This window comes from Thioclava sp. IC9 (assembly GCF_002213225.1).
Taxonomy (GTDB): Bacteria; Pseudomonadota; Alphaproteobacteria; order Rhodobacterales; family Rhodobacteraceae; genus Thioclava; species Thioclava nitratireducens.
In genome coordinates this window covers 1-55983 of record NZ_NBNX01000002.1, presented here as the reverse complement: position 1 = coordinate 55983, position 55983 = coordinate 1, and the positions used below count along the sequence as shown (strand labels likewise).

The window sequence follows — 55983 nt, the reverse complement described above, 5'->3', positions numbered from 1 at the left end:
TCGGCGACCAGCTTGTCGACCGCGTCGCCCGTGACGTTCACGAGGTTCGCGTCGCAGGAGGTGGTCGCTTCCTGGATCGAACCGGAGGGGTGACCCACGGTGTAGACCATCGCGTCGATCTGGTTGTCGCAGAGCGCTTTCGACTGCTCGGCGGCCTTCAGCTCGGTCGCGAGCGCGAAGTCCGAGGTTTTCCAGCCCATCGCATCCATCAGCACTTCCATCGTGCCGCGCTGACCCGAACCGGGGTTGCCGATGTTCACGCGCTTGCCCTTGAGGTCTTGGAAGTTCTTGATGCCGCTATCGGCACGCGCGACGACGGTGAAGGGCTCGGGGTGGATCGAGAACACGGCGCGCAGCTTCTCGAACGGACCCTGATCGGAGAACTTCGAGTCGCCCTTGTAGGCGTGGTACTGCCAATCCGACTGGGCGATGCCGAAGTCCAGCTCGCCCGAACGGATGGTGTTGATGTTGTAGACCGAACCGCCGGTGGACTCGACCGAGCAACGGACGCCGGTTTCCTTGTGGCTCTTGTTCATCAGGCGGCAGATCGCGCCGCCGGTCGGGTAGTAGACGCCGGTGACGCCGCCGGTCCCGATGGTGATGAAGGTCTCGTCGGCTGCGTTCGCCGCGGGCGCCATCAGCGCGCCGGCGACGGCCGCGACGGCCCCGAGTTTGAAGAACTGTTTCATGTAGTCACTCCCGTTGATCGTTTTTGGGTGTCGGTTCAGTGGTACGGTCCGCCTCGGTCAGCGTGCATAGACTTCGTCGAGAAGCCTGTTGCGCCGTTCGACCTCGGCGATCCGTTCGGTTGCGCGGGGTCCCGCGCGCTTCGCCACCAGCGCCAGAATTGCTTCGAGCAAGAACAGCGTGGCGACGTAACTCGTGTAGAAATGTGGGCTGTCGGTGGGCACGATGAAGGTCTCATCGGCCGCGTGCAGCGCCGGACAGCTGCGGCTGTCGGTAATCAGCGTGACATGGGCGCCCTGTTCATGGGCATGGATCGCGCTGCGGATGGTGGAGCGCGCGAAGGGCGGCTTGGTGATCACCAGAACCGCGTCGCGCTCGTCGAGCCCGGCGAGCGTCGCGCCCAGCGACGAGCCCGCGCGGGCGCCCAGCTCCCAGTTGTCGCCAAGGAAATTGGCGATATAGGCGGTGTATTCCGCAATCCCCGTCGAACCTAGCGCGCCCAGCAGCACCACCCGGCGGGCGGCGGCGATCTTGTCGGCCACGGCCTCGAGCCGTCCCGGTTCGATCGCGGCGGTCAGGGCCGCGATATTGTCCTGCGTGGCCGCGGCATACCGGTTGAGGAAGCTGTCCTGCGGATCGGCAGCGTCCTTCTGCAGCCGGTCGGCGCGGTCCGCGAAGGGTGAAACACGGCGACCGATCTGGTCGCGCATGGTCTCGCGCAGCTCTTCGAAATTCTCGTATTCGAGCGCATGGGCGAGGCGGGTGAAGGTCGCGGGCGCAAGGTTCGACTCGCTCGCCAGCATACGCAGCGAGCGCGTGGCGATGCTCACCGGATTGTCTGCGATATAGTCGCCCGCCTCACGCAAACGCGTGGACAGGCTGCCATATTGCGCAGCCAATCGCTGTTCGAAACTGCCGGACAATGCTCCTCCCCAGGTTCCATCACCAGTTATCGCGTCGCGGTGACCGTTTCATTTGTTTCATATATTGTCAATGCGTAAAACATATGTTTCATGGGGTGATCAGCGACCCTCACGCAATCTTGTCCCGAAGGAGGGACCGATATGAGCCATGTATTCCCGCGCCACACGAAGTCCACTGCGCCCTTGGCAGTAAAGGGCGACGGTATCTACATCCTCGACTCCGAGGGCAAGCGGTATCTCGATGGCTCGGGCGGTGCGGCCGTGTCCTGTCTCGGTCACTCTGACGCGGACGTGATTGCCGCGATCAAGGATCAGATCGACAATATCGCCTTCGCGCATACCGGTTTCTTCTCCTCCGAACCCGCCGAGCGGCTTGCCGAGCGCCTCATCGCTCACGCGCCGGGGAGCTTGGATCGCGTCTACTTCACGTCCGGGGGATCGGAGGCGGTGGAAAGCGCGCTCAAGATGGCGCGGCAATATTTCGTCGAGAAGGGCGAGCCGAGCCGGTCGCATTTCATCGCGCGCCGCCAGTCCTATCACGGCAACACGCTGGGCGCGCTGGCCGCTGGCGGCAATGCGTGGCGCCGCGAGAAGTTCAACCCGCTGCTGATCGATGTGAGCCACATCGCGCCCGTGCATGAATACCGCTGGCGCGAGGACGGCGAGACCGCCGAGGAATACGGTCTGCGCGTCGCCAACGAGCTGGAGGCCGAAATTCAGCGTCTCGGGGCGGAGAACGTGATCGGCTTCATCGCCGAGCCGGTCGTGGGCGCCACGATGGGCGCGGTGCCGCCGGTGAAGGGCTATTTCAAGCGTATCCGCGAAATCTGCGATCAATACGGCATCCTGCTGATCCTCGACGAGGTGATGTGCGGAATGGGCCGGACCGGTACGTTGTTCGCCTGCGAGCAGGACGGGATCGCGCCCGATATCGTCACCATCGCGAAGGGGCTCGGCGCGGGCTATCAGCCCATCGGGGCGGCGATCTGCACGTCCGAGATTTATGACGCCTTCGTCAACGGCTCGGGCTTCTTCCAGCACGGACATACCTATATCGGCCACCCGACCGCGACCGCCGCGGGCGATGCCGTGGTCAAGAAGCTGACCGAGGGTGGCATGGTCGCGCGGGCGGCGCAGCAGGGCGAAGTGCTCGACGCGGCTTTGCGCGAGGCGTTCGGCCAGCATCCCCATATTGGCGACATCCGTGGGCGCGGCATGTTCCGCGGGCTGGAAATCGTGGCCGACCGCGCCACGAAAGAGCCGATGGATCCGGCGAAGGCCGTCAACAAGAAGCTCAAGGCTGCGGCTTTCGAGGCGGGGCTCGTCTGCTACCCGATGGGCGGCACGATCGACGGCCAGCGCGGCGACCACATCCTGCTCGCGCCGCCCTTCATCATCTCCGACGACCAGATCGGCGAATTGGTGGACAAGCTCGGCACCGCGATCCGCGAGGTTCTCGGGTGAGCCTGCCGCGTATCATGGTCGCGCCGAACGGGGCGACCAAGACCAAGACCGACCATCCGGCGCTGCCGGTCTCGCTCGACGAAATCACGCAGACTGCGCTCGCCTGCCGCGACGCCGGGGCAGGGGCGCTGCATCTGCACCTGCGCGACGATGCGGGCGGGCACCTGCTCGATAGTGGAGCCTATGCCGAGGCGTTGGCCCATCTGCGTCCGCGCTTGGGCGACATGGCGATCCAGATCACCACCGAGGCCGCGGGGCGCTACGCGCCGGGCCACCAGCGCTACGTCGCTCTGAACTCGGGCGCTCATATGGTCTCTGTCTCGGCGCGCGAGATGCTGCGCGATCATGAATTGCTGGCGATGAAGTTCTACGAGGAGGCGGCAGAGCGCGGGATCGCGATCCAACATATCCTCTATTCCCGCGAGGATGCCGAGGCGCTGGCGCGCGTTCTGCCCGACCGTTTGCTGCGCGATCCGGCACTGCAACTGATCTTCGTAATGGGCCGTTATGTCGCGGGGCAAGTCTCGACGCCTGAGATGCTCGACCCGTTCCTCGACTGGATGCAAGCCGAGGCGATCACCCCCGACTGGGCGATTTGCGCCTTCGGCCGGGGCGAGACCGCCTGCCTGAGAAACGCGCTCGCCAAGGGGGGCAAGGCGCGGATCGGGTTCGAGAATTCGCTGGTGATGGAAGACGGGACGACCGCGCCCGACAACGCCGCGCGTGTGGCCGAGATCGCAGCCCTTTAATCGAGCGTCGAATGCCCTTTCTCGGGGCAGTCGGCGAGGTCGGAGCGCTCTTCGTCGGGCAATTGCCGGGCGATCTCACGCAAGGCGCTGCGCAGCCCTTCCTCCATCACCGGATGATAGAAGGGCATCGCCAGCATGTCGTAGGTGCTCATCTCCGACTGGATCGCGAGGCCGAAGAGATGCGCGAAATGCTCGCCCTCGGGCAGCGCCATCTCGCAGCCCAGGAGCTTGCCGCTTCCCGGCTCGGCATAGATGCGGATCAGGCCATGCGCCTCTTCGGCCAGCCGGGCGCGCGATTGCGTCGCGAAATTGGCGTGTCCGATCAAGATGTCCTTCCCCTCCAGATCCGCGAAGCTCTGCCCGACACGCACCGCGTTGGGCGCGCAGAAGGCGATGGCCATCGAGGCCCGGCGGCGATAGCGGCGTGGACTTTCGGCCAAGGCGTTGCGCCCCGCGATATGCCCTTCGTCCGCGGCTTCGTGCAGGATCGGGTGGATCGCGTTTGCGTCGCCCGCCATGAAGACCGGCAGATCGCCGATCTGCGTGGAAGAGGCGTCGACCTCGGGCATCCCGTGATCGTCGAGCGGCACGCCGAGCGTCTCTAGCCCGAGCCCCGCGATATTGGGGCGGCGTCCCATCGCGGCAAGCACGGCGTCGGCCTCGAATTCTGCGCCGCCTGCGCCTTTCACGATCAAACTGCCCGCATTGCCCTCGGAAATCTCAGCCGGGGCACCCAGATGCAGCGGCAGTTCCGCCGCGATGGCGTCGCGCAGGAGTGCAGCGACTTCCGGGTCGGTCATGCCAGCCACGCTTTCCAACGCATCGAAGCCCGCGACCTCGATACCCATCCGCGCCATCGCCTGTGCGAGTTCCACGCCGATCGCGCCCATGCCGATCACCGCGATCCGCTTGGGCAGGTCGTCGCGGTCGAACAGCGTGTCGGTGGTAAAGATACGATCGCCGAAGGTTTTCCACGGCCCCGGCAGCACTGGCGACGAACCGGTCGCGAGGATGATCGCATCGGCGGTCACTTCCCCGTGTCCCTCGATCTCGATCCGGTTCGGCCCGAGGAGTTTCCCGCGACCCGAGATCGCCTTTTCGCCGAGTTTCTCGGGCACCGCGCGCGGCGATTTGGTGAAGTCGTCGCGCATCCGTTTCATTCGCGCCATCACGTCGGGCACGCGGATGCGCAGCGTCTCGGCGCCGGAAATCCCGAAGGCCTCGAAATCGTGGCGACGGTGGAAGGCGTTGGCGGCTTCGATCAGCGCCTTGGAAGGCATGCAGCCGCTTTCGGCGCAGGTCGTGCCCCAATGGCCGTCATTTATGATGAGGAAGTCATCTGTCGCATGGCGCACCTCGCGCAAGGCGGACAACCCGGCCGAGCCGGAGCCGATTATGACGACGCGCGCATGTTGTGACATGAAACCTCCGCTGAACTGTCGCGAACCGAACCGCCTAGCGAGCTATACGTTCCAAGCTTTTGCGCGGTAAAGTCTGCGCCTGAGCTGGCACCCGCAGGCGGCGCATCGCCACGATCTGCCCCAACGCGCGATGCGGTGCGATGGTGCGGAAGATGTCGCGGATCATCCGCGCGTCGGCGGCGACACCGGCGCGCCAGTTGCCAAGCTTTGCGGACTTCATCGGGCTGTCGACGCCGGGCCACGCGACGACGGCGATCCGGGCGCGCGCGCCGATCCACAGGCGGTTCATGAACACCTCCAGCCCGAAGCGGGGAAGGGCGTTGAGAGCCTCCAGTCGTGTGCCCAGCATCTCGCGCGGGATCACACGCTCGCCCGAGATGTAATCGAGCCCGATCACCCGCCAGATGCGCGGCGCGTTGCGGCGCAGGCTGATCGTGACATCGGCCTCCCCATTCGCCACAGGCGCGATCAGCGCGCCCAGATCGGAATGGGTCAGCCCCAGCAGATCGCTGTCGAGCAGCATCAGGTGAGTGCCCGCGGCTTCTGCGATCCCCGCGGCCACGGCCGCCGTCTTGCCTCCGTTCTGTGTCTGGCGCAGCACCCGCAGATGCGGATGGGCGGCGCGATACCCCTCGGCGATTTCGGCGGTGCCGTCGCTCGAGCCGTCGTCGATCACGATCACCTCGGCGATCTGCGGATGACCCAGCACGCGCTCCAGCACCGCGCCGATCCGCGGGGCCTCGTTATAGGCGGGCAGAATGCAGCTGATCTTCGTCATGAGTGCGACCTCTTGCGGCGATAGAACCAGATCGTGGCGCCGAGCGCGATCACGACGAGCAGGATCAGCGAGCCCGTCGACAGCCAGCTGTCGATCTTGCCGATATGCGAGCCGAGCCAATAGCCGAGTGCCACGAAAGCCAGCGATTTCGGGATCGTGGCGATCAGATTGGTCAGCATGAACACCCAGAAATTCATCCGCGCGACCCCGGCTGCGACCAGCACCGGCGCGCCAGCCGAATGGGTCAGCTTGCCGAAGACCAGCGTCTTGATCCCCTTGCTCTGGAAGTGCCGCGCCGCGCTCACGAGCCGCGCGCGGCTCAGGCCCAGCCTGTCGCGCCATTTCTTGGGCATCCGGTTCAGCCCCCATCGGCCAAGCGAATAGAGCCCCAGATCGCCGACGAGATCGGCAAGGATCACGATGATCGCAACCGACCAGACGGAGAACAGGTTCTGGCTGGCAAGCCACGCCGCGATCACGGTCACGATCGGCCCTTCGAGTACCGCAATCGGCGCGATTACGGCCAAGCCGTGTTTCGCCATCAATGCGGAGATCGTCTCCAAGCCGAACATAAGGTTACTCCGTGACGGGGGTGTCGCGGCGCGCCACGTCCCGATGGGTCATGTCATTGCCGCGCCACGTGAAATCGCGCCCGAACCATGTCATCAGCCAAAGCGCGGGCAGCATCGCGTCGCGGATCGCGAACCCTGCGATGTCGCGCGCGGAGGCGGGCCAGCCCGCGATCCGCGCCAGCAGCACCTCGGCACCGTACCACAGCGCAACCAGAAGCGGCAGCGCGATCCATGGCATCGCGCCCAAAGCGGCGAGGGCAAGCGCGGCGAGGAAGGGCAGGAAAGGGCCCTGCGCGATCTCTGCGGCGAAGATCATCACGAAGCCGTCGCGACGCACCTTGGACCAGCGCAGCTGGCGGTCCCAGACCGTGCGAGCCGCGCGCCTCCCGATCGGTTGCGCGAAGAGGTGCCGCGTCAGCCGCACCTTCAGCCCCTGCCGGCGCACGAGTTTCGTAGAGGCCACGTCCTCGGCCATGTTGCGCCCGAGCGCCGCAAAGCCGCCGCCTGCCATCAGGATGTCGCGCCGCCAGAACAGCGATTTGCCCTGAGCGAAGCCCAGCCCGATCATGTCGGCCGCCACCTGCCAGCGCGCCTGATTGGTGTTGAGGAACGCTGCCTCGACGGCGCCCCAGAGATTGCCTGGACGCTCGGCCACCGGCGGAGCGGAGACCAGCCCCGTGCCGGGCCGCCATTCCGCCACCAACCGTTTCAGATAATCGCGCGGCAAAAGCAGATTGCTATCGGCCATCGCGAGCCACTCAGCGTCGGTCGCGGACAGACCCTTGTGCAGGTTGTTCAGCTTCGGATTGCCCGACACCGCGTCGAGCCCGGTCAGAAGCCGCGCACGCACATGCGGGTTCTCTTCGATCAGGCGACGGACCAGCGCGCAGGCCGGGTCGTGCTCGGACGGCGCGCAGAATATTACCTCGTAATCCGGATAGTCGAGTTCGAAGGACGAGCCCAGCGTCTCCGCGTCGAACGGGTCGACCCCGCAGACCGGGCGCATCAGCGCGATGAAAGGCAGGTCGTCGGGCACCGGCTTCGGTGGTCGGGATTCGCGCCACGCGGTCATCGCGGCGCTGAGAAGATGCGCCGTTAGAGTGATGCCCAGAAGGGCTGCAAGGAAGAGCAGAACGATCGTCATGCACGAACCTTTGCGACGGCGGGGCGGGTGCCGGTCTCGGTGACCGCAGCGGGCTCCGCGCCCCATTGAAGAAGTTGCAATGCGCCTGAACTATCCTCGGCCAAGGCGGTCAGGCTGTCCACCCAGTCGCCGCAATTCGCGTAGGTCATTCCGCCGACCTCGCGCAGCGCGGGCTTGTGCGAGTGGCCGCAGATGATCCCGTCGACCCCGGCCTCGGAAGCCAGCGCGATCAGCCGATGCTCGTAACCCGAGCCACGTGCGATCAGGTGGTTAATCCCCTCGATCGCGAGCTGGATCAACGTGCGCTCTGTCTCGGAAACGTCACGGCGGCGGCGCAACCAGGCATCGATGCCGCGGAACAGCGCGTCCATCCGGCTTCCGAAACGGGTCATCGCGTGCCAGCGCAGAATGCGCGCATCGCATTGATCGCCATGCACGATAAGGTAGCGCTGCCCGTCCGCGCCGACATGGAGTGCCGTCTCGGCCAGCTCAAAGCTGAGGAAGTTCATACCCGGCGAGCGTAGTGCCGCATCGTGATTGCCGGGCAGGTAGACGATGCGCGTTCCGGCCTCGGCATGGGCCTCGAGGGTCTCGATGATCTCGGCATGGATATCCCCCCACTGCACGGGGCCACCATGCCAGAGGTCGAGGATATCGCCGACGAGGTAGATCGCGTCGGCCCGGACGCTTTGCAGAAAGTCGAGTATCGGGCCGGGGCTGCACCCGCGCGAGCCAAGGTGAAAATCCGAGAGGAAGAGGCTGCGGTAGTGGTGCTTGTTGTGATGGCGCGATCGGCTCATGTCACATCTCCGGTGGATCGGCGGGGAGAGGCAGGCACCCGACGCCTGCGCAGAGAAGCGATGCGGAGACAGTCCGGAAAATGGCAGACTGCAATTTATGGGCCATAGGATCCTTCCGCTCTTTGCTGCGCTGCCCATCGCCTTCCTACGTGACATCGATGTGACGGCTACGTGAACCTGTTATGTCACCTAGAGGCAGCTGTGCGGTGATCAACCATAAGGGTGTGAAATACCAAGCAACTTCCGGTGAGCGCACGATATCTTGCGGTTTGTTTCACCCGAAAGCATAGTGGTCGCGGTGACGACGATTGGCGAAGGAGAACGCGATGGCAGGATATCTGACCACCCATGTGCTCGACACGGCGCGGGGATGCCCGGCGGACGGGCTCAAGATCACGCTCTTCGCTCTCAACGGAGACGATCGTGAGGTGCTGGCCGAGATGGTGACGAATGCCGACGGGCGCACCGACTCGCCGATCCTGCCGGCGGAGCGGTTTCGCACCGGGCAGTTCGAACTGGTCTTCGCTGCGGGGGATTATCTGCGGGCGAGCGGGCAGGGAGCGGAAGAGCCGCTGTTCCTCGACGATATCCCGATCCGCTTCGGGATGAATGATGCCGGGGCGCATTACCACGTGCCGCTGCTGCTCTCGCCCTACGGCTACTCAACCTATCGCGGCAGCTGAGCCCGGGGCGTCCATCTGCTCGTGATTTGAGCATCCGGACAAAAATCCGGCGGTTCCGCCGCGCCATCGCTTGCGCTCGGCCGTGGCTTCGGAAACTCTAGGCGCAAAACGAGGGACGACGGATGGATTACACTTTTTTTCTGGAATGGGTGCAGTTCGCGGTGCGCTGGCTGCACGTGATCACCGCGATTGCGTGGATCGGGTCGTCCTTCTATTTCATCGCGCTCGATCTGGGGCTGGTGCCCGAACCCGGCGCGCCTGAAGGGGTGCATGGGGCGGCGTGGCAGGTCCATGGCGGCGGCTTCTACCACATCCAGAAATATCTCGTGGCCCCGGCGCAGATGCCCGACCGGCTGACCTGGTTCAAATGGGAAAGCTACATGGCGTGGCTTTCGGGCTTCGCGATGCTGGTGGTGCTCTACTGGACGCAGGCGCAGTTCTATCTGATTGATCCGCGGGTGATGGAGCTGCCGGTCTGGGGGGCAATTCTGATCTCGATCGGCTCGCTCGCGCTCGGCTGGCTCCTTTACGACCTGATCTGCAAATCGCGCTTCGGCGAAAACAACACCCGGCTCATGCTCGGCCTCTACGTCATTCTCGTCGCGATGGCCTGGGGCTATACGCAGGTCTTCTCGGGCCGCGCGGCGCTGCTGCATCTGGGGGCCTTCACCGCGACGATCATGACCGCAAACGTGTTCCTGATCATCATTCCGAACCAGAAGATCGTAGTGGCCGACCTCGTGGCGGGGCGCACGCCCGATCCGAAATACGGCAAGATCGCCAAGCAGCGTTCGACCCATAACAATTACCTGACGCTGCCGGTCATCTTCCTGATGTTGTCGAACCACTATCCGCTGGCTTTCGCGAGCGCCTATAACTGGCTTATCGCCTCCCTGGTGTTCCTGATGGGGGTGACGATCCGGCACTTCTTCAACACGCACCACGCCCATAAGGGTAAGCCGTGGTGGACCTGGGGCGCCACCGCGGCGTTGTTTATTGCGATCGTATGGCTGTCCTCGATCCCGAAGGCGGATGCCGGGGCGGACGCCGAGGACAGCGCCATGTTGACGCCTTTCGAGCAGCGCTTCGCGGCGGCGCCCGGCTTCGACGAAGTGAGCGGTATCGTAATGGGGCGCTGTTCGATGTGTCATGCGAGCGAGCCCGGCTATGAAGGGATTGGCCATGCGCCCAAGAATATCAAGCTCGAGACGCCCCGCGAAATCGCCGCCGCCGCGCGGCAAATCTACGTGCAAGCCGGGCTGACCGACGCGATGCCGCCTGCGAATTTGAGCTACATGGAGCCGCAGGAGCGCGCCGCCATCCGGGCTTGGTTCCGAGCGGGCGAGGCCGGGACGCAAGCGGCAGGTCCAACGGATCGGGCCGAGGCCGAGATCGCGGTTCCCCATCCTGACGCGTCGTGATCGCTGCCGCATATCGGCGGGTTCAGGGATCATAGTGATGAGCTAGAAATCCTCCCAATCGTCATCCGTGGGCGGCGGCAAAGCAAAGGCAGTATTGCCTGACACGCTGATAGGCGAAGCAGCATCGCGCGGGGCCGATTTCGGCGGCGCGGAGGCAATGCGCTCCGATTTCTCGGGCGCACGTCGCGGCGCCACAGCAGGTTTGTCCGCAGAGTCGACACGACTGGGGCTGGCACCCGATGCCTCGCCAAGTTTGAATTGTCCCATCGCCTCGCCGAGTTCCACGGCCTCGCGTTCGAGGACCTGGCTAGCGGCGAGGGCCTCTTCGAACATGGCGGCGTTGTGCTGGGTTACCTGATCGAGCTGCGTGACGGCGGAATTGATTTCCGTCAGGCCCGCGCTTTGCTCCTGCGTAGCATTCGCGCTGTCCGCGACATAGGCGAGAAGATCGGAAACGGAGGACTGGATGCCCCCGAGCGCATCGCCCGCTTGGCCCACCAAGCCGACGCCGCGTTTCACCTGTGCTGAGGAGTTCGCGATCAACTCGGCGATCTCGCGTGCAGCGTCAGAGGAGCGCTGCGCGAGCGCACGCACTTCCGACGCGACGACCGCGAAGCCTCGTCCGGCTTCGCCAGCGCGTGCGGCCTCTACCCCGGCGTTCAGGGCGAGCAGGTTGGTCTGAAAGGCGATCTCGTCGATGACGCTGGTGATCCGGCTGATCTGCTCCGAGCTTTGTTCGATTTCCGACATCGCCTGCACGGCTTCGGAAACGACTTGGCCGCTTTCTTCCGCGCTGCGCCGGGCGGTCTCGACAAGGTCATTCGCGCGGCCGGCGGCCTGGGCGGCCGCCTCGACCGAGGCGGTGATCTCGTTGAGCGCGGCGGCGGTCTCCTCGAGCGTGGCGGCCTGCCGTTCGGTGCGCCGCGCCATGTCATCGGAGTTTGACGAAATTTGCCGCGCCTCAGTGCGGATCGATCCGGCGTTGTCGAGCACCTTTCGCATCGCGTCGCGCAAATCGCCGATCGCGCTGTTGAAGTCGTCACGCAATGTCTTGGAATCGCCTTCGAATTCAGCGGTGATCTCGGCCATGAGATCCCCGGCGGAGAGCCCGGCCAAGGCCGATTTCAGGGTCTCGACAATGTGTTGTTGGGCGGCTTGCATCGCGTCGCGTTCTTTCCGGCGGGCGTCAGCCTCCAAATGCTGCTGGGTGCGGTCGCTCGCGAGCACGGTGAACATGACCATCGTGCCGTCCGAATCGAGGATCGGGTTGACCGAGCCTTCGAGCCAGGCCTGGCGGCCGTCGGCACAGCGCAGCATCAGCATACCCGCGAATGGCTGCGGATCGCGCCGGAGAATTTCGCAGACCGGCGTGCCCTCAAAGGTAATCTGGCCGGCTACGGACATCCCGGCCATTTCTTCGCGGGGCGCGCCGTAGACTTCGGCAAACGCGTGATTGAGCGTGTCGATCGTTACATCGGGACGTAGGTCCACGCGCAGCAGGTTGGCGTCGATCGCAGAGATCAGCGAGGCATTGCGCCGTTCTTCCGTGGTGTTGCGCCATTGCGAGACATGGCCGATCTTTTCGCCCGCCTCGTCGGTCACGGGGCTGACGAGGCAGAGAAGCGATCCGGCGCGCATTCGGCCTTCGAGGGTGAGGGTGTCGCGTGCCCCGCCGTCGAGCGCTGCGGCCGCGGTCGTCCCCGCTGGCAAAATCTGGTCCGCGCGGGTTCCGACAAGCTTATCGGGGTCGAAACTCGGGTTGTAGGATCGGATTTCTGGCGCGAAGGGGCGCAGCAGATCCGAAGCGGCCTCGTTGGCGAAGGTGATGACGTGATCGTTGCCGGTGAGAATGATCGCGACCGAGGCGCTTTCGAGTGCGGCGCTGTGGACCCGCGCTGCGCGGTTGCGCGATTCGGCGATCGCAAGCTCGGACGCGAAGGTTTGCAGCGCGCGGGCGATCGCGCCGATTTCGTCGTGGCGCTTGGTGGCGGGGATTTCGGCATCGAACTGCCCCGCGACTACGGAGTGCATCGCCTGCGTCACGCGGGTGAGCGGTCGCGCGATAAGCCAGCGTACGCCGAGCATCGCGCCGCCGAGAATGCCCACAAAAATCAAGGCCGTGAAAGCGAGGTTGCGTATCATGTCCTCGGCAGCGCGCGCGATGGCGGGTGCCGGGCTCCATCGCAGTGCGAGCACGGCGAGCGGGTCGTCTTGCGGGGAAATGCGCAGGGGAATTGCTTCGCTCAGCCCGTCTGCCGATTTCTTCAGGCCCTGCGCCTCAATCGCGTTTTGCGCAAGCGTGACCAAGGCTGGGTCGGCCTCGCCCGCCTTAGCCAGAACGTCGCCGCGCAAGTTGAGCACCAGCGCGGACTGACCGGCGCCGTCGGAGCCCGCGAGGACCGCTTTGACCTCATGAGACGCGTCTGCGATCCGTCCCGTGATCAGCGCATCCGTTACCGAATCACCGAGCATAGGCAGGATCTGGTCGAGCTGCGTCCTCGCGGCCTCGTTGGCGCGGCGATGGTTCGAATTGATCGTGAGCAACGTCATCAGCGCCGCGAACATGATGCCGACGATCGCGATCAGGGCCAGCAATTTGACCATCACGGTGTGCCAGGCGCTTGCACCAGCCTCGGATTTGGACATCTCCGCCTCTTTTTCCACACGGGGGCATTCCCGCAAAATCGCGGACACGCTACGTCCATCCCCTTTCGATGCCCTTAACGCGGACCTGCTGCAGGTCAGCATTTGCGCCGCAAGCGCATTTTCCCCGCAGTCAGTGCCCTTGAAGGTCCCCGATGCGGTCACTAAGACTTCTGTAAAGATCACACGCTATGAAGAGCGTCGAACGACCAGGAAGGGCCGAGATGAAAGATCCCCACGAGTTTTACATGAACACGCTGGTGCCGATGGTGGTCGAGCAGACCTCGCGCGGCGAGCGTGCCTACGACATCTACTCGCGCCTGCTGAAGGAGCGCATCATCTTCCTGTCGGGCCCCGTCCATGACGGCATGTCGACGCTGATTTGCGCGCAGCTTCTGTTCCTCGAGGCCGAGAACCCGAAGAAAGAGATCGCGATGTACATCAACTCGCCGGGCGGCGTGGTGACGAGCGGTCTGTCGATCTACGACACGATGCAATACATCAAACCCAAGGTCTCGACGCTGGTGATCGGGCAGGCGGCCTCGATGGGCTCGCTGCTGCTGACCGCGGGCGAAAAGGGGATGCGCTTCTCGCTGCCCAACAGCCGCGTCATGGTCCACCAGCCCTCGGGCGGCTACCAGGGGCAGGCGACCGACATCATGATCCACGCCCGCGAGACCGAGAAGCTCAAGCGTCGCCTGAACGAAATCTACGTCAAGCATACCGGCAACGACTACGAGACCGTCGAAGCCGCGCTCGAGCGCGACAACTTCATGTCCGCCGAGGCCGCGAAGGAGTGGGGCCTGATCGACGAGATCCTTGAAAGCCGGGTCAGCGACGACGGAGAAAAGTGATCCTCCCGCTTAACTTCGGGACGATTTTGACATTGAGGTGACGGTTGGCCTGTCCTAGTCTTGAAGGGACAGGCCAATTCACGAAGCCCGGGGCGGCCCGGGCAGCAGAGGTAAGAGATGGCGAACTCGAACGGCTCCGACAGCAAGAACACGCTTTATTGCTCGTTCTGCGGCAAAAGCCAGCATGAGGTCCGCAAGCTGATCGCGGGTCCGACCGTGTTCATTTGCGACGAATGCGTCGAGCTGTGCATGGACATCATCCGCGAGGAGACGAAATCGGCCGGGCTGAAATCCACCGAAGGCGTGCCGACCCCGCGCGATATCTGCCAGGTGCTCGACGATTACGTGATCGGCCAGGAACATGCCAAGCGCGTGCTCTCGGTCGCGGTGCACAACCACTACAAGCGTCTCAACCACGGCACGAAGACCGACATCGAACTGGCGAAGTCGAACATCCTGCTGATCGGCCCGACGGGCTGCGGCAAGACACTTCTCGCCCAGACGCTGGCGCGCATCCTTGATGTGCCCTTCACGATGGCCGACGCGACGACCCTGACCGAAGCCGGTTATGTGGGCGAGGATGTCGAGAATATCATCCTCAAGCTGCTGCAGGCGTCGGAATACAACGTCGAACGGGCGCAGCGCGGCATCGTCTATATCGACGAGGTCGACAAGATCACCCGCAAGTCGGACAACCCGTCGATAACGCGCGACGTGTCGGGCGAGGGTGTGCAGCAAGCGTTGCTGAAGATCATGGAGGGCACCGTGGCCTCCGTGCCGCCGCAGGGCGGGCGCAAGCATCCGCAGCAGGAATTCCTGCAGGTCGACACGACGAACATCCTGTTCATCTGCGGCGGCGCCTTCGCGGGTCTCGACCGGATCATCGCGCAGCGGGGCAAGGGCTCGGCGATGGGCTTCGGCGCGGACGTAAAGGATAGCGAAGACCGCAATATCGGCGAGCTGTTCAAGGAGCTCGAGCCCGAGGACCTGCTGAAATTCGGCCTGATCCCGGAATTCGTCGGTCGTCTGCCGGTCATCGCGACGCTGACCGATCTCGACGCCGAGGCGCTGGTGACCATCCTGACCGAGCCGAAAAACGCGCTGGTGAAGCAGTATCAGCGTCTCTTCGAGATCGAGGGTGTGTCGCTGACCTTTACCGACGATGCGCTGACCGCCATCGCCAAGAAGGCAATCGAGCGGAAGACAGGTGCACGCGGCCTGCGGTCGATCATGGAAGACATCCTGCTCGACACGATGTTCGAACTGCCGGGCATGGAAGAGGTCGAAGAGGTCGTGGTCAACGAAGAGGCCGTGACCCAGAGCGACGCAAAACCGCTGCTGATCTATGCCGAAGCCAAGAAGGGAGGCAAATCGGCGAGCTGATCGCGACGTAAGCAACGATTCAACAAGGGGCGAGCTTCGGTTCGCCCCTTTGTTTTGCGACATGACTCTTCTCGTGCGGAAGGGTTTGCGCTAGTCCTTGGCGCATTCCCCTCGCAGAAGGGCAAGGACATGAGGCAGAGCTTTGCGCCGCTCGCAGCCGGGCAGCACAACAATCTCAACCTGATCCGCCTGATCGCAGCGTCCTGCGTGCTCGTGTCGCATGCTTGGCCGATCAGCCTCGGACCGGGAGCGCTGGAACCGCTCGAGGCCGCGACCGGCTTCAGCCTCGGTGCGCTTGCGGTCTTCGTGTTCTTCGCGATTTCGGGCTTCCTGATCTCGGCGAGCTTCGAGCGTTCCAGCAGCCCATGGCGCTATGTCCGCGCCCGCGTGGCGCGGATTTACCCCGGGTTGATCGTCTCGATCTCGCTGGTCACCTTCGTCATCGGGCCGATTTTCAGCCGACTGTCCCCGGCCGACTACCTCGCCTCGGTCGAGACATGGCTGGCATGGCTCGGCAATGTGAGTCTCGTCCGGCTCGATTACCATCTGCCTGGTGTTTTCGAGGGCAATCCCTATCCGACGGTTCAGGGCTCGCTGTGGACGCTGCCGGTCGAGATACGGCTTTACGTGGTCGTCGCGCTGCTCGGCGTGCTTGGCTTGATGCGCAGGCCGCTCCTGCTGATGACCGCGGTTCTAGTAGGTCTAGCGGGCCTCAGCCAAGCCCCCGCATTCGATTTTCCCGGAGCCTATGCGCTTCGCTCGCTCTGGTATCCGGGGTTGCCCTTTTTCCTCGGCATGGGGGCCTACCTGATGCGTGCGCGCATCCCGGCCTCGCCGGTGGTCGCCCTTCCCCTCGCGGTTCTGGCGGCTATCAGTATGCACGGCCCTCTGGCGTATCCGTCGATGGCACTCGCTGTCTCCTACGCAACGCTCTGGCTGGCGGGGCTGCCTTCGGGAAGGTTTCGCGAGTTCAATCGGGTGGGCGACTACTCCTACGGTATCTATATCTATGCTTTCCCTGTGCAGGGGATGGTCGTGGCGCTCTTGGGCGAAATGGGCCCGCTTTCCAATATCGCCCTCGCAACGCCGATCACCGTCGCGCTCGCGATGCTGTCGTGGCACTGGGTCGAGCGTCCGGCGATGAAAATCCTTCGCCGCGGGCAGATTCCGCAGGCAAATTCCGCTTCGCAGGCGCCTTGAGCCCGCACGGGTACTGGACCTCGACGCCCCAGCGGATATAACAGGCGGGACGCATTGCGGAGGTTGCCCCATGAAGTTTCTGCTTCGAATTCTCACCTGGTGGAACGGCTCGACCGTCGGCACGCAGCTTTTCACCGCGCGCAAGGGCGTGAAAGTTGGCGAGGACGAGCAAGGCAACATCTATTACCGCACCAAGGACGCCAAGCGCCGCTGGGTGATCTATAACGGCGAGAGCGAAGCGAGCCGTATTCCTCCGGACTGGCATGGCTGGATCCACTTCACCTATGACGAGCCGCCGACCGACAAACCGCTGGCCCATAAGCCATGGGAAAAGCCGCATGAGCAGAACCACACCGGCACCGAAGCGGCCTATGTGCCGCCGGGGTCGATTCGCCTCGCGCACCCGGTCGAGCGCCGCGATTACGAGGCTTGGCAGCCCGAGTAAGGCCACCGCGCTATGAGCGAAAACCGCACCGAGATCATTACCGGCGCGATCGTGCTGGTCGTGGCACTGGGCTTTTTGCTCTGGGCGGGGCGTGGCATGGGAATCGGGGCCGATGGCGGTTCCTATCCGCTGCATGCCTCCTTCCGGTCGATCGGGGGCGTCGTGCCCGGCACCGATGTGCGACTTGCGGGCGTGAAGGTTGGGACGGTGACGGATGTCGCGCTGAACCCCAAGACGTTCTTCGCCGACACCACGATCTCGGTGAAGAAGGGCGTCGCGCTGCCCGAGGATACGGTGATCGCGGTGACGCAAGACGGGCTCTTGGGCGCGAACTATATCGAACTGATCCCTGGCGGAGCGATCGACGATCTCAAGCCGGGCGATGAAATTCTCGACACGCAGAGCGCGGTCTCGATGCTGAACCTGATGCTGAAATTCGCAGGTGGCGGCAGTGGCGACGGCGCAGGGGAGGGGGCGCAATGATCCGCGCTTTGGTTTTGATCGCAGCACTCGTTCCAGGGCTCGCTGTCGCACAGGACTTCACGCAAACGACGCCGGACGACCAGATCCCGCAGGATGAGCCCGCGAAAGGGCTGGCTGACGGTACGGGCGCGATGTTGCGCGGGCTCGACAAGGTGTCGGGCATCGCCTCGGACATCAATCTGAATGTCGGGCAGAGCGTGAAATACGGGTTCATCACGGTAACGCTACGCGAATGCCGCTACCCGGCCGACGATCCGTCCTCGGATGCCTATGCCTATGTGACGGTAACCGAAGAGGACAAGCCGCAGCCCGATTTCGCAGGCTGGATGATTGCTTCGAGCCCCGCGCTCTCGGCGCTCGATCACCCGCGTTACGACGTCTGGGTCATCCGCTGCAAAAGCGACTGAGGCGCAGGGATCACGCCTGAGGTGAAGTCGCATTCCCGCGTCAGCGCCTGAGCCAGACGCGCGCGATATTCGATCCGGGTCACTTCGATCGCGCCCATCGAGGCCAGATGCGGCGTGATGTATTGCGTGTCGAGCAAGCTGAACCCCGTCTGGCGCAGCCGGTCCACCAGATAGGTCAGCGCCACTTTCGAGGCATTGGGCCGCCGCGAGAACATGCTCTCGCCGAAGAACGCGCCGCCCAATGTGATCCCGAAAATGCCGCCCGCGAGCTCACCGTCCTGCCAGACCTCTAGGCTATGCGCGAAGCCTGCGGCGTGAAGCTGATCGTAGAGCGTGAAGAGCGGGCCGTTGATCCATGTCTCATCCCGGTCGGCGCAACCTTCGACCACGCCCCGAAATGCCGCGTTTGTTGTAATACTGTAATCGCCGCGCCGGATCACCTTCGCCAGAGAGCGCGAAATATGGAATTTGTCCAAGGGGACGATCCCGCGCAGAGCCGGGTCGAACCAATGCAATTGCGGATTGTCGCGGCTTTCAGCCATCGGGAAGATGCCCTGCGCATATCCCGCGAGAAGTAGTTCCGCGCTCAGTCTGTCCGTCATTGTCTTGCCCGGTTTTCCCGTTACGCCTAGGCTCGCCAACAAGATGAACCAGAGCGGGGCCGAGCGCAAATATGGGTTTCTACGATTTCCTCCCCGAGATCGATCGATATGCCGAAGATCCTGGCACGGTGGAGCGGATGAACCTGCGCCACAAGATGATCATTAAGCCGCTCGAGCAGGAGATCGCGGGCAAGCGTGTGCTCGATCTGGCGGCGCATGATGGTCGCTGGGCCTATGCCTTCGCCGCTGCGGGAGCCTCGGAAGTGGTGGGAATCGAAGGGCGGCAGGAGCTGATCGACCGCTTCGAGCAGTTCCCCCGCGCGCATCTGCGCGAGAAGGTGAAGCTGATCTGCGACGACATCTTCGACGGGATGCAGAAGCTGATCGACGCGGGCGAGCGCTTCGACGTCGTCGGTGTTCTCGGCATTCTCTACCACGTCATGGACCATTTCCGGTTGTTCCAGCTGGTGCGCCAGCTGGGGCCCGAACTGGTAATCGTGGACAGCGAATTCGCACAGCGCCCGGGGCCGATCATTCTGCTGATGCGCGAGCGCACCGATAACGAGCTGAACTCGATCCCGCAGATCGACGGGCAGGAGAAAGCGTTGATCGGAATTCCATCCTTCCCGGCGATGACCGCAATGGCAGATGTGCTCGATTACGACTGCCATTGGCTCGACTGGGAGCAGATCGGACAAGGCCAACGCAGCCATATCGGCGATTACTATCGCCCCAAGGATAAAGAGAAAAAGCGCGGCACCTGCCTGCTGACCCCGAAATGAAAAACGCCCCCGAAACCGGGGGCGTTTTCGTCAATGTCGACCCGCTCAGAGGTTTTTCTCGAGCCATTTCTCGAGCCAGTGGATCGAGTAGTTGCCGCTCTGGATGTCGGGCTCTTGCAGGAGCGCGTTGAACAACGGAACGGTCGTATCCACCCCGTCCACGATCAGCTCGCCAAGCGCGCGATGCAGGCGCTGCAGCGCCTCGTGGCGGTCGCGGCCATGCACGATCAGCTTCGCGATGAGGCTGTCGTAATAGGGCGGGATCGAATAGCCGTCATAAAGCGCGCTATCCATCCGCACGCCAAGGCCGCCCGGCGCGTGGTAGTGGGTGATCTTGCCGGGGCAGGGAGCGAAGTTCGGCAGCTTCTCGGCGTTGATCCGTACTTCGATCGCGTGACCGCGGATCGACAGCTTGTCCTGATCGAACTCCATCGGCTCGCCGGCGGCAACCTTGATCTGCTGACGCACGAGATCGACACCGAAGATCGCCTCGGTCACCGGGTGTTCGACTTGAAGGCGGGTGTTCATCTCGATGAAGTAGAACTCGCCATCCTCGTAGAGGAACTCGATCGTGCCGGCGCCGGAATAGCCCATTTCGCCGATTGCGTTGGCGCAGATGCTGCCGATGCGGGCACGCTCTTCTGGCGTGATCGACGGGCCGGGGGCCTCTTCGAGCACCTTTTGGTGGCGGCGCTGGAGGGAGCAGTCGCGCTCGCCCAGATGGACGCCGCGGCCCTTGCCGTCGCCGAAGACCTGCACTTCGATATGGCGCGGCTTCTGAAGGTATTTCTCGATATAGACTTCGTCATTGCCGAAGGCGGCTTTCGCCTCGGAACGCGCGGTGCGGAACGCGACCTCAAGTTCTTCTTCGGACCTCGCGACCTTCATCCCGCGACCGCCGCCGCCGGCGGTGGCCTTGATGATGACCGGATAGCCCATATCGGCCGCGATCTGCTTCGCGGATTCGGTATCGGGAACACCGCCCGCCGAGCCCGGTACGACCGGAATGCCAAGATTTTTCGCGGTTTCCTTCGCGGTGATCTTGTCGCCCATGATGCGGATATGGGCGGCGGACGGGCCGATGAAGGTGATGCCGTGATCCTCGAGCACCTGCACGAAGGCGGCATTCTCGGACAGGAACCCGTAGCCCGGGTGGATCGCCTGAGCGCCGGTGATTTCGCAGGCCGCGACGATGGCGGGCACCGAAAGGTAGGATTGGCTCGAGGAGTTCGGGCCGATGCAGACCGATTCATCGGCCATGCGCACATGCATCGCGTCCGAATCCGCCGTCGAATGGACCGCGACCGAGGCGATCCCCATCTCGCGGCAGGCACGGATCACGCGCAGCGCGATCTCGCCCCGGTTGGCGATCAGGATCTTGTCGAACATACCGGCCCCCTTATTCGACGATCATCAGGGTCGAGCCGTATTCGACCGGCTGACCGTCATCGACGAGGATGCGCTTCACGGTGCCCGACTTCGGGGCGGGGATATGGTTCATGGTTTTCATCGCCTCGACGATCATCAGCGTCTGGCCTTCCTTGACCTGGTCGCCGACCTTCACGAAGGCCGATGCGCCCGGCTCGGGCGAGAGATAGGCGGTGCCCACCATGGGCGAGGCCACGGCGCCGGGGTGATCGGCGGGGTCTTCGACGGTCGCGGATTGCTCTGCGGCCGCAGGGTGGGCAGCCGGGGCGGCAACGGGTGCCGGAGCGGGGGGCGCTGCGGGGGCAGGGGCGGCAGCGTGCACGATATTGGTCTGTTTCGACACCCGCACTTTCAGGCTGTCATCTTGCGCGTAATCGCGGGTCACGGCGATTTCGGTCAGCTCGTTCGCGTTGAGCAGTTCGGCAAGGGCCTGAATGAAGGCCACGTCGTTGTCACGGGTATTTTTGGTCATGCGGTCCTCGAAGGGTGCTTTGAAATGGAGCCCATTCTGCGGGGCTCTTTGATGCTGAGGGCGGTTATACGCGAGGTAACGCGCGGTGAAAAGGCGCATCGGCCGTCCGGTTGTCAGGGGGTCGCGATCTCGTGATTGCCCGGTATTTGAGCATGCGTGGGGTAGAAACTGCTCAACAACCGGGCAATCGGGCGGGAAATTGGCGGCCCGCCGCGCTGCGGCATATTTTACCACTTGATAAAATTCAATCCTGTGCGAGCGTAGGGAACAAGAAAAACTGACAGGGAGCCCGCAAGTGTCCAATAGCCAGCTCACCGAAGGGATCGCGCCAGCACGGCTCGACCCGGAAAGCTACTGCACCAATTTCGCCGATCACGCGCCGCCACTTGGGGCGCAAGAGGCCCGCATCGCGGCCGATCGCTGCTATTTCTGCTATGATGCGCCATGCATGGAGGCGTGCCCGACCGCGATCGACATCCCTCTGTTCATCCGGCAGATCTCGACCGGAACACCGGAAGCCGCAGCGAAGACGATCTTCGACCAGAACATCATGGGCGGTATGTGCGCCCGCGTCTGCCCGACGGAAAATCTCTGCGAAGGGTCCTGCGTTCGTATGGAGTCGGAGGGCGAGCCGGTCGAGATCGGCGCGCTGCAGCGCTACGCGACCGATACGCTGATGGCCAAGCAAAGCCACCCCTACACTCGCGCCGCGAGCACGGGCAAATCGGTCGCCGTCGTGGGCGCCGGGCCCGCAGGTCTCGCCTGTGCGCACCGCCTCGCGATGAAGGGCCACGAGGTCACCGTCTATGACGCGCGCTCGAAGCCAGGCGGCCTCAATGAATACGGTATCGCAAGCTACAAGGCGCCGGGCGGGTTCGCGCAGGCGGAAGTTGACTGGCTGCTGCAGATCGGCGGCATCACCGTGGTCGAAAACTGGCAATTGGGCCGCGCCGGTGACGGCGATCTGGCCGAGCTGCTGGGCGATTTCGACGCCGTTTTCCTCGGGATGGGCCTGTCGGGCGTGAACGCGCTGCGCCTCGATGGCGAAGACAAGGACGGTATCCGCCCCGCGACCGAGTTCATCGCGGAGTTGCGTCAGGCCTCCGATTTGGCCGAACTGCCGATCGGGCGCGATGTGGTCGTGATCGGCGGCGGCATGACGGCGGTCGACGCCGCAGTGCAGTCGAAGCTGCTAGGTGCGCTCAACGTGACCCTCGTCTACCGTCGTTCGCGCGCCGAGATGCCCGCCAGCACGGTCGAGCAGGAGCACGCGCTGACCCATGGCGTGAACATCATCGAGAACGCCGCCCCCATCGCCATCCACGGCAATGGCGCGGTGCGTCAGGTCGAGTTCGCCTATACGAAGAAGGGCCCCGACGGTCTCGAGATGACCGACGCGACCTTCAAACTGCCCGCCGATCAGGTTTTCAAGGCGATCGGTCAGACGCTGGGCGACATGCCTCCGAAGATCGAGGTCGCGGGCGGCAAGATCAAGGTGGACGGCGCGGGCCGCACCTCGGTCGAACGGGTCTGGGCGGGGGGCGATTGCACCCATGCCGGCGAAGACCTGACCGTGACGGCGGTCGCGCAGGGGCGCGATGCAGCTGAAGAAATCCACCAATTCCTGATGGAGGGCTAAGATATGGCCGATCTGACTTCTGAATTCATCGGTATCAAATCCCCCAATCCGTTCTGGCTCGCCTCCGCGCCGCCGACGGACAAGGAATACAATGTCCGCCGTGCCTTCGAAGCCGGTTGGGGCGGGGTCGTCTGGAAGACGCTGGGCTCGGAAGGACCTCCCGTGGTCAACGTGAACGGCCCGCGCTACGGCGCGATCTATGGCGCGGATCGTCGTCTGCTCGGTCTCAACAATATCGAGCTGATCACCGACCGTCCGCTGCAGACAAACCTGCGCGAAATCAAGGCGGTGAAGCAGGACTACCCGGACCGCGCGATCATCGTCTCGCTGATGGTGCCCTGCGACGAGGAAAGCTGGAAGGCGATCCTGCCGCTGGTCGAGGAAACCGGCGCCGACGGGATCGAGCTGAACTTCGGTTGCCCGCATGGCATGGCCGAGCGCGGCATGGGGTCGGCTGTCGGTCAGGTCCCCGAATATATCGAGATGGTCACCCGCTGGTGTAAGCAATATTGCAGCCTGCCGGTGATCGTGAAGCTCACGCCGAACATCACCGATATCCGTCGCCCGGCGGAAGCCGCGAAGCGCGGTGGGGCCGATGCGGTCTCGCTGATCAACACGATCAATTCGATCACCTCGGTCGATCTGGACGACTTCGCGCCGGAGCCCACCATTGACGGCAAAGGCACCCATGGCGGCTATTGCGGTCCGGCGGTGAAGCCGATCGCGCTGAACATGGTGGCCGAGATCGCACGCAATCCCGATACGGCCGGTCTGCCGATCTCGGGCATCGGTGGCGTGACCACCTGGCGCGATGCGGCAGAGTTCATGGCGCTCGGGGCTGGCAACGTGCAGGTCTGCACGGCGGCGATGACCTACGGCTTCAAAGTCGTGCAGGAGATGATTTCCGGCCTGTCGGAATACATGGATCGCAAGGGCTTTACCTCGACCTCCGAATTGGTGGGCCGCGCGGTGCCGAATGTGACCGATTGGCAGTATCTCAATCTCAACTACGTCACCAAGGCAGAGATCAATCAGGAAGATTGCATCAAATGCGGTCGCTGCTATGCCGCCTGCGAGGACACCTCGCACCAGGCGATCGCGGTGTCCGACGATCGTGTCTATTCGGTCAAGGACGAGGAATGCGTGGCCTGCAACCTCTGCGTCGAGGTCTGCCCGGTTGAGTGCATCACGATGCGCAAGATGGACAAGGGTGAGGTGGATCCACGCACTGGCGAGACGGTCGGCGATTATGCCAACTGGACGAGCCATCCCAACAACCCCTCCGCCGCGACCGCAGCCGAATAAGGGCAGGGGCTTAGCGGGTCACGTCGAGGTTCGGCGCGACCTGCGGGGGCACCTGAGACCAACCCTCCTGAGGCGCGCTGTTCCGAGTATCGGGCGGCGCGTCTTTTTTCTCCGCCGTCTGTGGCGCAGTCTCCGGATGGATCTCGGCAGCGTCGGAGGTTTCGGCCTCTTTCTTCGCCGTCGATGTGTCGGCGAGGGCGGTGACAATCCGTACCGGCTCAGGCTCAGGACCCTCCGGGGTTGGCATAAGATCCGGTGCCGCCCAGAGTGCTGCCGCCTGCGCTTCGAGCGGCGTGACCTCGAAGGTCGGGATCGGGCCGGTCAAGGCGTCGGGATCGGGACGCGCGCCCCCATCGCTCATGCCAATTGCGCGGGATGATTGGTTCAAATCCTCCGCGCCCCGATCTTGGCCTTCCTCTTTCGACGCATCGGCGCCGCGCGCCGCGCGCGCCTCCAGGGCCCGCACTTGCTTCGCGCGATCCTGCGACGTCTGGGTGTCTACGTTTGCGCCGAGGCCGCCGTTCGTATTGGCCGCATCCGCAGGCGCCTCCACCTTGCTGGCAGGCGCTGTTTTCGGGGCCGCGACCGTCAATAGAGGCGACCACCCGATCTGAGGCATCAACCCCGAAATCCGGTCCATTCCGAGCTCCATTTTCTTGCGCCCCCACGCATGCTCAAATTGCGTCGAGGGTGTTACCAGACCGTTAAGATCCGGCGGAAACTTCGGAAATGGTTGCGGAAGGCTTAACCGCTCAGGGCGCGAGAAGCCGCGCGAAGAGCAGGTCTAGGAAGGGGGCGGCCCCTTCCAGCGGCTCCTTGCCCGGGCCGAGGACCGCGCGCACCTGCGTGTCGAAATCCGCGTAATGCTGGGTGAGCGCCCAGATCGAGAAGATCAGGTGGTGCGGATCGACGGGCGCGAGGCGGCCCTCAGCGATCCAGCCTTCGATGATCCGCGCCTTCTCGTCCACCAAGGTCTTGAGATCGGTGGATAATTCCGCGCCCATACGCGGTGCGCCCTGCAGCACCTCGTTGGCGAACAGTCGACTTTCGCGCGGCATCTCGCGGCTCATCTCGAGCTTGCGACGCATGTAGCGCATGATTTCCTCGCGCGGCTCGCCCTCGGCGGAGATCGCGCGCAGCGGCGCGAGCCAGATATCGAGAAGCCCTTCCAGAAGTGCCTCGTGGATCGCCTCCTTGGAGGGAAAGTAATAGAGCACGTTCGGCTTGCTCAGCCCCGCTTCCGCTGCGATCTGGTCGAGCGTCGCACCCCGGAAACCATGCGCGGAGAACACGTCCAGCGCCGCCTCGAGAATCTTGCCGCGATTGACCTTCTGAATCCGGGTCAGCGGGCGCTTGCCGTCGTCGTCGCCGGTGAAGTCGCGCGGTTCGAGGTCGTCTGCCAAGTATTCGTCTCCCAATGCGTCGTTTACGTTAACCGAAGCGTGACTGCAGGATCAATCGCTACAGGCAGGAGAGCGCGCTATAAACGCCAGGTGAAGGCCGCTTGACTGGTTCCCAAGCTGTGCTAGCGTGAGTCTGACCGTTCGGTCAAACTAGACATCCCGGCCGCGTTCCGACCCGGCCTTCCGACCGGAGTTTTCCCATGGCGCTCGACCGCAAGTCCCCCAATGATCTCAACGCTTTCTGGATGCCCTTCACGGCGAACCGCCAGTTCAAGAAGAACCCGCGGATGTTCGTGGGCGCGAAGGATATGCATTACACCACCTCCGACGGGCGCCAGGTGCTCGACGGCACGGCAGGCCTGTGGTGCTGCAACGCGGGCCATTGCCGCCCGAAGATTACCGAGGCGATCCAGAAACAGGCGGCCGAGCTCGATTACGCGCCCGCCTTCCAGATGGGGCACCCGATTGCGTTCGAGCTTGCGAACCGCATCCTCGACATCGCGCCCGACGAGATGGCGCATGTGTTCTACACCAACTCCGGCTCGGAATCGGTCGAGACCGCGCTGAAACTCGCCATCGGCTATCACCGTGCGCGCGGCGACGGGGCTCGCACGCGCCTGATCGGGCGCGAGCGCGGCTATCACGGCGTGAACTTCGGCGGTATCTCAGTGGGCGGCATCGTCACCAACCGCAAGACCTTCGGTCCGCTCGTGCCGGGGGTCGATCACCTGCCGCACACCCATCTGCCCGAGGAGAACCGCTGGTCGAAGGGCTGCCCCGAGCATGGTGCGCATCTGGCCGACGACCTCGAGCGGATCATCGCGCTGCATGGCGCCGAGACCATCGCTGCCGTCATCGTGGAGCCGGTGGCGGGCTCGACCGGCGTGCTGCTGCCGCCGAAGGGCTACCTGCAGAAGCTGCGCGACATCACCAAGAAGCACGGCATCCTGCTGATCTTCGACGAGGTGATCACTGGCTTCGGGCGCACGGGCGCGGCCTTCGCTGCCGAGAAATACGGCGTCGTGCCGGACATGATCACGACCGCAAAGGGCCTGACCAACGGCGTAATCCCGATGGGCGCGGTATTGACGACGGCCGAGGTCCACGACGCCTTCATGAACGGCCCCGAGCATATGATCGAGCTGTTCCATGGCTACACCTATTCGGGCAACCCGATCGCCGCCGCGGCCGGGATTGCGACGATCGAGACGTATCGCGAAGAGGGGCTGTTCGAGCGGGCCGCCGAGCTCGCTCCCTATTGGGAAGATGCGCTGCATTCGCTCAAGGGCGTGCGCAACGTGATCGACATTCGCAACGAGGGCCTCATCGGTGCGGTCGAGCTGGAGCCGATCGCGGGCGAACCCACGAAGCGCGCCTTCTCGGCCTTCCTGAAGGCCTATGAGAAAGGCATCCTGATCCGCACGACCGGCGACATCATCGCGATGAGCCCGCCGCTGATCATCTCGAAAGAGCAGATCGACCAGCTGGTCGGCACGCTCAAAGAGGTGCTCGAAGAGGTTGAGTGATCGGGCTCAAGCCTAGATGACAAGACGGCCGCGCAGGGATTGCGCGGCCGTTTCTCGTTGCGGGTTGATGCGCGGCCCGGGGCTAGTCGCCCCGCGCCATTCTGACGTCCGAGACGGCGCGTCGCTCAGTACGGGTTCTTCGCCCCGCGATCCTCGCTCAGCGATTGCTGCGAGCGCTCGACGATCATCTCGATCGCGTCGGCGAGATGTTCCTCACCGATGGCATTGTCGCCGCGCGCCACCCGGATGCGATGCGCCTCGATCATGACCTCGGCATGGGACGTTCCGCGCGGCGGTTCGAACTTGTAGGTGGCCAGCTCGATCAGGAGTCCCAGCGGATCCTTGAAATATATCGAATCCATAAAGCCGCGATCCTTCACGCCGGAATGCGCGATTCCGCGCGCATCGAGTCTTGCCACGACCTGCCGATGCGTCGCCATCGAGACATTGAAGGCTAGATGATGCACGCAGCCCGGGTCGGTGGGCGTGCGGTTGTGAACAGGCTTGCGGGTCTCGTTCGTGAAGATCGTGATCAGCCGCCCGTCACCCGGATCGAAATAGAGATGCCCTTCGTCGGCATTGTCGAGATTGGGCTGATCGAAGATGAACGGCATCCCCAGGACACCCTCCCAGAAATCGATGGAGCTCTGCCGATCCGCGCCGGTCAGCGTGATGTGGTGAACCCCCTGAACCTGCATCTTGCGCATGTCGTCCTCTGCCTGAATTGCCTCTCGATCAAGATAACCCGTGCAACGCTCAGGTCTAGGAACAGGATCTGTGCGGGGCCGCGCGAAACCCCGCCGAGCGTCGCCACGCAGCGCTGCGCGAGCTTGTCGCGGCGCGGGGGTGAGCTATGGTGCGCAGCGATGCCCGGAGACTCGCGATGCTGCGCCTGACCTTTGTTCTCGCCCTGATATGCCCGCTGCCGGCCATGGCCGAACTGGTGCCGTGTGAAACTTCCATTCGCGGCAAGACCTATTCCTACGTTTACGACGCGGACAATGCGGCGCTGAAGGAAAGCCGCTCGCTGCGGGAAAAGCTCTTCGGCGAGAAGGGGGAGGTAACCTGCCCGGCACTGGTCACGCTGCGGGCGCTGACGCCCGAAATGGACGACAAAAGCCGCGCCCCGTTCTGCCTGCAATGGGACAAGGAGGCCGAGACCTATCTGGGCTACGACCGCGGTGAGCGCGACGCCTACGGGCTCTGCCGCAAGCCGTCGAAAAGCATCTGCGAGCGCCTCAAGGGGACTGCAAAGGCCGCCGGCGATCTGCGCGACGAGGCCGAAAGCGCCGTGGGCGACGCGGCGAGCAAGGTTCTGGGCAAAAAAATCGGCGGTATGATCGTGTCGGATCAGGCCGGCAACCTGCAAAAGAAGCTGCGCGATGCGGGCCTCGGCGTGCTGGCCGGAGCCTCGGCGCCCGCTCTTGCGGCCACCGCGGTCGTCGTCGGTGGCGCGATTTACATTTGTTCGGATACCGGCGCGGAGGCGGTGGGACTCGAAGCCGACCCGGTCGAGCCGATCTCGGACGGGAAGGAGCTGCTGGGCTCGAAACTGCCCAAGACGCATCTGCCCGCAGGCGTGGCCGGTGCACCGATGCGCCCGGTCGAGACCGAGACGCTGCCAGCCGCGCCAGACGCAAATGCGCCGGATGCGTCGGAGGGGGCTTCGCAATCGCCTGCACCAGCGAACTCCAACGCGGCACCCGTCGGCGCGCCGGATATCACCGCCGATCCGGCAGCGAACTGAGCGATCAGCTCACGCCGATCCCGCGCAACACGATGCTTTTTACGCAGGTCTTCGCGTCTTCCCACTGAGCGTCGTTCAGTGGGGCGCCGCCGTTCAACGTCTCGATCTGATGCGAGAAATCGGCATAGTGCTGGGTGGTGGCCCAGAGCATGTAGAGCAGGTGATGGGGATCGACCTTGGCCATTTTGCCTTCCGCGATCCAGCGCTCGATGATGACCGCGCGGCCCTCGGTCCAGTCGCGGAGCGTGGTCTCGAGGTAATCCTGAATGACCGGCGCGCCATGCATCACCTCCGACGCCCAGACCTTCGATCCGTTCGGGTGATTGCGCGAAATCTCCATTTTGGCGTCGATATAGGCACCGATCCCCTCGGCGGGGCCGCTTGCCGCGTCGAACACATCCGCCGCTTCCAGCCAGATGTTGAAAATGCGCTCTACGACCCGGCGATAGAGCGATTCCTTCGTCTCGAAATAGTAATGGAGATTGGCTTTCGGCAGCCCCGCCACATCCGCGATCAGTTGCATCGTGGCGCCGCCGAATCCGGCCTCCGCGAAGACCCGCTCGGCAGCTTTCAGGATCGACTCTTCGGTAGCGCGCCGGGCCTCGGCCCGACTGCCGCGGCTCGCTTGCCCATTTTTTGAGCGCCTGCCGCTCTCATCATCTTTCATTCGAACTGCGTCCTGATTTTTGTTGACCGAATGGTCAGACCGTGGCCCACTCAACCTGACCATACGGTCAGAAAAAGATTCGTCGCAAGAGGGGATAACCCCCACGCAGCCGACAGGGAGTAATGAAATGTCAGCACCCGGAGAAAACCTCCGCATCAATCCCGATCGCCTTTGGGACAGTCTCATGGAGATGGCCAAGATCGGTCCCGGCGTCGCCGGGGGCAATAATCGCCAAACCCTTACCGATGCGGATGCCGAAGGCCGCGCACTGTTCCAGAAATGGTGCGAAGAGGCCGGCATGACGATGGGCGTCGACACGATGGGCAACATGTTCGCCACCCGCGCAGGCGAAGACCCCGATGCGCTGCCGGTCTACATGGGCAGCCACCTCGACACGCAGCCCACGGGCGGTAAGTACGACGGCGTCCTCGGTGTGCTCGGCGCGCTGGAGGCGGTGCGCTCGATGAACGATCTGGGCATCAAGACCAAGCACCCGATCGTCGTGACCAACTGGACCAACGAAGAGGGCACGCGCTTCGCCCCGGCGATGCTGGCCTCGGGCGTTTTCGCGGGCGTGCACACGCAGGACTGGGCTTACGATCGCGAGGACGCGGAAGGCAAGAAGTTCGGCGACGAACTGAAACGCATCGGCTGGGTAGGCGACGAAGAAGTCGGAGCGCGCAAGATGCATGCGATGTTCGAGCTGCATATCGAGCAGGGCCCGATCCTCGAGGCAGAGGGCAAGGATATCGGCGTCGTCACGCATGGGCAGGGCCTCAGCTGGACCCAAGTGACGATCACGGGCAAGGACGCGCATACCGGCTCCACCCCGATGCCGATGCGCAAGAATGCGGGTCTCGGAATGGCGCGCGTGCTGGAACTGGTCGACGAGATCGCCTGGTCGCACAAGCCCCACGCGGTGGGCGCCGCGGGCCATATCGACATCTACCCGAATTCGCGTAACGTGATCCCGGGCAAAGCCGTGTTCACCGTCGATTTCCGCTCGCCCGATCTGAGCGTGATCCAGGACATGGAAAAGCGACTGCGCGAGGGAGCGAAGAAAATCTGCGACGAGATGGGCCTTGAGGTGGAGTTCGAGAAGACCGGCGGGTTCGACCCGGTCACGTTCGATCCGACCTGCGTGAGCGCCGTGCGCAGCGCAGCCGAGCGTCTGGGCTATTCGCATCGCGACATCATTTCGGGCGCAGGCCATGATGCCTGCTGGATCAACGCGGTCGCGCCGACGGCGATGGTGATGTGCCCCTGCGTCGACGGGCTGAGCCATAACGAGGCCGAGGATATCTCCAAGGACTGGGCGAGCGCGGGTGCCGATGTGCTGTTCCACGCCGTGCTGGAAACCGCGGAAATCGTAAGCTGAGACGGGTGGAGCAGGGGGCGCGGCCCCCTGCGGCGCTCGCGCGCCCAGCCCCCGGAATACTTGAAATAATCGAAGGCGGAAGACCTTCGTGGGAGGTAAAACATGACCAAAGTCATCAAGAACGGAACCATCGTCACCGCGGATCTGACCTATAAGGCGGATGTGCTGATCGACAGCGGCAAGATCATCGAGATCGGCCCGAACCTGAAAGGCGACGAAGAGATCGACGCGACCGGCTGCTATGTGATGCCGGGCGGGATCGATCCGCATACCCACCTGGAGATGCCCTTCATGGGCACCTATTCCAGCGACGATTTCGAGAGCGGTACCCGCGCCGCGCTGGCCGGCGGCACCACGATGGTCGTCGATTTCGCGCTGCCCGCACCGGGCGAGGGCCTGCTGGAAGCGCTCAAGCGCTGGGACAACAAATCGACGCGCGCGCATTGCGACTATTCTTTCCACATGGCGATCACCTGGTGGAGCGAGCAGGTCTTCAACGAGATGAAGCAGGTCACTGAGCGCGGCATCAATACCTTCAAGCACTTCATGGCCTATAAGGGCGCGCTGATGGTGAACGATGACGAGCTTTATTCGAGCTTCAAGCGCTGCGCCGAGCTGGGGGCGATCCCGTTGGTTCATGCCGAGAACGGCGACGTCGTGGCCGAACTGTCTGCGAAGCTGCTGGCCGAAGGGAATAACGGCCCCGAGGGACACGCCTATTCGCGCCCGCCGCAGGTCGAGGGCGAGGCCACCAACCGCGCGATCATGATCGCCGATATGGCAGGCGTGCCGCTCTATGTCGTGCACACCTCCTGCGAGGAAAGCCACGAAGCGATCCGCCGCGCCAAGATGCAGGGCAAGCGCGTCTGGGGCGAGCCGCTGATCCAGCACCTCACGCTCGACGAGTCCGAGTATTTCGACAAGGACTGGGAGCACGCCGCGCGCCGCGTGATGTCGCCGCCCTTCCGCAACAAGCAGCATCAGGACAGCCTCTGGGCCGGTCTCGCCTCGGGCTCGCTCTCGGTCGTGGCGACCGATCACTGCGCCTTCTCGACCGAGCAGAAGCGCTATGGCGTGGGCGATTTCACCAAGATCCCGAACGGCACCGGCGGTCTGGAAGACCGGATGCCGATGCTCTGGACCTATGGGGTCGAGACCGGCCGGATCACGATGAACGAATTCGTGGCCGTCACCTCGACCAACATCGCGAAGATCCTCAACGTCTATCCGAAGAAGGGCGCAGTTCTCGTCGGCGCGGATGCCGACCTCGTGATCTGGGATCCGGAGGCGACCAAGACGATCTCGGCCGAGACCCAGCAATCCGCCATCGATTACAACGTGTTCGAAGGCAAGGAGGTCAAGGGCCTGCCGCGCTACACGCTCAGCCGCGGTGTCGTCGCCTGGGCGGATGGCAAGATCCACACGCCCGAGGGCCACGGTGAATTCGTGGCCCGCGATCCGGGCATGCCGGTGACCAAGGCGCTGTCCACCTGGAAAGAGCTGACCGCGCCGCGTCCGGTGGAGCGCAGCGGTATCCCGGCGACCGGGGTATAAGGCGCTATGGCGGCCCCGGTCAGTTCCGGCGTCTTGGAGGCTGCGGTCTATGTCGAGGATCTCGACAAGACCGAAGCCTTCTACGGCGGGCTGCTGGGGCTTGATCGGATAACCCGTCGAGACGGGCGACATGTCTTTTTTCGCTGTGGCGACAGCGTGATCCTGACCTTCATCGCTCAGGCCACGCGTGAGCCACCCGATCCCGAGGCGGCGCTGCCGGTCCCCCCGCATGGTGCGGTCGGACCCGGGCATGTATGCCTCGCGGCGGACGCGGAACAACTCAACGAATGGGAACGACATTTGAGGGACAACAACGTGGAGATTGAGGCCGACTTCTATTGGCCGAACGGGGCGCGATCGATCTATCTGCGCGACCCGGCGGGAAATAGCGTCGAGATCGCGGACAAAACCCTGTGGAGGCGCGGATGACGGACGCACCGGTAATTCAGGCCCGCGGGCTCGACCTGACCTTCCAGACCAATGACGGTCCGGTTCACGCGCTCAAGGATATCGATCTCGATATCGAGAAGGGCGAATTCGTGAGCTTCATCGGCCCCTCGGGCTGCGGCAAGACCACCTTCCTGCGCTGCATCGCGGCGCTGGAAACGCCCACGGGCGGGGCGCTGACCGTGAACGGAATCTCGCCCGAGGAAGCCCGCAAGGCGCGTAGCTACGGCTACGTGTTCCAGGCGGCCGGGCTTTACCCTTGGCGCACGATTGCGGGAAATGTGAAACTTCCGCTGGAAATCATGGGCTATTCCAAGGCGCAGCAGCAAGAGCGCGTTGAAAAAGTGCTCTCTTTGGTGGATCTCGAAGGCTTCGGGAAGAAGTTCCCATGGCAGCTTTCCGGGGGGATGCAGCAGCGCGCCTCGATCGCGCGGGCGCTGGCCTTCGACGCCGAGATCCTGCTGATGGACGAACCTTTCGGCGCGCTGGACGAGATCGTGCGCGACAAGCTCAACGAGGAGCTTCTCAAGCTCTGGTCGGCCACGAACAAGACGATCGGGTTCGTGACCCACTCGATCCCGGAAGCGGTGTATCTCTCGACCAAGATCGTGGTGATGTCGCCTCGTCCGGGTCGCATCCACGAGGTGATCGAGAGCACGCTGCCGAACGGCCCACGCCCGCTCGATATCCGCGACAGCGAGGAATTCCTGCATATCGCACACCGGGTGCGCGAAGGGCTGCGAGCGGGGCATGCCTATGATGAATGACGCTATGACCCCGACCCCGGAAGGGGGGCTGTCTGCCCCCCTCAGGCTGCGCCATTCACTCCCCGAGGATATTTCGGCCAAGCCGACGGGGAGGGCGGTCTCATGAAAATGGTGGCACCTGTTCTGACGGTTCTGGCCGCGATCCTGCTGCTTTGGTACGCCGCGACCGTCTGGATGAATTCGCAATGGACCTACGACCAGGCCGCACGGGCCGGAGAAGAGGTCACGTTCTCCGAGCTTGTCACCGACACGCTGACCCAGAAACGTCCCGTTCTGCCCGCCCCGCATCAGGTGGCTGTCGGCCTTTGGGAAGGCGTGGCCGGGCAGAAGATTACCTCCAAGCGGAGCCTCGTCTTCCACGGCTGGATCACGCTGTCGGCGACGCTTGCGGGCTTCGCACTCGGCACCGGTCTGGGCATTCTGCTGGCGGTGGGGATCACCCATAGCCGCGCGATGGACCTGAGCGTGATGCCCTGGGCGATCGCGAGCCAGACGATCCCGATCCTCGCCATTGCGCCGATGGTGATCGTGGTGCTGGCGAGCCTCGGGGTCACGGGGCTTCTGCCCAAGGCGATCATCGCGGCATATCTCAGTTTCTTCCCCGTGCTCGTCGGCATGGTGAAGGGACTGCGCGCGCCCGATCACATGCAACTCGACCTGCTGAAGACCTATAATGCGAGCCAGGGCGCAACCTTCTGGAAGCTGCGGTTGCCGTCGTCGATGCCTTACCTCTTCGCCTCGCTGAAAGTGGGCGTGGCGGCGAGCCTCGTCGGCACGATCGTGGCCGAACTGCCGGCGGGCGCGACCCGAGGGCTTGGCGCGCGGCTTCTGTCGGGCAGCTATTACGGACAGACGGTGCAGATCTGGTCCGCTCTGTTCGCGGCTGCGGCGCTGGCTGCGATCCTCGTGGTGGTGGTCGGCATCATCGAACAGATCACGCTCAAGCGGATGGGGATGGTGCAATGAGCTGGCTTATTTTCGCAATCGTCTTCTGGCTGGCGGCCTGGGCGCTCAACACCTGGCTTGCCCGCCATCATGGCTCGGAGCGTTGGGCGCGTTTCCTGATCCCGGCCTTGTTCGGCATCACCCTCCTGCTTCTGTGGGAAGGTCTGGTTCGAGGTCTGAATATCAGCCCGGTGATCCTGCCCGCGCCGAGTCAGATCGCGGCGAGCCTGATGGCCTCGACTGCGGTGCTGCGCGAGGATTTCGTGCAGACCATCCTGAAAGGCGCGCTGTCGGGCTATGTCATCGGCTGTGGTGCCGCCGTGGTTGTGGCGATCCTGATCGACCGCTCGCCCTTCCTTCAACGCGGGCTTCTGCCGATCGGGAACTTCGTCGCGGCCCTGCCGATCGTCGGGATCGCGCCGATCCTCGTGATGTGGTTCGGCTTCGACTGGCAGTCCAAAGCGGCGGTCGTCGTGGTCATGGTCTTCTTCCCCGTCCTCGTGAACATGGTGGCGGGGCTGGCGGCCACGAATGCGCTGCAGCGCGACCTGATGGCGACCTATTCCGCAAGCTATTGGCAGGGGCTTTTCAAGATGCGCCTGCCTGCGGCGATGCCCTTTCTCTTCAACGGGTTGAAGATCGCAACGACACTGGCTTTGATCGGTGCGATCGTTGCCGAATTTTTCGGCAGCCCGACGAAAGGAATGGGGTTTCGCATCTCGACCGCGGTGGGGCAGCTTGATCTGCCGCTCGTGTGGTCGGAAATTACCGTTGCGGCCCTCGCGGGCTCGGGCTTCTATGGGCTTGTCGCCCTGATCGAGAAGCTGGTGACTTTCTGGCACCCGTCGCAACGGGCCCGGACGTAAGGGCAAGGAAGAGCCTGAGAAAAACCCAAAATCCCGGGCGTAAAGATCCGGGGCCAACAGTGGAGTGAAAGATGAAGAAACTGATCGCAGGGGTGGCGGCTAGCCTCACCATGGCGGGGGCCGCCTGGGCCAACGAGGACGTGACGCTGCAGCTCAAATGGGTCACGCAGGCCCAGTTCGCAGGCTACTATGTCGCGCAGGACAAGGGCTTCTACGACGATGCGGGTCTCAACGTGACCATCAAGCCGGGCGGCCCCGATATCGGACCCGAGCAGGTGATCGCCGGCGGCGGCGCCGATGTCATCGTCGACTGGATGCCGGCGGCGCTGGCCGCGCGCGAGAAGGGGCTGCCGCTGGTGAACATCGCCCAGCCCTTCAAGAAGTCGGGCATGATGCTGACCTGCCTGAAGGAAAGCGGCATCAAGACCCCCGAGGACTTCCCGGGTCATACTTTGGGCGTCTGGTTCTTCGGGAACGAATACCCGTTCCTGAGCTGGATGAACCATCTGGGCATCTCCACAGAGGGTGGCGACGATGGCGTGACCGTTCTCAAGCAGGGCTTCAACGTCGATCCGCTGCTGCAAAAGCAGGCGGCCTGTATCTCGACCATGACCTATAACGAGTATCTGCAGGTGCTCGAAGCAGGGATCCAGCCGGACCAGCTCGTCACCTTCAAATACGAAGACGAGGGCGTGGCGACGCTCGAGGACGGCCTCTACGTGCTCGAAGACAACCTCAAGGACCCGGCCTTCGTCGACAAGATGGCGAAATTCGTGAAGGCCTCGATGGAAGGCTGGAAATACGCCGAGGCGCATCCGGAGGAAGCCGCGCAGATCGTGCTCGACAATGACGAGACCGGTGCGCAGACGATGGAGCACCAGCTGGGCATGATGAAAGAGGTCTCGAAGCTGACCGCAGGCTCGAACGGCACGCTCGATCCCGCGGATTACGATCGCACCGTCGATGTTCTGATGTCGGGCGGCTCGGACCCGGTTATCACCAAGAAGCCGGAAGGCGCCTGGACCCATGACGTGACCGACAAGGCTGGCCTCGAATAAACGCGGCCCTGTTGCTGATGACGAAGCCCTCCGGTGCGCCGGAGGGCTTTTCCATGTTCGCGGTTTCTTAAGGGGAATCGGCTTTGGTGGGCGGCAGGAGGCAGTCGCATGGCCGATCGATCAATCACCGCGCAACGTGCGCGGGCTCGCGCCCGGGCTCGCAAGCGCCAGCAGCGCACGCACCCGGCCCTGACGGCGCTCTACTCGATCTTCGTGATCGGGTTCGCGGGCGCGCTGTTCTACCTCGCATGGAAAAGCCAGTTCGCGGCCCCGCCGAGCTATCTCTTCGATACGCCCACCCAGCCGATCGAGGCGGCCTATTGCCTCGCGGTGGTGCGGGGACTCTCGGGCGGGGGAAGCGGTGGCTATGTCGGAGAGGCGCAGGATTTCTGGCTGGAACGGTTGTTGGAATTCAGCGGCGACGTCGCAGGCAATATCGCGAAGGGGGAAGATGCGCTGGGACGTCATCTGGTCGGCAGGCCCGTACCGGATCGCCAATGGCTCGTCGATGCGATGGACAAATGTTCCAACCGTGCGGTGAATTACGGGGCGCATTTCGACGCGTTCGATTAGCGCGGAGATACGTGGACTAGAAGGAAGGCGCTTGAGAAACCTGTTCAGGGAGAGGGCGCGTCACTTGGTGGCGCGTCAGCCGAGGACGCTTCACCTGCGGGCTCCCCGAGGAATGCAGCTTCGGCCGGGGACAGATCGGCCCGGGTTCGGGGCAGGGCGTGCGGCATCTCGGCCTGAATCCACGCCACCAACTCCTCGCGGATATGGCAGCGCAGATCGAAGGTGCGCGGACCGTTGCGGGCGGAGGCCAGGATACGCACTTCCATTACTCGCTCGCGAAAATCGGTGACTTGCAGCGCGAAGACCTTGCCGTCCCACAATGGATCGGCGCGGGCAATCTCTTCGGCTTTCGCGCGGATGGCGGCGATGTCGGCCGTGTGATCGAGGTAGATCATCACGGTGCCGATCAGTTCTGCGCTTTCGCGGGTCCAGTTCTGGAACGGCTGTTCGATGAAATAGCTCAGCGGCACCACCAGCCGCCGCCAATCCCAGACGCGGATGACGACATAGGTGGACGTGATTTCCTCCACATTGCCCCATTCGCCTTCGACGATCAGCGCGTCGTCGATCCGGATCGGTTGGGTCAGGGCAAGCTGGATGCCAGCGAAGAGGTTCTTCAGTACCGGTTGCAGCGCAAGGCCTACCACAAGGCCCGCCGCGCCACCCGCCGCGAGAAGCGACACACCATATTGGCGTACGGCGGGGAAAGTCATCAGCGCCGTGGCGACCGCGATGATCACGATCATAACCTTGGCCACGCGCATCAGGATGCGGGTCTGGGTGACGTGCTTGCGCGCCAGCAGGTTGTCTTCCGCGTCGAGCTTGAAGCGCCGCAGATGGATCGTCGTCCAGATGTAGAGTGCGGTATAGGCAATCCATGCCAGACAGAGGATCAGCGCGACCAACAGGATATGCGTGATTGCACTGGTGACCGCAGCGCCGGCCGGGGCGACCCCGTTCGCGAGGCCGAGTGCCACGATCAGCAGTATCAGCCGCATCGGTCGCGCGCCGCGCGTCATCAGCGAGCGCCAGAACAGATCGCGATCGGCCACCGCGCGATTGAGCGCCGTGAACACCACCCGGAACAGCAGCAGAGCGAGCAGCGCCGCCGCGACATAGGTGATCAACGCCACCGCCCAGTCCGGCAGGAATTTCTGCGCCGTATCGATGGCGCTGGCCAGTTCGGTCTCGATCGTATCGGGCTCCATCCGCGTCTCCGCAATGCCACGCCTTTTTGCTGCGTTGCCGCATTGATGATGGCGCTTCGATCTGCGCTGTCAAATCGGCCTGGACATTGACGCAGATCATCGAGGCGGAAAGGCGGGAATGTAGAATGACATTCGGGAAAACATCCCGTTTCGAGCACTGGAGGAAGCTATGAGACATCGCTTTTCTGCAACCATCGCGCAGCTTGCAGCCCTATTCGCGCTGGTCGCCTTCGCGGGCTGTACGCAGCTTGAGCGCGACATCGGGGAATGCGAGCCGGGCGTCGCGGGGATGTCCGGTATGGCCACGGTCGCCCCGTCGGGCGTGGGAACCTGCTGAGCGGCGTGTAAAGCGCTGTAAAATGATTTTCTTCTCCTGCACTTGCCTGTAAAAGCGAGGGCAGGAGTATTGCATATGGCCCGTTCCGCACTCACTGGCACCCGCATTCGCGAGCGGCGCACTTCGCTCGGTTTGAAACAGGCTGACCTCGCGCGGGCCGCCGGAATTTCCGCCGCCTATCTCAACCTGATCGAGCACAACCGCCGCCGCGTCAGCGATGCCTTGATCGAGCGGATCGCGAGCGCGATGGGCATTGATCCGGTCACGCTGGGCGAGGGGGCGGAAGGGGCGCTGTTCGCAGGGTTGCGCGAGGCGGCGGCGTCGGTGGAGCTGGCCGAGGCCGGCGAGGCTGGCAGCGCCGCGACTGTCAGCCAGCTTGCGCCCGACCTCGACCGGATCGAGGAATTCGTGGGCCGCTTTCCCGCCTGGGCCGCGCTTCTGGTGAACCGTCAGGCGCGGCTGGCCGAATTGGAGCGCGTCGTCGAGACCTATGCAGAGCGCATGGCCCAGGACCCGTTCCTGCTGACCTCGCTCCACGAGGTGCTCTCGGCTGTGACGTCGCTGCGCTCTACCGCTGCGATCCTTGTCGAGACCGAGGATATCGAGCCGGAATGGCGCGCGCGGTTTCTCAACACGATCCAGGAGGAAAGCCTGCGTCTTTCGGGGACGGCGGAGGCCTTGGTCGGCTATCTCGACGAGATGGAAACCGCCGAGACCGGTCTGTCCTCGCCGCAGGAACAGGTGGAGGCGTGGCTCGAGGCGCGTGGCTGGCATTTCCCGGAACTCGAGGGGGACGGGACCGATCCGGCCGAGCTGATCGCGGGCGCGCCGGAATTGGCCTCCGCGGCGGCTCGGGAATTGGCGCGCAACCATCTGCGGCGGCAGGCGGAGGATGCGCGTGCGCTGCCGCTCGATCCGCTGCTGGCGGCGCTGGCCGAGCTCGGGCCCGATCCGGGGGGCTTGGCCGCGCGCTTCGCGGTGCCGCTCGCGCAGGTGTTGCGGCGGCTCGCGGCGCTGCCGGCGGGCGCGCCGGGCTTGGGGCAGCCGGGGCTCGTGATCTGTGACGGCTCGGGCACGCTGACCTTCCGCCGCGCAGCGCCCGGCTTCCTGTTGCCGCGCTTCGCCGCCGCCTGTCCCCTCTGGCCGCTCTACGAGGCGCTCGCGCGTCCGATGCAGCCGATCCGGGCGCTGGTCGACATGGCCGGGCGGCTGCCGCAACGCTTCCTGACATATGCCGTCTCCGAACCGCGCCCGACCGGCTTCGACGGACCCGTGCTGATGCGCGCGACGATGCTGATCCTGCCCGCGCCGCCGCAGAGCTCCGATGCCCCGGCGCGCCCGATCGGTGCGTCGTGCCGTATTTGCCCGCGTGGCGACTGTCCGGGGCGGCGCGAGCCCTCGATCGTCGCGGATGCATCGGCGGAGCGGGCGTGAGGGTTTGACAGGGCGCGACACGGTGGCGATAGTCGGGTGAGGGGGATGGCTATGGCGCAAAGACAGGTGCTGTTGATCGAGGACGAGCCGCATATCGCGGAAGCGATCCGGTTCATCCTGACGCGTGCCGGCTGGACGGTGTCGGTGCTCGAAGACGGCGCGCGGGCAATGGCGCGCATCACCGGCGATCCGCCAGATGCAATCATCCTCGACCTGATGTTGCCGGGGCGGTCCGGTCTCGAAATCCTTGCCGATATGCGCGCGGATGCCGCGCTGCGTGATCTGCCGGTTCTGATGCTCAGCGCGCGCGGGCAGGGGCGCGACCGCGATGCCGCGACCCGCGCCGGGGCGACGGCCTTCCTCGCCAAACCTTTTGCCAATGGCGACGTGCTCGATCAGCTCGAGGCGATCACCGGCGGGGGCGCGGCGCGCCGGGAGCCCGCCTGATGCCGCAGACGGGCCAGCCGCTCTTTCTTGCCCGCCGTTCCTATCGCCGCCGCCGCCTGATGGATGCGGCGCGGCTGTTGCCGCTCGTCGGGCTCGTGCTGATCCTGATCCCGGGCCTGTGGCATCCGGCGCAGACCCCGATGCCCGATACCGGTCGTGGAGGGCTCTACCTGTTTGGGGTCTGGATCGCCCTGATCGTCGCGGCCTTCGCGATCGCCCGCGGGCTTGGCCCGGTGCTCGATGCAGAGGATGTGGCCGAAGGCACGGCCAACGCGGACGACGACCGGATGGACGCCGCCTCCACACGCCGCGCGCCGGACGCGCCGCCGCCGGAGGGCTGAGATGCCCTTCAATAATCTCGTCGCGGTCTGCCTGACCTATGTGATCGTGCTCTTCTCGGTGGCCTTCGTCGCGGAACGCCGTGCAGAGCGCCGCCGTCTGCGCTTTCTGCGCTCGCCGGTGATCTACACGCTCTCGCTCTCGATCTACTGTACCGCATGGACGTTCTACGGCGCCGTCGGCTACGCGGCGCGCTCGGGGCTGGAATTCCTGACCATCTACCTCGGCCCGACGCTTGTCTTCGTCGGCTGGTGGTGGGTGTTGCGCAAGCTCGTGCGGATCGGGCGCACCCATCGCGTGACTTCGATCGCGGACCTGATTTCCAGCCGCTACGGGAAATCGAACACGCTGGGCGTCATCGTCACGCTGATGTCGGTCGCCGCCGCCACGCCTTATATCGCGCTGCAGCTGCAATCGGTGACGCTGAGCTTCGGCGTCTTCGCCGCCGGGACGCCCGAGGGCTGGGCATTGCCCGATCAGGGGGCGACGGCGCTGTGGATCGCGGGCGGGCTCGCGATCTTCACAATTCTCTTCGGCACCCGAAACCTCGATGCGAACGAGCGGCACCATGGCGTCGTCACCGCCATCGCGCTGGAGGCGGTGGTGAAGCTGGTCGCGCTGGTCGCGGTGGGCGTTTTCGTCGTCTGGGGCCTGGGCGGCGGGCCGATGGATATGCTCGCCCGGATCGACGCGTCGAAAATCGCGGAGTGGAATCTCAACCCGGGGCGCTTCGCTGGGCTGACCTTCGTCTCCGCCGCCGCGATCCTGACCTTGCCGCGTATGTTTCAGGTGCTGGTCGTCGAGAACGTGGACGAGCGCCACCTCGCCACCGCAAGCTGGGCCTTTCCGGCCTATCTGATGCTGATGAGCCTCTTCGTCGTGCCGATCGCGGTGATGGGGCTGGAGCGTATGCCCGAGGGCGCGAACCCCGATCTGTTCGTCCTCACGCTGCCGCTGTCCGAAGGGCAGGGGAAGCTGGCGCTGCTGGCCTTCTTGGGTGGGTTTTCCTCGGCCACGTCAATGGTGATCGTCGCGGCGATTGCGCTCGCGACAATGGTCTCGAACCATATCGTGACGCCGCTTTGGCTCGCGCTGCGCAGGGAAGGGCCGCGCGCCCAGGGCGATGTGCGCGGGCTGGTTCTGGCCTCGCGCCGGGTCTCGATCATCGCTGTGCTGGCGATGGGCTATGCCTATTACCGGATGTCGGGGGGCTCAGAGGCGCTGGCGGCGATTGGCTTGATCGCATTCGTCGGCGCGGCGCAGGTTTTGCCAGCGTTGATCGGCGGCATCTTCTGGCGCGGCGCGACCCATGTGGGCGCGGCGGCGGGGCTGGTGATCGGCTTCGCGCTCTGGGCCTATACGCTGTTCCTGCCGTCGGTGGGCGATGCCGGGCTGATACCGCAGATCGTTCTCGATCACGGCCTCTTCGGGTTCGAATGGCTGCGCCCGCATGCTTTGTTCGGGATCGCGGGGCTCGACCCGCTGCTGCATGCGCTGTTCTGGTCTCTGCTGTTCAACACGCTGGCCTTCCTGATCTTCTCGATGCTGTCCTTCCCCGGCCCGATGGAGCGGCTGCAGGGCGTGGCGTTTGTCAATATCTACGACCAGAGCCCCGCCGCGCGATCCTGGGTGCAAGGCGGTGCCGAGGCCGAGGACCTGCTGTCGATGTCGCAGCGCATTCTGGGCGCCGAGCCTGCGCAACATTTCTTTCAGGCGCAGGCGGCGGGGCAGGGCAAGGCCGGGTTCCTGCCCGACACCACGCCCGATTTCCTCGCCCGGCTGGAGCGGAAGCTGGCAGGCTCGGTCGGTGCCTCGACGGCGCATGCGATGATCGCGCAGCTCACCGGGGGCACCTCCGTGTCGATGCAAGACCTGATCGCGGTGGCGGGCGAGACGGCGGAAGCGAAGGAATACACCGCGCGGCTAGAGGCGAAATCCGAGGAGCTGGCCCGGGTTGCGCGTGCGCTGCGCGAGGCCAATGACAAGCTGCAGGATCTGTCGGTTCAGAAGGACAGCTTCCTCAGCCAGATCAGCCACGAGCTACGCACGCCCATGACCTCGATCCGGGCGTTTTCCGAGATTCTGATGGAGCCCGATCTGCCGGATTCGATGCGCGCGCAATATGCCGAGATCATCCATGAAGAAGCGCGCCGCCTGACGCGTCTGCTGGATGATCTGCTCGACCTGTCCGTGCTGGAAAACCGTCGCGCGCAGCTCAATGTCTCGGTCGCCAATCTGCACGACCTGATCAACCGCGCGGTGCAATCGGCCTCCTCGACGCGGCCCGAACGGACATTCCGCATCGAGCGCGATTTCCCGACCGAGCATATGCCGATCTTCACCGATGCCGACCGGTTGGTTCAGGTCATGATCAACCTGATCTCGAACGCGCGGAAATATTGCGATGCCGAGAAGGCGGTGCTGCGGATCGAAGTGAAGCGCCGCGGCAAGCGGGTGCAGATCGATTTCATCGACAACGGCGCGGGGATTCCGAAAAAGAGCCAAAAGCTGATCTTCGAGAAATTCGCCCGCTTGACCGACCAAAGCCGCGCCGGTAGCGCGGGGCTCGGGCTCGCGATTTGCCGCGAGATCATGTCCAATCTGGGCGGCACGATCGACTATGTGCCGGGGCAGGGCGGGGCCGCGTTCCGCATCACCCTACCACTCCGGCGCAGTGATCTGCGCGCACCCTCCGACGAGGCTTCCGAGAGCGCAACGCTTTCACGCTAAGACGCAATCGCCGTAGCATTTGAAACGGTTTGTAAACCTCGACCTGCCAAAGCTGGGAAAGAGACCCCGAAAGCGGGCGGATGGAGGTCATGGTTCACGAGCGCGAGACATCGGTGCTGCGGCGTAAGACCGAGGCGGCGAAGACGGGTGCGGGCACGGCCCCGATCACGCCTGCCCGTGCGGTGACGCTCGCGCTGTCCAAGGTCGCGCAGGATAGGCTTGATCTACCGTTGCAGGTCACTGCGATCGAAGAGGCGATGCGGTCGCTCGCCGATTTGCCGGAGATGCTCGAAGACCTGTCACTGCTTGCGGTGATCGAAGGGCCGGCGGAGGCGCTCGGCGTCCTCGCCCTTCCGCCCGCCACTTTGGCGACGCTGATCGAGATGCAGACGATGGGGCGGTTCGGCAAGACCATGCCCGCCCCGCGGAAACCCACCCGGATCGATGCTGCGATCGCCGCCGATTTCGTCGATGCGGTGCTGGCCGAGATCGAGGAGGCCCTGATCAGCGAGCCGGCTATTTCATGGGCCGGGGGCTTCCGCTTCGCCTCGCATCTCGACGACCCCCGTCCGCTCGGCTTGCTGCTGGAAGATGTCAGCTATCGTGTCTGGACGGCAGAGCTCAGCTTTGGCGCGACGGGCGAACGCAGCGGCGGTTTCCTCTGGGCGGTTCCGCGCGAAGGGCGGGGCGCCGCAATGCGCCGCGTGGCCCCGGCGACGTTGGAGGATGCGAAGGGAACTGCGAGCCCGGAGGCCGCTTTCGTCCCCGACGACCCCGCGCGCGACTGGTCCGCCACGTTCGAACGCTCCATCCTCGCGGCTTCCGCGCAGCTTGAAGCGGTCCTGCACCGTGTGACCTTGCCGCTGTCCGCCGTGCTCACGCTGCGTCAGGGTTCCGAGATTCCGATCCCGCAAGAGGCTCTGGAGCGGATCGCGCTCGAGGCGGAGGGGCGGCGCAAGCTCTCGCTCGCGCGGCTTGGGCAAAGCCACGGCATGCGGGCGCTGAGGCTGTGTGACGCGGAAGCCGCGGGGGCTGCTGGCGCGCAAGGGGTGGGGGCGTTCGATGCCGGAGTGTCACCCTATGCGGAGGCGCCGACGCCGGACGATCTGCCCGGCCTGTCCCGCCTCGGCGACCCGCTCGATCCTGCTTACGACGCGGAAGAGGGGGGGCATGCCGTTCACGCCCCGGATCCGCGCGGCTTGGTCGGGCTCGGCCCGGATATGGATTTCGGTGAGCCGCTCGATCTCGACACGCTCGCGCCATCGCAAGACGAGGAGGAGCTAACACCGCTGAAGATTCAGTCGGGCCTGTGACCACAGGCGCCTCGAAAGCTGCCGACGGAAGCGCGGTGTAGCTTTACGCGCCACGCGCCGCCGGGGGTGTGGCCGTCTCGTTGGTCCCGTTCTCGCAGGGCGGCACCTCCAGCGTGCTGCGATCCAGCATGCTCAGCCAGACTTTCGCCCGTGGCGCCAGCGCCATGCCGACCCCCATGGCGATCAGGAACAGCCAGCCTTCCCAGCCATTGAAGGAGAGCGAGCCCATCGCGGGGCCGGGGCACAACCCGGCAAGGCCCCAACCCGCGCCGAACAGGAGCGATCCGAGCACGAGGTTGCGGTCCACCAGCCGCGGGAACGGCCCCGGCATCGGCGAGCCCAGCATCGAGGTTTCGCGCCGCTTCGCGAAGATCCAGACGAAGGCCATCACGCTCACCGCGCCGCCCATCACGAAGGCCAGCGTCGGGTCCCAGTCGCCGAACACGTCGAGCCAGCCCTGCACCTTTTTCGTGTCGACCATGCCCGCCACGAGGAGACCCGCGCCGAACAACCCGCCCGACAGGAACGCGAAGACGTTGCGCATCAGATCACTCCCAGAAAATGCCGGAAGATCACGAGGACCAGCGCGCCTCCCAGCAGGTAGAAGGCGGTGGCGACGATGCCGCGCAGCGAAAATCGCGAGATCCCGCAGACGCCGTGGCCCGAGGTGCAGCCGTTCGCGATCCGCGTGCCAAGACCCACCATCAGGCCCGCCGCGACGATGACCCAGACCGATGTCGTCATATGGGTGTCGACCGTCTTGTAGAGCGGCACGAGCAGCGGCGGCACCGCGATCAGCCCGCCGAGGAAGGCCACGCGTTCAGACACGGTTTCGCGGCCCGACCCATCGACGAGCCCGCCGACGATGCCGCTCGCGCCCATGATCCGGCCGTTGACCAGCAGAAACAGGCCGGCGCCGGCGCCGATCATCAGGCCCCCGACGAGGCCCCAAATCCAATCTTGATGCATGAGCTCTCCCCGTGCTCCATTTCGGATCGAACGGGCTCTCTGTCTGGAACCCGTCACGCTCCGGATGCTAGCCCTCGCGCCTGCGAGGGCGCAAGCACGTTGATATCTGCATATGTGCGTGAATGCGACCGGTTGATTTGCGTCAAAGCGAAGGAACGCTTGCCCGATTAGCTGGTTGTATCGATCAAGGAGGACAGGATGAAGTCAACTGAAACGCGCAAGAACGAACTCGAAGCCCGGCGGGCCCAACTCTCGGAGCGGATGGCACAGGTCGAATCCGAACTTGAGGGGCACGAGGAAAAAGATTGGGACGACGCCGCGATCGAGCATGAGAGCGACGAGGTTCTCGAAGACCTCGGCCAGTCGGCGCAGTCCGAGATGCGCGCGATCGATGCGGCCCTGGCCCGGATCGAAGCGGGCGAATACGGCTATTGCGTCACCTGCGGCGAGCGTATCGACGAAGCGCGGCTCGATCTGCTGCCTGCGACGCCGTTCTGCCGCGAGCACGCGCCGGGGGCAAAGGCACCCCGCCAGTAACGTGAAGCGCATTCTTTGGACGGTGCAGGAAGAGCTTGATGCCCCTGCATCTCCCCTGTGGGAATGCGCGTTTTCCCTTTTGTTTTGAACCTGCTTCGCTTTAAACTTCGCGCGGCGGCGCATCGCACGGGATGTCCCGTCACAAGTGGGGGACGATGGCGAAACGGGTTAAATTCCGTACACAGGACGGGCTGGCTTGGCTGACGCTTGCAGCGCTTGACGATCAGGGCGCGCGGGCGGGTATCACCGCCGAGATGCGCCAGGCGATCGGCGGTGTGCTGGACCGGGTCGCGGGCGACAGCAGCCTTCGCGGTCTGGTTTTGCAGGGTGGGGCGTCGGGCTGGCCCTGCGCGCCCGATCCGCTGGAGGATTTCGACGAAATCTCGCCGCGCGCCGGGAAGGGCGACGCGGTGCCGAGCCTGTCGGAACTGTGTCGTCGGCTCGGAGCGCTCGACCTGCCTGTGCTGGCGCGGCTCTCCGGCCGGATCGCGGGCGGTGCGATGGCGCTGGCGCAGGCCGCCGATCTGCGCATCGCCGATCCCGATACCTGTTTCGCGGCACCGGAATTCGCGCTTGGCGGCTTCGTCGGCGCGGGCGGTCTCGTGCGGCTTGCGCGGCGGATCGGTGGCGCGCGAGCGCTCGCGCTCGTGGCTGCCGGAGAAGAGGTAGAGGCTGAGCCCGCCCGGGCGCAGGGCCAATGCGACCTCGTGCTGGGCGCGACCGATCGCAGCCAGATCGCCGCCGCGCTCGATATGCTCATCGCCGAGGGCGTGCCGCGCACCGATACCGCGCTGGACGATCCCGCGGCCTATCTCAACGATCTCGCGCCGCTGCGTGCGCAGCTGGGGAAGGGGCCGCTCGCGCCAGTGGGTGCGCGGCTGTTCGAGGTGGTCGAGGGGGCGCTGTTGCTGCCGCTCGACGAGGCGCTCGATGTCGAGGCGGTGGCGTTGCAGGATTTGCTCGACGCGCCGCTGTCACGAGCCTTGCGTCACGCCGCCCGGGTTACGCGCCGCGCCGCTCATCTGCCCGGTGAAGGGCATCCCACCGCACCGCCGCCGTTGCGGATCGGTCTGTGGGATCAGCCCGCCGGGATGGCGGGGGGCTTGCTCGCCGCCGGGCACGAGGTGGTGTTCGGGGCCACCGATCCCGCCGCGATCGAGACCGCCTTCGCCGATATTGCGCGCAAGCAGGAAATCGCGGTGCAGAGCGGCAGCTTGTCGCCCGATATCCGCGAGGCCGATTGGGCGCGGCTTGGCGCGGCGATGACCCGCGAGGGACTATCTGGGTCGGATGCGATCATCGCGACGGGGACGGGGGCTTTCCCGGCCTCGCCGCTCAGCGCGCGCAATGCCGAGGACCTGCCCGAAGGCGCGGAGGAATTCGGGCTGCGCCGCACCGGCGATCTGTGCGAAATCGTGCCGCCCGACGGCGCGCTGCCTGCCGATCTCTACGCGATGGCAGGGTTGATGCGGCAGGGCGGGATGCAGGTTCTGCGCGGCGGTCCAGGCATAGGCGGTATCGCCGATCATCTGCGCCTGGCCTATATCGCCGCGGCAGAGCGGGCGGTGCTCGCAGGGGCTTCGGTCGCGCAGGTCGATGCCGCGATCCGCGAGGCAGGCGGCGCGCGTCCGCCGCTTGAACTGACCGACCGGCTGGGCATCGACGCCGTGCTAGAGGATTTCGCGCGGCTCCACCGTCCATTCGGTCCGCTGTTGAGTTTGCTCGCGCTCGATGCCGCGGCGAAAGGCGCGGGGCAAAAGGGCTTCTACGATTGGAGCGAGGGCTCGCCACGCCCGGTGCCCGATCAGGCAGAGGCGCTGGCTGCGTTGCGCGACGAGGCGGGGATCGTGCCGCGTCGCCTCTCGAATGCGCGCATCCGCGCCCGGATACTGGCCGAGCTTGCCAATTGTGGCGCGGAGCTGTTGCAGCACGCACAGGCTCATCGGGCCGGCGATATCGACGTCGCGGCGCGTCACGTGCTGGGCTTTGCGCCACAGATGGGCGGGGTGATGTTCGCCGCCGACCGCGCCGGGCTTCTCGCCACGCGCAAGCTGCTGCGCGAACTCGTCGAAGAGGGTGCCCCCGAGCCGGTCACGCTGTGGGATGTGTTGATCCGTAACGGGAAATGCTTCGCCGATCTCGACGACGCGTGAGGCGAGGCGCCCGTCGGACGGGGCACCTCAGCCGAGGAAGATGCCTAGCACCACCATCATCAGCCCGATCACCGACACGAACAGCGCGCCCATATTGATCGCAATGATCTTTTGCAGCCGTGCGCGCAGTTCCTCGTCGGGCAGGCCCGCGCGTTTGGCGCTCGCCACTTTGACGATGCAATAGAGGATGCCGAACAGCCCGATCACCGAGACGACGGCCCCTGCCCAGATCAGATTTTCCATTGCGGCCTCCGAAAGTTGCGCGCGCCTGCCTAGCCCGTCGCGGGGGGTATGGCAAGAAAAACGCGGGCGCCTGTGTGATCGCGGGAAATCGCACAGGAAAAATCGGCTTGCGGAACCCGCCGATCCGCGCGCGCCGCCTCTTGATGCGCGCAGACGCTCGGGCTAGTCAGAGCGCCGACCCCCGATCGCAAGCAGGAGAGGCCCATGCCCAACGATGCCGCCTACAATGTCGCCGCCGACGAACTGCGCCAGTTCATCGAACAGTTCGAGAGCCTCGAAGCCGAGAAGAAAGACATCGCCGAGCAGCAGAAGGACATCATGTCCGAGGCCAAGGCCCGCGGCTACGACACCAAGGTGCTGAAGAAGATCGTCGCCCTGCGCAAGCGCGACAAGGACGACGTGGCCGAGGAAGAAGCGATTCTCGACCTCTACAAATCCGCATTGAATATGATCTAAAGTTCTTGGTTGGGCTTTGTTTTCTTGGCCCGACCGAATCTCTTTGAGTTTTATCGCGTCACATGAAAAAGTGTTCATGCGGCCCAAAAATGAATGACTTCTTAGTGGTTTAGGTGATATCCTGTGTCGCGTGCTGTAAGCGCGGGAGCGGAGCGGATGAACAACCACTACATAGTTTTGGGTGATGGGGTGTCGTCTCCGCTCTCAAAGGGGCATCCGTCAATCTGGGTTGGCGACACGTTGCATGAGGCCGCTTGCCTTTGGCTCAACGAAGAAGTTGTGCCAGATTCTAGGTCGAAGGGCACTTGGGATACCGCGGCCCGAAGTGTAGTGACTTGGCTCGATTACTGCGCCGCAGCGTCCGTCGATTGGAAGTATGCGCTGAGGCAGGATCTCATCGCGTATCGTGACGCATATCTCTGTGGAATATCACCTCAGACGGGGCGTCCATACAAGTCCGGCACTGTGAGAACCCGGATGACGTTCATTCTGTCATTCTTGGAATATGCATCGCGATCAGGTTTGTATTCAGGTGATTTAGTTGGCGCGTCTTCCGCTAGGGGGGAATTACCGCCTTCTCAGTTGGATGAGAACATGCTCGTTCATGTTCGACGAGGTGCTTCAGTTCGGAATGTTTCCTTTTCGCATAAGTTGGTCCCGAAGCAGTCTCAAGACGATACGGTCCGCGTGATACGCAAGGATGAGCTGCGACATCTAATCCGTTGGGCGGGACCGCGGCCTTCCGAGCGTTCAGAGAAGAATGCGGCGGGAAGTGCCAGAGATTTTGTTTTGTTGGCCCTTGGGTGGGCTGTCGGTCTCCGGGCCAATGAGATGCTTGGTCTAGAGACCTATCCGTTCGAGAGCATCGTCGTTGATCCGGAGTATCTCGGCGAGCACCACAAGATTTCGGTTTATGGAAAAGGGGGAAAGACCCGGCGGGTAGACGTTCCCGCCTGGTTGGTAGAGGACATCCAAGCCTATATCAGTGGAGAGCGAAGGCGCGCTCTTGCTCGTCGCGGGAGGCGGGCGCAAGAAGGCACGCTTCTAATAAATGGTGAGATGGCTAAGAGCTTCGTAGGAAAACCCATAAGCAAGCCTGGTATTGATCTTGTTATAAAGCGAGCCTGCGATGCCTGTGGTCTGACGGAAAAGTCCGAGAGAACCAACCCTGAAACGAATCAAATCGCGCTGGTTTCGCGACCAAAATACAGCCTTCACTGCCTGCGCCATACATATGCAGTTATGACTTATCATAGTATGGCAGCGGCTGGCTTTGATGACGTGGAGCGCTGGAAATACATCCAACTTCAACTTGGGCACGCTTCTGCTAAAACCACGATGGATTATTACCTTCGGCATGTATCAGTTTGGTCTTCCAAGCGCACTGCGTCGGCGTTGCGGGAGTTACTTGGGTGAGAGGTCGTAAGAGAGCTTCTCCTGCCGCTTCTGTCTTTCGTCAGGCTCAAGAGCGGTTTGCAGCGAACGGCGTCACGGACAACGATTCCCCTGTGGCTTGGCCACATCTCGGTAGTAGTTGGATTGACGAAAGTCCGGATCCGCAGTCTGGAAAGCCTCGGCTGCGCGTGGTGCTGACAAAGGGGAAAGGCAGGAAATATTTTGATTTTTCAATACTTCTGCATGTGCCGGCGTGGACTTCTTTCTTAATTGCAGGCTTTCAAATTCGATCTGAAACAATCTCCTTTACGAGTTCCTATACCGAATTTGGTATCCTCTGTCGTTTAAGCTCCTTCCTGCGGGAAGTAGATCAGAGGCCCGATCAGGTCGATGAAGCCTTTTGGGGGGCGTTGGTTGCGTGGCTGAATTCTCCAAGAGTGAAGGGAGAGCCCCTAGCACCGAAGACGCGCCAACAATATCTTGGGGTTTTTCAGCTAACGGTTAGTGCTCTGCTCGAAAACCCAGAATATCGTTCCCTTTCAGAACACATTCTCTATCGCTCGGGTTTTCCAGTGAGACCTTGGCCAGCATCAAGTCGAAAGACGATCCCCTCACCGGTTCTCAGGCCTGAACAACGATTGCAGATAGTTCAAGCTTGCCTCGTCTCGATTGAAGAAATTCGGCAGCGCTATGAAGAAGATGAAGCTTTGATCCGCTACGGGGAGGCTCGTCTGGCTATGGCGGCGAAGGGCTCCCATGCGCCTCTATTCGAAGATATCGGTGTATGCGCCGCAGCTTTAGACGATCTCACAGATGATCGCGTCCTTTCAGTAGCCGAATTACGAAATTTAGACTCATCCCTGATGTCTGCGATTGGAAAGAAGCACGGTGGCATCGGTGAAATTCGAAAGATGTTATATGCAACGAACGGTGACCTCGTGCCGTTCGTGATACTTCTTGCTGTCGTTACAGCATTTAATCCTTCAACCGTTCTTGGCTTGGTTTGGTCGAATATTCGTGACGCCCATGACGAGAAGAGGATCAGTATTACCGGGAGAAAGCCGCGAGCAGGAACTGCTCAAACCAGCACCCACGAGGCTGACCTGCCATCGATTGACATTCCAGCCGAGCAGGGAGTCATGGGTGGCCTGTCAGATATTCTTCAACTCCTGAGGTCTATTACCGAAAGAACGCGGCGTCTGGCGGCCCCTTCGGAAAGAGATTTTTTGTTTGTTGCAGTCCAACTTCACGCCCAAGTGAAAGTTAGCACTTTCTTTTCGCACCAAGGATTGGAGGCAAGAATTACCCCGAAGGCATTCAACGACTTTCGTGAGCGTTTCCGGCTTCCAAACTTCAGCTTGAGAATGCTTCGAGCCACTGAAGCTGAAGTGGAATACCAGAGAACCGGGGATATACTCGCGGTAAAGGACCGGATGGGGCACAAGAGTGCAAGGATAACACGAACACATTACACGTCGGGTTGGGTGCGCAGTCATGGTCAGGATCGAATTGGCGCAACGCAAGAATTGGTGGTGCGTTGGGCTTCAACGGGAGGCAAAAGTGACCCTCGCGGGCTGAAGGATCCCCGCGATGCGCCGGGAGCAACTCGCGGGTTCGGTTGCCTAGATCCCTATGACAGCCCACGCACCGGCCAGAGGAGTGGACGGCTTTGCTCAGCTTATGGTGAGTGTCCCTCTTGCCCGTTGATGCTTGCCCGTCCACGCGACCCACAGTCTGCCGCCCACTACCTTGCTCTTCGCAATGCGATCGTGGAAGGAAAGCGCGGTGTTGCCACTGGCGTTGCGTGGGTGGAGCGTTGGGCACCCGTTCTTCATGATCTCGAGAGCCTGATCAGAGAAATTCCAGAGAACGTAATGGAGCGCGCCACCCTTTTTCGCGTTTCGCTACCTCCGGTTGCGTAGCTTTAAGGAGCTGTCCTTGGCCTATGATCAGCGTAAAAGCAAACCCCGAGTGACCGCTGAAATCATTGAGGTTGGCGCAGCCCGCCCTCTTCACTTGCTGCCCCGCCAAGAACTCGCACGCCAAGCGGTTTCATCCCGAAGCTGCTGGGATGATACTACATGGTCGCTGGATCATTCAGCGTCAGGCGCGGATAATAGTCGAAGTAAGTTTCGTTGGGATATTGATCTCCCCAATGGCCAGAAGCTAACGAACCCAGTGTTTGCCGATATGCTCGACTGGCTTCGACGACTTGTCTGGTCGCTCGTTGCGGCTCCCGCCGGCGAGGGCGGCGCTCTGTCAACGGCCAGCATGAGTAGCCTTTCTCCGGGATTTCGATATTTCGTCCGATGGCTTTGCGTCAACCATATCACGTGGCCAAAAGAGTTGGATACACTGGCAGCCAGTGCTTACCTGAAGGAGCTTGAGCATCAAGCAGAGGATGAGGTGGAGCACGGACGCAGAACTGATCCGACGCAGGCAGAAATCTACAATAAGCTCCGACCGCTTTCGTTCTTGTGGCAGCAGCGCGCAGTCTTAGAGCGCGCAGGCATTGAGCCTATGCCCGGCCCCCCGTTTGGCCGCCGAACTGCCCATGATGTCACGAAAAAGATCGCAAAGATCGCATTCGGTGCGTATCGTCCTTTGCCGGACGAAGTTGCGATACCAATTATGAATACGAGCCTGCGTATGCTACAGGAGCCGGCAGAAGACGTGATAGCGCTGGCGCATGGATGTCTGACAGCTTTAAGCAGCAGCCGGACCGACAGAATCGCGCTTCGTGCGCAGAAAACATTCATTCAGTCGTTTGAATTCCAAGAAGTTAATGGGAGACCTTGGCACTGGCCGCTTGATCCAGACATGTGGAATAAGGAGCATGTCCGCAAGGTCAGGAAGGGGCTCGAAGCCATTGTCGACCGCGCGCGTAACAACAATCGACGGCCGGGTGATGCTTCCAGGAAAGGCGGGCTTCCATTCATCACAAAAATCCGCCCTTACATCGATAGTAAAAGGTTGCTGCTAGAAGCGGGAGCGGACGCCAGCGAAGCGGGAGCGTTATTCTTTAACGACGAATGGCGTTCTGTAGTGGAAGAGCAGGCTAAGCGGGAAGGTCTCTTCCTTCAGTCGAGCAAAGCTTCGCATCGTGTTCGCCAACTGGTGGTCGCAATTCAATCCGCAGCACATGTCGTTATTCAGGCCACCACGGGCATGCGCGTTGGCGAAATCGCGGCGCTGGAGGCTGGTTGCGATGAGACTACCGGACTTCCTTCCTCGGTCAAAGTCCGAGACAGCACTTCAGGGCTTGGCGAGGTTTTTATCCTCCGTAGCAAATTATCAAAGACAGAGGAGACACCGAGATCGGTTGAATGGACGCTAGGCTACCGACTGAAAGGATCCAGCGAGTTGCCTCCTGCTGTGGTCGCCATGCAGGTAGTCGATCGATTGATGGCTCCGTGGCGTGTCATGCTTGGAACGGAGTCTCTGTTTCTCCACTTCACTAACACACTGGCGCTTCCAAAGAGTGCCAGTGGGATCTCTTCAGCGATGTCATATAGGCTCCGCGACACTGTTCGCGATTTCATTGAAGAGTGGGTTGATCTAACTGGCCTTCCGGACGATGCGGCACGCCCGACTCTTGATCGTGAACTGGTTCCATATCGAGAGAGTCATGGCCGTAATTTCAAGACACACCAGCTGCGCAAATTGTTTGCAAACTTTGCCTACCGGGTTGATGGAAGAATGTTGCCGATACTTCAAATGCACTTTCACCACGTTTCGATCGCGATGACGGACGGGGGCTATATAATGTCTGATCCGGCACTGCTGCGCGAACGTGACGACGTGCGGCATCAGCATTCGGCTCTTCTGGCTCTCGACACAGCGCGGGGCTTGGCTCCTCTCGCGGGCCAATTTGGAGATGAGCTCGAGCAAATGATCAAGGGCGAGTTGGGGCGCAAAATTGAATTTGTAGACTCTGAGACAGCCTACGATGAAGCCTTCAACTACGTCGATGAAGCTGGTCTAGATCGACTATTTTACGAACCCTACGGCATCTGTGGAGCTCGTAGTGCGTCAAAAATGGCCTGTCACAAAGCTGGTGGCACCGAGGGCCACGCGCGTTGGGCGCACCGTCTCGCACCTAACTATGACACCCGTGAGCCTTCTCTTTGTGCAGGGTGTCCTAGTTTCGTTATCGCGAAGTGGCACCGGCCCTACTGGGAGGATCGGTATATTGCTCATGCGGTGCCGCTAGCGCTTGCCCAGGTGCAAGGTGACGAATCTGAAGAAGCTGATCCATTTGCCGCAGTGACGAGCTTTCGAATGCGCCAAGCCTTGGCCTTGGCTCGAAAGCTGGGGGCGGACCCGTCAGCCCTCGAAAGGCGGGTGGATGCTCGCGTGAAGGAATTGTTGGATGCCTAGACACCGCAGCCGAGCCGCAGACCTCATCGAACAGGATTTCCTTGCTGCGATCGAGCGCCTCAAGGTTGGCCAGCCGCGGCATCCGAAGCATAAGGAGTGGCTAAAGAAGAGAGGAAGCGTGCCAATTAATATCTCATCAGTAGCACGCGAGGCTGGGCGTGCGCGCGGTTTAATCGCGACTGAGGCCACGAAGTATCAGAAAGTGCGAAACCTTGTTCTACTTGAAGCGGGTGAAATGGGCGTCGAGCCTGGCAATCGCCAGGATGTTGTTGCGGATTTGCGTGCTCAGGTCGCTGAGCTGCGTGCCGAGTTGAGGTCCGCGCGTGAACATGCAGCTTATCACTTCAAGCTGCGGTCAGAAGCTGAAAAGCGGCTTCAGGAACTTCTCAGACGCTATGAGCGCTTAAAAAAGAAGTTGAAAAGCTCAAGACAGAGCGGGTCTGTGGTTCGATTGTTCCCTGAGAATGAGTGATTAGTGTGCTCAGAATTTTTTCACATCTTCGCCGCCTTCTCATGCAACCTGCTCGCGTGTAGAGTGCCCGAAATTTCGATTTATAGATGAAGGTTGAAATTCTATGTTGATACTTCATATTTCTGATATCCACTTTAAGTCGCCGCAATGCCTAGATCCGGCTCAAGACCCAGATTTAGCCATTCGAACGCGCATGATGCGCGACTTGGCGCAACAGGTTGGATTTTGACCTGCCACGGGATTTTTCCTCCACCATCGATTAGAGTCCGACCCAACTTGATCCGCACCCCAGAGCTCTACCGCCCTTAGGCAGAGTTTCCCGGCTTTGCTCAGGGTGACGGGCTGGTGACGCCC

The 55983-nt window shown here is 63.3% G+C and carries 55 protein-coding genes (1 of these 55 only partly in view); 36 read left to right on the top strand and 19 right to left on the bottom strand.

The annotated features are described in order from the left end of the window. Both B6V76_RS05940 and B6V76_RS05935 read right to left on the bottom strand, forming a co-directional pair. A protein-coding gene (locus B6V76_RS05940) for a TAXI family TRAP transporter solute-binding subunit (RefSeq protein ID WP_075776034.1) crosses the window boundary here: on the bottom strand, positions 1-689 show its 5' portion. It extends 286 nt beyond the left edge of the window; the window shows 689 of its 975 coding nt (coding positions 1-689); its start codon is at positions 687-689; its stop codon lies beyond the left edge, outside the window. 57 nt (positions 690-746) lie between these two features. Beyond that, positions 747-1610: a MurR/RpiR family transcriptional regulator gene (locus tag B6V76_RS05935; protein WP_233243028.1), complete on the bottom strand. Its 864-nt coding sequence runs from the start codon at positions 1608-1610 to the stop codon at positions 747-749. 141 nt (positions 1611-1751) lie between these two features. On the opposite strand from B6V76_RS05935, the gene B6V76_RS05930 reads away from it, so the two are divergent. Together B6V76_RS05930 and B6V76_RS05925 are read left to right on the top strand one after the other, a co-directional pair. After that, positions 1752-3074, top strand: a complete 1323-nt coding sequence (locus B6V76_RS05930; protein WP_088726943.1) for an aspartate aminotransferase family protein — start codon at positions 1752-1754, stop codon at positions 3072-3074. Next, the gene (locus B6V76_RS05925; RefSeq protein ID WP_088726942.1) at positions 3071-3823 is read left to right on the top strand and encodes a 3-keto-5-aminohexanoate cleavage protein; all 753 of its coding nucleotides are present in this window, start codon (positions 3071-3073) and stop codon (positions 3821-3823) included. Before B6V76_RS05930 ends, B6V76_RS05925 begins: the two co-directional genes overlap by 4 nt. On the opposite strand, the gene B6V76_RS05920 is transcribed toward B6V76_RS05925, so the two are convergent. The 5 genes from B6V76_RS05920 to B6V76_RS05900 are packed head-to-tail and all read right to left on the bottom strand — an operon-like array spanning position 3820 to position 8538. Then, positions 3820-5244, bottom strand: a complete 1425-nt coding sequence (locus tag B6V76_RS05920) for a dihydrolipoyl dehydrogenase (protein WP_088726941.1) — start codon at positions 5242-5244, stop codon at positions 3820-3822. The two genes, B6V76_RS05925 and B6V76_RS05920, sit on opposite strands and share 4 nt — an antisense overlap. A 34-nt stretch (positions 5245-5278) precedes the next feature. After that, entirely contained in the window at positions 5279-6022 is a 744-nt protein-coding gene (locus B6V76_RS05915) for a glycosyltransferase family 2 protein (RefSeq protein ID WP_088726940.1), read from the bottom strand. After that, positions 6019-6594: a VTT domain-containing protein gene (locus B6V76_RS05910; protein ID WP_075776029.1), complete on the bottom strand. Its 576-nt coding sequence runs from the start codon at positions 6592-6594 to the stop codon at positions 6019-6021. Before B6V76_RS05910 ends, B6V76_RS05915 begins: the two co-directional genes overlap by 4 nt. 4 nt (positions 6595-6598) lie before the next feature. Further along, complete coding sequence (locus B6V76_RS05905; RefSeq protein WP_088721856.1) at positions 6599-7738, bottom strand: ceramide glucosyltransferase; 1140 nt, start codon at positions 7736-7738, stop codon at positions 6599-6601. Next, on the bottom strand, positions 7735-8538 hold the full coding sequence (locus B6V76_RS05900) for a UDP-2,3-diacylglucosamine diphosphatase (RefSeq protein WP_077701170.1): 804 nt from the start codon (positions 8536-8538) through the stop codon (positions 7735-7737). The genes B6V76_RS05905 and B6V76_RS05900 overlap by 4 nt, the downstream gene beginning before the upstream one ends. Before the next feature lie 326 nt (positions 8539-8864). Here B6V76_RS05900 and uraH point away from each other — a divergent pair, with 326 nt between their 5' ends. Beyond that, positions 8865-9221, top strand: coding sequence for a hydroxyisourate hydrolase (gene uraH / locus B6V76_RS05895; RefSeq protein ID WP_075774354.1), 357 nt, complete (start codon positions 8865-8867; stop codon positions 9219-9221). A 122-nt stretch (positions 9222-9343) separates the two neighbouring features. Next, entirely contained in the window at positions 9344-10642 is a 1299-nt protein-coding gene (locus B6V76_RS05890) for a urate hydroxylase PuuD (RefSeq protein WP_088726939.1), read from the top strand. A gap of 42 nt (positions 10643-10684) precedes the next feature. On the opposite strand, the gene B6V76_RS05885 is transcribed toward B6V76_RS05890, so the two are convergent. After that, complete coding sequence (locus B6V76_RS05885) at positions 10685-13288, bottom strand: methyl-accepting chemotaxis protein (RefSeq protein WP_166504555.1); 2604 nt, start codon at positions 13286-13288, stop codon at positions 10685-10687. A 221-nt stretch (positions 13289-13509) separates the two neighbouring features. On the opposite strand from B6V76_RS05885, the gene B6V76_RS05880 reads away from it, so the two are divergent. The 6 genes from B6V76_RS05880 (at position 13510) to B6V76_RS05855 (ending at position 18057) form a co-directional block, all read left to right on the top strand. Further along, positions 13510-14139, top strand: a complete 630-nt coding sequence (locus B6V76_RS05880; RefSeq protein ID WP_075774357.1) for an ATP-dependent Clp protease proteolytic subunit — start codon at positions 13510-13512, stop codon at positions 14137-14139. Between the two features lie 117 nt (positions 14140-14256). Next, complete coding sequence (gene clpX, locus B6V76_RS05875; protein ID WP_088726937.1) at positions 14257-15522, top strand: ATP-dependent Clp protease ATP-binding subunit ClpX; 1266 nt, start codon at positions 14257-14259, stop codon at positions 15520-15522. 129 nt (positions 15523-15651) lie between these two features. Further along, positions 15652-16722, top strand: coding sequence for an acyltransferase (locus B6V76_RS05870; protein ID WP_088726936.1), 1071 nt, complete (start codon positions 15652-15654; stop codon positions 16720-16722). A 70-nt stretch (positions 16723-16792) separates the two neighbouring features. After that, positions 16793-17167 carry an NADH:ubiquinone oxidoreductase subunit NDUFA12 gene (locus B6V76_RS05865; RefSeq protein WP_075774360.1) on the top strand — a complete coding sequence of 125 codons (375 nt, stop codon included), beginning with the start codon at positions 16793-16795 and terminating at the stop codon, positions 17165-17167. Between the two features lie 12 nt (positions 17168-17179). Next, positions 17180-17650 (top strand): outer membrane lipid asymmetry maintenance protein MlaD, encoded by a 471-nt coding sequence (mlaD, locus tag B6V76_RS05860; protein WP_075774361.1) that lies wholly within the window; start codon positions 17180-17182, stop codon positions 17648-17650. Continuing rightward, entirely contained in the window at positions 17647-18057 is a 411-nt protein-coding gene (locus tag B6V76_RS05855) for a DUF2155 domain-containing protein (protein ID WP_075774362.1), read from the top strand. Before mlaD ends, B6V76_RS05855 begins: the two co-directional genes overlap by 4 nt. Here B6V76_RS05855 and aat read toward each other — a convergent pair. Then, positions 18021-18659, bottom strand: coding sequence for a leucyl/phenylalanyl-tRNA--protein transferase (aat, locus tag B6V76_RS05850; protein ID WP_088726935.1), 639 nt, complete (start codon positions 18657-18659; stop codon positions 18021-18023). The genes B6V76_RS05855 and aat overlap by 37 nt on opposite strands. Before the next feature lie 71 nt (positions 18660-18730). On the opposite strand from aat, the gene B6V76_RS05845 reads away from it, so the two are divergent. Next, the gene (locus B6V76_RS05845) at positions 18731-19441 is read left to right on the top strand and encodes a class I SAM-dependent methyltransferase (protein WP_075774364.1); all 711 of its coding nucleotides are present in this window, start codon (positions 18731-18733) and stop codon (positions 19439-19441) included. A gap of 45 nt (positions 19442-19486) precedes the next feature. Here the strand turns inward: B6V76_RS05845 and accC are convergent, their stop codons facing one another. Further along, on the bottom strand, positions 19487-20830 hold the full coding sequence (gene accC, locus B6V76_RS05840; protein ID WP_075774365.1) for an acetyl-CoA carboxylase biotin carboxylase subunit: 1344 nt from the start codon (positions 20828-20830) through the stop codon (positions 19487-19489). Positions 20831-20840: 10 nt separating this feature from the next. Next, the gene (gene accB / locus B6V76_RS05835) at positions 20841-21341 is read right to left on the bottom strand and encodes an acetyl-CoA carboxylase biotin carboxyl carrier protein (RefSeq protein ID WP_088727188.1); all 501 of its coding nucleotides are present in this window, start codon (positions 21339-21341) and stop codon (positions 20841-20843) included. 295 nt (positions 21342-21636) lie between these two features. Here accB and B6V76_RS05830 point away from each other — a divergent pair, with 295 nt between their 5' ends. Beyond that, positions 21637-22980: an NAD(P)-dependent oxidoreductase gene (locus tag B6V76_RS05830; protein WP_088726934.1), complete on the top strand. Its 1344-nt coding sequence runs from the start codon at positions 21637-21639 to the stop codon at positions 22978-22980. Positions 22981-22983: 3 nt separating this feature from the next. Beyond that, positions 22984-24285: an NAD-dependent dihydropyrimidine dehydrogenase subunit PreA gene (gene preA, locus B6V76_RS05825; protein WP_075774367.1), complete on the top strand. Its 1302-nt coding sequence runs from the start codon at positions 22984-22986 to the stop codon at positions 24283-24285. Positions 24286-24295: 10 nt separating this feature from the next. Here the strand turns inward: preA and B6V76_RS05820 are convergent, their stop codons facing one another. Continuing rightward, entirely contained in the window at positions 24296-24925 is a 630-nt protein-coding gene (locus tag B6V76_RS05820) for a hypothetical protein (protein WP_088726933.1), read from the bottom strand. Positions 24926-25037: 112 nt separating this feature from the next. Next, positions 25038-25688 carry a TetR family transcriptional regulator C-terminal domain-containing protein gene (locus B6V76_RS05815; protein ID WP_199224627.1) on the bottom strand — a complete coding sequence of 217 codons (651 nt, stop codon included), beginning with the start codon at positions 25686-25688 and terminating at the stop codon, positions 25038-25040. Positions 25689-25888: 200 nt separating this feature from the next. Between B6V76_RS05815 and B6V76_RS05810 the strand changes: the two genes are divergently transcribed. Next, complete coding sequence (locus B6V76_RS05810) at positions 25889-27214, top strand: aspartate aminotransferase family protein (RefSeq protein ID WP_088718966.1); 1326 nt, start codon at positions 25889-25891, stop codon at positions 27212-27214. Positions 27215-27339: 125 nt separating this feature from the next. Here B6V76_RS05810 and B6V76_RS05805 read toward each other — a convergent pair whose 3' ends face one another. After that, on the bottom strand, positions 27340-27921 hold the full coding sequence (locus B6V76_RS05805) for a VOC family protein (RefSeq protein ID WP_088726932.1): 582 nt from the start codon (positions 27919-27921) through the stop codon (positions 27340-27342). Between the two features lie 176 nt (positions 27922-28097). Here B6V76_RS05805 and B6V76_RS05800 point away from each other — a divergent pair, with 176 nt between their 5' ends. After that, positions 28098-28961 carry a hypothetical protein gene (locus tag B6V76_RS05800; protein ID WP_088726931.1) on the top strand — a complete coding sequence of 288 codons (864 nt, stop codon included), beginning with the start codon at positions 28098-28100 and terminating at the stop codon, positions 28959-28961. A 4-nt stretch (positions 28962-28965) separates the two neighbouring features. Here B6V76_RS05800 and B6V76_RS05795 read toward each other — a convergent pair whose 3' ends face one another. Further along, the gene (locus tag B6V76_RS05795) at positions 28966-29628 is read right to left on the bottom strand and encodes a TetR/AcrR family transcriptional regulator (RefSeq protein ID WP_088721845.1); all 663 of its coding nucleotides are present in this window, start codon (positions 29626-29628) and stop codon (positions 28966-28968) included. Between the two features lie 127 nt (positions 29629-29755). Between B6V76_RS05795 and B6V76_RS05790 the strand changes: the two genes are divergently transcribed. The 8 genes from B6V76_RS05790 (at position 29756) to B6V76_RS05755 (ending at position 37216) form a co-directional block, all read left to right on the top strand. After that, positions 29756-31006 (top strand): Zn-dependent hydrolase, encoded by a 1251-nt coding sequence (locus tag B6V76_RS05790; protein ID WP_075774373.1) that lies wholly within the window; start codon positions 29756-29758, stop codon positions 31004-31006. Between the two features lie 102 nt (positions 31007-31108). Then, a complete protein-coding gene (hydA, locus tag B6V76_RS05785) occupies positions 31109-32560 on the top strand; it encodes a dihydropyrimidinase (RefSeq protein ID WP_088726930.1) in 1452 nt (483 codons plus the stop codon). 6 nt (positions 32561-32566) lie between these two features. Further along, the gene (locus B6V76_RS05780; protein WP_075774375.1) at positions 32567-32989 is read left to right on the top strand and encodes a VOC family protein; all 423 of its coding nucleotides are present in this window, start codon (positions 32567-32569) and stop codon (positions 32987-32989) included. Continuing rightward, a complete protein-coding gene (locus B6V76_RS05775) occupies positions 32986-33774 on the top strand; it encodes an ABC transporter ATP-binding protein (RefSeq protein ID WP_075774376.1) in 789 nt (262 codons plus the stop codon). The genes B6V76_RS05780 and B6V76_RS05775 overlap by 4 nt, the downstream gene beginning before the upstream one ends. 102 nt (positions 33775-33876) lie before the next feature. Further along, positions 33877-34740, top strand: a complete 864-nt coding sequence (locus tag B6V76_RS05770) for an ABC transporter permease (RefSeq protein ID WP_075774377.1) — start codon at positions 33877-33879, stop codon at positions 34738-34740. Beyond that, positions 34737-35585 (top strand): ABC transporter permease, encoded by an 849-nt coding sequence (locus tag B6V76_RS05765; protein WP_088718962.1) that lies wholly within the window; start codon positions 34737-34739, stop codon positions 35583-35585. The genes B6V76_RS05770 and B6V76_RS05765 overlap by 4 nt, the downstream gene beginning before the upstream one ends. 71 nt (positions 35586-35656) lie before the next feature. Further along, entirely contained in the window at positions 35657-36643 is a 987-nt protein-coding gene (locus tag B6V76_RS05760; protein ID WP_075774379.1) for an ABC transporter substrate-binding protein, read from the top strand. Positions 36644-36751: 108 nt separating this feature from the next. Further along, positions 36752-37216, top strand: coding sequence for a hypothetical protein (locus B6V76_RS05755; RefSeq protein ID WP_075774380.1), 465 nt, complete (start codon positions 36752-36754; stop codon positions 37214-37216). Positions 37217-37260: 44 nt separating this feature from the next. Here the strand turns inward: B6V76_RS05755 and B6V76_RS05750 are convergent, their stop codons facing one another. Beyond that, positions 37261-38424, bottom strand: a complete 1164-nt coding sequence (locus tag B6V76_RS05750) for a mechanosensitive ion channel family protein (protein ID WP_088726929.1) — start codon at positions 38422-38424, stop codon at positions 37261-37263. 169 nt (positions 38425-38593) lie between these two features. Here B6V76_RS05750 and B6V76_RS19860 point away from each other — a divergent pair, with 169 nt between their 5' ends. The 6 genes from B6V76_RS19860 to B6V76_RS05725 all read left to right on the top strand — a co-directional run bounded on the left by B6V76_RS19860 (position 38594) and on the right by B6V76_RS05725 (position 45024). After that, on the top strand, positions 38594-38761 hold the full coding sequence (locus tag B6V76_RS19860; protein ID WP_157771568.1) for a hypothetical protein: 168 nt from the start codon (positions 38594-38596) through the stop codon (positions 38759-38761). A 75-nt stretch (positions 38762-38836) separates the two neighbouring features. After that, entirely contained in the window at positions 38837-40195 is a 1359-nt protein-coding gene (locus B6V76_RS05745; RefSeq protein ID WP_075774382.1) for a helix-turn-helix transcriptional regulator, read from the top strand. A 51-nt stretch (positions 40196-40246) separates the two neighbouring features. Further along, positions 40247-40642, top strand: coding sequence for a response regulator (locus tag B6V76_RS05740; protein ID WP_075774383.1), 396 nt, complete (start codon positions 40247-40249; stop codon positions 40640-40642). Continuing rightward, positions 40642-40983: a hypothetical protein gene (locus tag B6V76_RS05735; protein ID WP_233243029.1), complete on the top strand. Its 342-nt coding sequence runs from the start codon at positions 40642-40644 to the stop codon at positions 40981-40983. Before B6V76_RS05740 ends, B6V76_RS05735 begins: the two co-directional genes overlap by 1 nt. Position 40984: 1 nt before the next feature. Continuing rightward, on the top strand, positions 40985-43711 hold the full coding sequence (locus B6V76_RS05730; protein ID WP_075774384.1) for an ATP-binding protein: 2727 nt from the start codon (positions 40985-40987) through the stop codon (positions 43709-43711). A gap of 80 nt (positions 43712-43791) precedes the next feature. Next, entirely contained in the window at positions 43792-45024 is a 1233-nt protein-coding gene (locus B6V76_RS05725; protein ID WP_088726928.1) for a FliM/FliN family flagellar motor switch protein, read from the top strand. A gap of 43 nt (positions 45025-45067) precedes the next feature. Here B6V76_RS05725 and B6V76_RS05720 read toward each other — a convergent pair whose 3' ends face one another. Together B6V76_RS05720 and B6V76_RS05715 are read right to left on the bottom strand one after the other, a co-directional pair. Beyond that, positions 45068-45568, bottom strand: a complete 501-nt coding sequence (locus B6V76_RS05720) for a DUF6691 family protein (protein WP_240496906.1) — start codon at positions 45566-45568, stop codon at positions 45068-45070. Further along, positions 45568-45993 (bottom strand): YeeE/YedE thiosulfate transporter family protein, encoded by a 426-nt coding sequence (locus tag B6V76_RS05715; protein ID WP_075774387.1) that lies wholly within the window; start codon positions 45991-45993, stop codon positions 45568-45570. Before B6V76_RS05715 ends, B6V76_RS05720 begins: the two co-directional genes overlap by 1 nt. A 198-nt stretch (positions 45994-46191) precedes the next feature. On the opposite strand from B6V76_RS05715, the gene B6V76_RS05710 reads away from it, so the two are divergent. Together B6V76_RS05710 and B6V76_RS05705 are read left to right on the top strand one after the other, a co-directional pair. Beyond that, positions 46192-46530 carry a TraR/DksA family transcriptional regulator gene (locus tag B6V76_RS05710; RefSeq protein WP_075774388.1) on the top strand — a complete coding sequence of 113 codons (339 nt, stop codon included), beginning with the start codon at positions 46192-46194 and terminating at the stop codon, positions 46528-46530. A 155-nt stretch (positions 46531-46685) separates the two neighbouring features. Beyond that, complete coding sequence (locus tag B6V76_RS05705; protein WP_166504554.1) at positions 46686-48683, top strand: enoyl-CoA hydratase/isomerase family protein; 1998 nt, start codon at positions 46686-46688, stop codon at positions 48681-48683. 27 nt (positions 48684-48710) lie between these two features. On the opposite strand, the gene B6V76_RS05700 is transcribed toward B6V76_RS05705, so the two are convergent. Further along, a complete protein-coding gene (locus B6V76_RS05700; protein WP_075774390.1) occupies positions 48711-48926 on the bottom strand; it encodes a hypothetical protein in 216 nt (71 codons plus the stop codon). A 204-nt stretch (positions 48927-49130) separates the two neighbouring features. On the opposite strand from B6V76_RS05700, the gene B6V76_RS05695 reads away from it, so the two are divergent. From B6V76_RS05695 to B6V76_RS05680, 5 genes are all read left to right on the top strand, one after another. Beyond that, positions 49131-49382: a DUF2312 domain-containing protein gene (locus tag B6V76_RS05695; RefSeq protein ID WP_088726926.1), complete on the top strand. Its 252-nt coding sequence runs from the start codon at positions 49131-49133 to the stop codon at positions 49380-49382. 477 nt (positions 49383-49859) lie between these two features. Next, the gene (locus tag B6V76_RS05690) at positions 49860-50798 is read left to right on the top strand and encodes a site-specific integrase (RefSeq protein WP_166504553.1); all 939 of its coding nucleotides are present in this window, start codon (positions 49860-49862) and stop codon (positions 50796-50798) included. Further along, on the top strand, positions 50795-52699 hold the full coding sequence (locus B6V76_RS19640) for a hypothetical protein (protein WP_141104884.1): 1905 nt from the start codon (positions 50795-50797) through the stop codon (positions 52697-52699). The genes B6V76_RS05690 and B6V76_RS19640 overlap by 4 nt, the downstream gene beginning before the upstream one ends. A 16-nt stretch (positions 52700-52715) precedes the next feature. Beyond that, positions 52716-55157 carry a hypothetical protein gene (locus tag B6V76_RS05685; RefSeq protein WP_141104883.1) on the top strand — a complete coding sequence of 814 codons (2442 nt, stop codon included), beginning with the start codon at positions 52716-52718 and terminating at the stop codon, positions 55155-55157. Next, positions 55150-55629 carry a hypothetical protein gene (locus B6V76_RS05680; protein ID WP_088726923.1) on the top strand — a complete coding sequence of 160 codons (480 nt, stop codon included), beginning with the start codon at positions 55150-55152 and terminating at the stop codon, positions 55627-55629. The genes B6V76_RS05685 and B6V76_RS05680 overlap by 8 nt, the downstream gene beginning before the upstream one ends. Positions 55630-55983 lie beyond the last annotated feature (354 nt).

What these genes read in the sequence shown, in the direction of transcription:
- B6V76_RS05930 (WP_088726943.1), top strand. Translation starts at nt 1,752, where the DNA reads ATGAGCCATGTATTCCCGCGCCACACGAAGTCCACTGCGCCCTTGGCA.
- B6V76_RS05920 (WP_088726941.1), bottom strand. Translation starts at nt 5,244, where the DNA reads ATGTCACAACATGCGCGCGTCGTCATAATCGGCTCCGGCTCGGCCGGG.
- B6V76_RS05915 (WP_088726940.1), bottom strand. Translation starts at nt 6,022, where the DNA reads ATGACGAAGATCAGCTGCATTCTGCCCGCCTATAACGAGGCCCCGCGG.
- B6V76_RS05910 (WP_075776029.1), bottom strand. Translation starts at nt 6,594, where the DNA reads ATGTTCGGCTTGGAGACGATCTCCGCATTGATGGCGAAACACGGCTTG.
- B6V76_RS05905 (WP_088721856.1), bottom strand. Translation starts at nt 7,738, where the DNA reads ATGACGATCGTTCTGCTCTTCCTTGCAGCCCTTCTGGGCATCACTCTA.
- B6V76_RS05900 (WP_077701170.1), bottom strand. Translation starts at nt 8,538, where the DNA reads ATGAGCCGATCGCGCCATCACAACAAGCACCACTACCGCAGCCTCTTC.
- uraH (WP_075774354.1), top strand. Translation starts at nt 8,865, where the DNA reads ATGGCAGGATATCTGACCACCCATGTGCTCGACACGGCGCGGGGATGC.
- B6V76_RS05890 (WP_088726939.1), top strand. Translation starts at nt 9,344, where the DNA reads ATGGATTACACTTTTTTTCTGGAATGGGTGCAGTTCGCGGTGCGCTGG.
- B6V76_RS05885 (WP_166504555.1), bottom strand. Translation starts at nt 13,288, where the DNA reads ATGTCCAAATCCGAGGCTGGTGCAAGCGCCTGGCACACCGTGATGGTC.
- B6V76_RS05880 (WP_075774357.1), top strand. Translation starts at nt 13,510, where the DNA reads ATGAAAGATCCCCACGAGTTTTACATGAACACGCTGGTGCCGATGGTG.
- clpX (WP_088726937.1), top strand. Translation starts at nt 14,257, where the DNA reads ATGGCGAACTCGAACGGCTCCGACAGCAAGAACACGCTTTATTGCTCG.
- B6V76_RS05870 (WP_088726936.1), top strand. Translation starts at nt 15,652, where the DNA reads ATGAGGCAGAGCTTTGCGCCGCTCGCAGCCGGGCAGCACAACAATCTC.
- B6V76_RS05865 (WP_075774360.1), top strand. Translation starts at nt 16,793, where the DNA reads ATGAAGTTTCTGCTTCGAATTCTCACCTGGTGGAACGGCTCGACCGTC.
- mlaD (WP_075774361.1), top strand. Translation starts at nt 17,180, where the DNA reads ATGAGCGAAAACCGCACCGAGATCATTACCGGCGCGATCGTGCTGGTC.
- B6V76_RS05855 (WP_075774362.1), top strand. Translation starts at nt 17,647, where the DNA reads ATGATCCGCGCTTTGGTTTTGATCGCAGCACTCGTTCCAGGGCTCGCT.
- aat (WP_088726935.1), bottom strand. Translation starts at nt 18,659, where the DNA reads ATGACGGACAGACTGAGCGCGGAACTACTTCTCGCGGGATATGCGCAG.
- B6V76_RS05845 (WP_075774364.1), top strand. Translation starts at nt 18,731, where the DNA reads ATGGGTTTCTACGATTTCCTCCCCGAGATCGATCGATATGCCGAAGAT.
- accC (WP_075774365.1), bottom strand. Translation starts at nt 20,830, where the DNA reads ATGTTCGACAAGATCCTGATCGCCAACCGGGGCGAGATCGCGCTGCGC.
- accB (WP_088727188.1), bottom strand. Translation starts at nt 21,341, where the DNA reads ATGACCAAAAATACCCGTGACAACGACGTGGCCTTCATTCAGGCCCTT.
- preA (WP_075774367.1), top strand. Translation starts at nt 22,984, where the DNA reads ATGGCCGATCTGACTTCTGAATTCATCGGTATCAAATCCCCCAATCCG.
- B6V76_RS05820 (WP_088726933.1), bottom strand. Translation starts at nt 24,925, where the DNA reads ATGGACCGGATTTCGGGGTTGATGCCTCAGATCGGGTGGTCGCCTCTA.
- B6V76_RS05810 (WP_088718966.1), top strand. Translation starts at nt 25,889, where the DNA reads ATGGCGCTCGACCGCAAGTCCCCCAATGATCTCAACGCTTTCTGGATG.
- B6V76_RS05805 (WP_088726932.1), bottom strand. Translation starts at nt 27,921, where the DNA reads ATGCGCAAGATGCAGGTTCAGGGGGTTCACCACATCACGCTGACCGGC.
- B6V76_RS05800 (WP_088726931.1), top strand. Translation starts at nt 28,098, where the DNA reads ATGCTGCGCCTGACCTTTGTTCTCGCCCTGATATGCCCGCTGCCGGCC.
- B6V76_RS05795 (WP_088721845.1), bottom strand. Translation starts at nt 29,628, where the DNA reads ATGAAAGATGATGAGAGCGGCAGGCGCTCAAAAAATGGGCAAGCGAGC.
- B6V76_RS05790 (WP_075774373.1), top strand. Translation starts at nt 29,756, where the DNA reads ATGTCAGCACCCGGAGAAAACCTCCGCATCAATCCCGATCGCCTTTGG.
- hydA (WP_088726930.1), top strand. Translation starts at nt 31,109, where the DNA reads ATGACCAAAGTCATCAAGAACGGAACCATCGTCACCGCGGATCTGACC.
- B6V76_RS05780 (WP_075774375.1), top strand. Translation starts at nt 32,567, where the DNA reads ATGGCGGCCCCGGTCAGTTCCGGCGTCTTGGAGGCTGCGGTCTATGTC.
- B6V76_RS05775 (WP_075774376.1), top strand. Translation starts at nt 32,986, where the DNA reads ATGACGGACGCACCGGTAATTCAGGCCCGCGGGCTCGACCTGACCTTC.
- B6V76_RS05770 (WP_075774377.1), top strand. Translation starts at nt 33,877, where the DNA reads ATGAAAATGGTGGCACCTGTTCTGACGGTTCTGGCCGCGATCCTGCTG.
- B6V76_RS05765 (WP_088718962.1), top strand. Translation starts at nt 34,737, where the DNA reads ATGAGCTGGCTTATTTTCGCAATCGTCTTCTGGCTGGCGGCCTGGGCG.
- B6V76_RS05760 (WP_075774379.1), top strand. Translation starts at nt 35,657, where the DNA reads ATGAAGAAACTGATCGCAGGGGTGGCGGCTAGCCTCACCATGGCGGGG.
- B6V76_RS05755 (WP_075774380.1), top strand. Translation starts at nt 36,752, where the DNA reads ATGGCCGATCGATCAATCACCGCGCAACGTGCGCGGGCTCGCGCCCGG.
- B6V76_RS05750 (WP_088726929.1), bottom strand. Translation starts at nt 38,424, where the DNA reads ATGGAGCCCGATACGATCGAGACCGAACTGGCCAGCGCCATCGATACG.
- B6V76_RS19860 (WP_157771568.1), top strand. Translation starts at nt 38,594, where the DNA reads ATGAGACATCGCTTTTCTGCAACCATCGCGCAGCTTGCAGCCCTATTC.
- B6V76_RS05745 (WP_075774382.1), top strand. Translation starts at nt 38,837, where the DNA reads ATGGCCCGTTCCGCACTCACTGGCACCCGCATTCGCGAGCGGCGCACT.
- B6V76_RS05740 (WP_075774383.1), top strand. Translation starts at nt 40,247, where the DNA reads ATGGCGCAAAGACAGGTGCTGTTGATCGAGGACGAGCCGCATATCGCG.
- B6V76_RS05735 (WP_233243029.1), top strand. Translation starts at nt 40,642, where the DNA reads ATGCCGCAGACGGGCCAGCCGCTCTTTCTTGCCCGCCGTTCCTATCGC.
- B6V76_RS05730 (WP_075774384.1), top strand. Translation starts at nt 40,985, where the DNA reads ATGCCCTTCAATAATCTCGTCGCGGTCTGCCTGACCTATGTGATCGTG.
- B6V76_RS05725 (WP_088726928.1), top strand. Translation starts at nt 43,792, where the DNA reads ATGGAGGTCATGGTTCACGAGCGCGAGACATCGGTGCTGCGGCGTAAG.
- B6V76_RS05720 (WP_240496906.1), bottom strand. Translation starts at nt 45,568, where the DNA reads ATGCGCAACGTCTTCGCGTTCCTGTCGGGCGGGTTGTTCGGCGCGGGT.
- B6V76_RS05715 (WP_075774387.1), bottom strand. Translation starts at nt 45,993, where the DNA reads ATGCATCAAGATTGGATTTGGGGCCTCGTCGGGGGCCTGATGATCGGC.
- B6V76_RS05710 (WP_075774388.1), top strand. Translation starts at nt 46,192, where the DNA reads ATGAAGTCAACTGAAACGCGCAAGAACGAACTCGAAGCCCGGCGGGCC.
- B6V76_RS05705 (WP_166504554.1), top strand. Translation starts at nt 46,686, where the DNA reads ATGGCGAAACGGGTTAAATTCCGTACACAGGACGGGCTGGCTTGGCTG.
- B6V76_RS05700 (WP_075774390.1), bottom strand. Translation starts at nt 48,926, where the DNA reads ATGGAAAATCTGATCTGGGCAGGGGCCGTCGTCTCGGTGATCGGGCTG.
- B6V76_RS05695 (WP_088726926.1), top strand. Translation starts at nt 49,131, where the DNA reads ATGCCCAACGATGCCGCCTACAATGTCGCCGCCGACGAACTGCGCCAG.
- B6V76_RS05690 (WP_166504553.1), top strand. Translation starts at nt 49,860, where the DNA reads ATGACGTTCATTCTGTCATTCTTGGAATATGCATCGCGATCAGGTTTG.
- B6V76_RS05680 (WP_088726923.1), top strand. Translation starts at nt 55,150, where the DNA reads ATGCCTAGACACCGCAGCCGAGCCGCAGACCTCATCGAACAGGATTTC.